General features: G+C 60.7%; 46 protein-coding genes and 2 tRNA genes (1 of these 48 running past the window's edge). 30 read left to right on the top strand and 18 right to left on the bottom strand.

Features of this window, described 5'->3' with window-relative positions; all coding sequences use genetic code 11:
* The first annotated feature begins 289 nt into the window (after nucleotides 1-289).
* The 9 genes from KJ624_05755 (at nucleotide 290) to KJ624_05795 (ending at nucleotide 11,607) form a co-directional block, all read left to right on the top strand.
* Nucleotides 290-1,540, top strand: a complete 1,251-nt coding sequence (locus KJ624_05755; protein ID MBU2009320.1) for a GAF domain-containing sensor histidine kinase — start codon at nucleotides 290-292, stop codon at nucleotides 1,538-1,540.
* The gene (locus KJ624_05760; protein MBU2009321.1) at nucleotides 1,509-2,162 is read left to right on the top strand and encodes a response regulator transcription factor; all 654 of its coding nucleotides are present in this window, start codon (nucleotides 1,509-1,511) and stop codon (nucleotides 2,160-2,162) included. The genes KJ624_05755 and KJ624_05760 overlap by 32 nt, the downstream gene beginning before the upstream one ends.
* 225 nt (nucleotides 2,163-2,387) lie before the next feature.
* On the top strand, nucleotides 2,388-3,209 hold the full coding sequence (locus tag KJ624_05765; protein MBU2009322.1) for a response regulator: 822 nt from the start codon (nucleotides 2,388-2,390) through the stop codon (nucleotides 3,207-3,209).
* An 18-nt stretch (nucleotides 3,210-3,227) separates the two neighbouring features.
* Nucleotides 3,228-5,921 carry a formate dehydrogenase subunit alpha gene (gene fdhF / locus KJ624_05770; GenBank protein ID MBU2009323.1) on the top strand — a complete coding sequence of 898 codons (2,694 nt, stop codon included), beginning with the start codon at nucleotides 3,228-3,230 and terminating at the stop codon, nucleotides 5,919-5,921.
* Complete coding sequence (gene nuoE, locus KJ624_05775) at nucleotides 5,914-6,399, top strand: NADH-quinone oxidoreductase subunit NuoE (GenBank protein MBU2009324.1); 486 nt, start codon at nucleotides 5,914-5,916, stop codon at nucleotides 6,397-6,399. Before fdhF ends, nuoE begins: the two co-directional genes overlap by 8 nt.
* Before the next feature lies 1 nt (nucleotide 6,400).
* On the top strand, nucleotides 6,401-9,463 hold the full coding sequence (locus tag KJ624_05780; GenBank protein ID MBU2009325.1) for an FAD-dependent oxidoreductase: 3,063 nt from the start codon (nucleotides 6,401-6,403) through the stop codon (nucleotides 9,461-9,463).
* A gap of 13 nt (nucleotides 9,464-9,476) precedes the next feature.
* The gene (locus KJ624_05785; protein ID MBU2009326.1) at nucleotides 9,477-10,121 is read left to right on the top strand and encodes a methylenetetrahydrofolate reductase C-terminal domain-containing protein; all 645 of its coding nucleotides are present in this window, start codon (nucleotides 9,477-9,479) and stop codon (nucleotides 10,119-10,121) included.
* Nucleotides 10,122-10,136: 15 nt separating this feature from the next.
* A complete protein-coding gene (locus tag KJ624_05790; GenBank protein ID MBU2009327.1) occupies nucleotides 10,137-11,045 on the top strand; it encodes a methylenetetrahydrofolate reductase in 909 nt (302 codons plus the stop codon).
* A 262-nt stretch (nucleotides 11,046-11,307) separates the two neighbouring features.
* Nucleotides 11,308-11,607 (top strand): cold shock domain-containing protein, encoded by a 300-nt coding sequence (locus tag KJ624_05795; GenBank protein ID MBU2009328.1) that lies wholly within the window; start codon nucleotides 11,308-11,310, stop codon nucleotides 11,605-11,607.
* A gap of 294 nt (nucleotides 11,608-11,901) precedes the next feature.
* Here the strand turns inward: KJ624_05795 and KJ624_05800 are convergent, their stop codons facing one another.
* Together KJ624_05800 and KJ624_05805 are read right to left on the bottom strand one after the other, a co-directional pair.
* Complete coding sequence (locus KJ624_05800) at nucleotides 11,902-12,099, bottom strand: hypothetical protein (GenBank protein MBU2009329.1); 198 nt, start codon at nucleotides 12,097-12,099, stop codon at nucleotides 11,902-11,904.
* Between the two features lie 44 nt (nucleotides 12,100-12,143).
* Nucleotides 12,144-12,680: a Hint domain-containing protein gene (locus KJ624_05805; GenBank protein ID MBU2009330.1), complete on the bottom strand. Its 537-nt coding sequence runs from the start codon at nucleotides 12,678-12,680 to the stop codon at nucleotides 12,144-12,146.
* A gap of 831 nt (nucleotides 12,681-13,511) precedes the next feature.
* On the opposite strand from KJ624_05805, the gene KJ624_05810 reads away from it, so the two are divergent.
* The 7 genes from KJ624_05810 to KJ624_05840 all read left to right on the top strand — a co-directional run bounded on the left by KJ624_05810 (nucleotide 13,512) and on the right by KJ624_05840 (nucleotide 24,702).
* A complete protein-coding gene (locus tag KJ624_05810) occupies nucleotides 13,512-14,210 on the top strand; it encodes an ABC transporter ATP-binding protein (GenBank protein MBU2009331.1) in 699 nt (232 codons plus the stop codon).
* A 45-nt stretch (nucleotides 14,211-14,255) separates the two neighbouring features.
* Nucleotides 14,256-14,573, top strand: coding sequence for a hypothetical protein (locus tag KJ624_05815; GenBank protein ID MBU2009332.1), 318 nt, complete (start codon nucleotides 14,256-14,258; stop codon nucleotides 14,571-14,573).
* A gap of 72 nt (nucleotides 14,574-14,645) precedes the next feature.
* The gene (locus tag KJ624_05820; protein MBU2009333.1) at nucleotides 14,646-17,612 is read left to right on the top strand and encodes an FtsX-like permease family protein; all 2,967 of its coding nucleotides are present in this window, start codon (nucleotides 14,646-14,648) and stop codon (nucleotides 17,610-17,612) included.
* 485 nt (nucleotides 17,613-18,097) lie between these two features.
* A complete protein-coding gene (locus KJ624_05825) occupies nucleotides 18,098-19,906 on the top strand; it encodes a DUF2207 domain-containing protein (protein ID MBU2009334.1) in 1,809 nt (602 codons plus the stop codon).
* A gap of 14 nt (nucleotides 19,907-19,920) precedes the next feature.
* Complete coding sequence (locus tag KJ624_05830; protein ID MBU2009335.1) at nucleotides 19,921-21,417, top strand: glycosyltransferase family 39 protein; 1,497 nt, start codon at nucleotides 19,921-19,923, stop codon at nucleotides 21,415-21,417.
* 118 nt (nucleotides 21,418-21,535) lie between these two features.
* A complete protein-coding gene (locus KJ624_05835; protein ID MBU2009336.1) occupies nucleotides 21,536-23,923 on the top strand; it encodes an endonuclease MutS2 in 2,388 nt (795 codons plus the stop codon).
* A complete protein-coding gene (locus KJ624_05840; GenBank protein ID MBU2009337.1) occupies nucleotides 23,920-24,702 on the top strand; it encodes a hypothetical protein in 783 nt (260 codons plus the stop codon). Before KJ624_05835 ends, KJ624_05840 begins: the two co-directional genes overlap by 4 nt.
* Nucleotides 24,703-25,230: 528 nt before the next feature.
* Here the strand turns inward: KJ624_05840 and KJ624_05845 are convergent.
* From KJ624_05845 to KJ624_05855, 3 genes are all read right to left on the bottom strand, one after another.
* Nucleotides 25,231-25,304, bottom strand: a tRNA-Arg gene (locus KJ624_05845).
* Nucleotides 25,305-25,381, bottom strand: a tRNA-His gene (locus KJ624_05850). It abuts the tRNA gene before it with no gap.
* A 22-nt stretch (nucleotides 25,382-25,403) separates the two neighbouring features.
* Nucleotides 25,404-25,721, bottom strand: coding sequence for an HD domain-containing protein (locus tag KJ624_05855; GenBank protein MBU2009338.1), 318 nt, complete (start codon nucleotides 25,719-25,721; stop codon nucleotides 25,404-25,406).
* Between KJ624_05855 and KJ624_05860 the strand changes: the two genes are divergently transcribed.
* Nucleotides 25,690-26,151 (top strand): hypothetical protein, encoded by a 462-nt coding sequence (locus KJ624_05860; GenBank protein ID MBU2009339.1) that lies wholly within the window; start codon nucleotides 25,690-25,692, stop codon nucleotides 26,149-26,151. The two genes, KJ624_05855 and KJ624_05860, sit on opposite strands and share 32 nt — an antisense overlap.
* Nucleotides 26,152-26,321: 170 nt before the next feature.
* Here the strand turns inward: KJ624_05860 and KJ624_05865 are convergent, their stop codons facing one another.
* The 3 genes from KJ624_05865 to KJ624_05875 are packed head-to-tail and all read right to left on the bottom strand — an operon-like array spanning nucleotide 26,322 to nucleotide 30,585.
* Complete coding sequence (locus KJ624_05865; GenBank protein MBU2009340.1) at nucleotides 26,322-28,379, bottom strand: DUF1926 domain-containing protein; 2,058 nt, start codon at nucleotides 28,377-28,379, stop codon at nucleotides 26,322-26,324.
* The gene (locus tag KJ624_05870; GenBank protein MBU2009341.1) at nucleotides 28,376-29,668 is read right to left on the bottom strand and encodes a hypothetical protein; all 1,293 of its coding nucleotides are present in this window, start codon (nucleotides 29,666-29,668) and stop codon (nucleotides 28,376-28,378) included. Before KJ624_05870 ends, KJ624_05865 begins: the two co-directional genes overlap by 4 nt.
* A complete protein-coding gene (locus KJ624_05875) occupies nucleotides 29,665-30,585 on the bottom strand; it encodes an ROK family protein (GenBank protein ID MBU2009342.1) in 921 nt (306 codons plus the stop codon). The genes KJ624_05870 and KJ624_05875 overlap by 4 nt, the downstream gene beginning before the upstream one ends.
* Before the next feature lie 166 nt (nucleotides 30,586-30,751).
* Between KJ624_05875 and KJ624_05880 the strand changes: the two genes are divergently transcribed.
* Entirely contained in the window at nucleotides 30,752-31,444 is a 693-nt protein-coding gene (locus tag KJ624_05880; protein ID MBU2009343.1) for a nickel/cobalt transporter, read from the top strand.
* Nucleotides 31,445-31,453: 9 nt separating this feature from the next.
* On the opposite strand, the gene KJ624_05885 is transcribed toward KJ624_05880, so the two are convergent.
* A complete protein-coding gene (locus tag KJ624_05885) occupies nucleotides 31,454-32,047 on the bottom strand; it encodes a DUF1295 domain-containing protein (GenBank protein ID MBU2009344.1) in 594 nt (197 codons plus the stop codon).
* A gap of 88 nt (nucleotides 32,048-32,135) precedes the next feature.
* Between KJ624_05885 and KJ624_05890 the strand changes: the two genes are divergently transcribed.
* The gene (locus tag KJ624_05890) at nucleotides 32,136-33,317 is read left to right on the top strand and encodes an NAD(P)/FAD-dependent oxidoreductase (GenBank protein MBU2009345.1); all 1,182 of its coding nucleotides are present in this window, start codon (nucleotides 32,136-32,138) and stop codon (nucleotides 33,315-33,317) included.
* Here KJ624_05890 and KJ624_05895 read toward each other — a convergent pair.
* Genes KJ624_05895 through KJ624_05915 form a run of 5 tightly spaced genes read right to left on the bottom strand, consistent with a single transcriptional unit; the run spans nucleotide 33,279 to nucleotide 39,114 of the window.
* Nucleotides 33,279-33,965, bottom strand: coding sequence for an ABC transporter permease (locus tag KJ624_05895; protein ID MBU2009346.1), 687 nt, complete (start codon nucleotides 33,963-33,965; stop codon nucleotides 33,279-33,281). The genes KJ624_05890 and KJ624_05895 overlap by 39 nt on opposite strands.
* 37 nt (nucleotides 33,966-34,002) lie before the next feature.
* Nucleotides 34,003-34,758 carry an ABC transporter ATP-binding protein gene (locus tag KJ624_05900; protein ID MBU2009347.1) on the bottom strand — a complete coding sequence of 252 codons (756 nt, stop codon included), beginning with the start codon at nucleotides 34,756-34,758 and terminating at the stop codon, nucleotides 34,003-34,005.
* Nucleotides 34,759-36,171 (bottom strand): glycogen synthase, encoded by a 1,413-nt coding sequence (locus tag KJ624_05905; GenBank protein MBU2009348.1) that lies wholly within the window; start codon nucleotides 36,169-36,171, stop codon nucleotides 34,759-34,761.
* Complete coding sequence (locus KJ624_05910) at nucleotides 36,168-37,841, bottom strand: DUF1957 domain-containing protein (protein MBU2009349.1); 1,674 nt, start codon at nucleotides 37,839-37,841, stop codon at nucleotides 36,168-36,170. The genes KJ624_05905 and KJ624_05910 overlap by 4 nt, the downstream gene beginning before the upstream one ends.
* Before the next feature lie 13 nt (nucleotides 37,842-37,854).
* A complete protein-coding gene (locus KJ624_05915; GenBank protein MBU2009350.1) occupies nucleotides 37,855-39,114 on the bottom strand; it encodes a glucose-1-phosphate adenylyltransferase in 1,260 nt (419 codons plus the stop codon).
* A gap of 142 nt (nucleotides 39,115-39,256) precedes the next feature.
* On the opposite strand from KJ624_05915, the gene KJ624_05920 reads away from it, so the two are divergent.
* The 4 genes from KJ624_05920 to KJ624_05935 all read left to right on the top strand — a co-directional run bounded on the left by KJ624_05920 (nucleotide 39,257) and on the right by KJ624_05935 (nucleotide 49,042).
* On the top strand, nucleotides 39,257-39,769 hold the full coding sequence (locus KJ624_05920; GenBank protein ID MBU2009351.1) for a small multi-drug export protein: 513 nt from the start codon (nucleotides 39,257-39,259) through the stop codon (nucleotides 39,767-39,769).
* Between the two features lie 248 nt (nucleotides 39,770-40,017).
* Nucleotides 40,018-43,806, top strand: a complete 3,789-nt coding sequence (locus tag KJ624_05925) for a DNA-directed RNA polymerase subunit beta (GenBank protein MBU2009352.1) — start codon at nucleotides 40,018-40,020, stop codon at nucleotides 43,804-43,806.
* Nucleotides 43,799-47,668 (top strand): DNA-directed RNA polymerase subunit beta', encoded by a 3,870-nt coding sequence (gene rpoC / locus KJ624_05930; protein ID MBU2009353.1) that lies wholly within the window; start codon nucleotides 43,799-43,801, stop codon nucleotides 47,666-47,668. The genes KJ624_05925 and rpoC overlap by 8 nt, the downstream gene beginning before the upstream one ends.
* Nucleotides 47,669-49,042: a winged helix-turn-helix domain-containing protein gene (locus KJ624_05935; protein ID MBU2009354.1), complete on the top strand. Its 1,374-nt coding sequence runs from the start codon at nucleotides 47,669-47,671 to the stop codon at nucleotides 49,040-49,042.
* A 10-nt stretch (nucleotides 49,043-49,052) separates the two neighbouring features.
* On the opposite strand, the gene larB is transcribed toward KJ624_05935, so the two are convergent.
* A complete protein-coding gene (larB, locus tag KJ624_05940; protein MBU2009355.1) occupies nucleotides 49,053-49,793 on the bottom strand; it encodes a nickel pincer cofactor biosynthesis protein LarB in 741 nt (246 codons plus the stop codon).
* Between the two features lie 67 nt (nucleotides 49,794-49,860).
* Here larB and KJ624_05945 point away from each other — a divergent pair, with 67 nt between their 5' ends.
* Nucleotides 49,861-50,031, top strand: coding sequence for a methytransferase partner Trm112 (locus KJ624_05945; GenBank protein ID MBU2009356.1), 171 nt, complete (start codon nucleotides 49,861-49,863; stop codon nucleotides 50,029-50,031).
* Between the two features lie 301 nt (nucleotides 50,032-50,332).
* On the top strand, nucleotides 50,333-50,653 hold the full coding sequence (locus tag KJ624_05950) for a zinc ribbon domain-containing protein (GenBank protein MBU2009357.1): 321 nt from the start codon (nucleotides 50,333-50,335) through the stop codon (nucleotides 50,651-50,653).
* A 173-nt stretch (nucleotides 50,654-50,826) separates the two neighbouring features.
* On the opposite strand, the gene queD is transcribed toward KJ624_05950, so the two are convergent.
* The 3 genes from queD to folP are packed head-to-tail and all read right to left on the bottom strand — an operon-like array spanning nucleotide 50,827 to nucleotide 52,503.
* Nucleotides 50,827-51,189: a 6-carboxytetrahydropterin synthase QueD gene (gene queD, locus KJ624_05955; protein MBU2009358.1), complete on the bottom strand. Its 363-nt coding sequence runs from the start codon at nucleotides 51,187-51,189 to the stop codon at nucleotides 50,827-50,829.
* Nucleotides 51,182-51,682, bottom strand: a complete 501-nt coding sequence (folK, locus tag KJ624_05960; GenBank protein MBU2009359.1) for a 2-amino-4-hydroxy-6-hydroxymethyldihydropteridine diphosphokinase — start codon at nucleotides 51,680-51,682, stop codon at nucleotides 51,182-51,184. Before folK ends, queD begins: the two co-directional genes overlap by 8 nt.
* On the bottom strand, nucleotides 51,676-52,503 hold the full coding sequence (gene folP / locus KJ624_05965; GenBank protein ID MBU2009360.1) for a dihydropteroate synthase: 828 nt from the start codon (nucleotides 52,501-52,503) through the stop codon (nucleotides 51,676-51,678). The genes folK and folP overlap by 7 nt, the downstream gene beginning before the upstream one ends.
* 87 nt (nucleotides 52,504-52,590) lie before the next feature.
* On the opposite strand from folP, the gene KJ624_05970 reads away from it, so the two are divergent.
* The 5 genes in view from KJ624_05970 to KJ624_05990 are tightly spaced (at most 3 nt apart) and all read left to right on the top strand, a layout consistent with a single transcriptional unit that may run on beyond the window.
* Nucleotides 52,591-54,141: a methylmalonyl-CoA carboxyltransferase gene (locus KJ624_05970; protein ID MBU2009361.1), complete on the top strand. Its 1,551-nt coding sequence runs from the start codon at nucleotides 52,591-52,593 to the stop codon at nucleotides 54,139-54,141.
* Entirely contained in the window at nucleotides 54,142-54,312 is a 171-nt protein-coding gene (locus tag KJ624_05975; GenBank protein MBU2009362.1) for a hypothetical protein, read from the top strand.
* Nucleotides 54,293-56,170, top strand: a complete 1,878-nt coding sequence (locus tag KJ624_05980) for a pyruvate carboxylase subunit B (GenBank protein ID MBU2009363.1) — start codon at nucleotides 54,293-54,295, stop codon at nucleotides 56,168-56,170. Before KJ624_05975 ends, KJ624_05980 begins: the two co-directional genes overlap by 20 nt.
* A gap of 3 nt (nucleotides 56,171-56,173) precedes the next feature.
* Nucleotides 56,174-57,421, top strand: a complete 1,248-nt coding sequence (locus KJ624_05985; GenBank protein MBU2009364.1) for a 3-isopropylmalate dehydratase large subunit — start codon at nucleotides 56,174-56,176, stop codon at nucleotides 57,419-57,421.
* On the top strand, nucleotides 57,421-57,671 hold the 5' portion of the coding sequence (locus KJ624_05990) for a 3-isopropylmalate dehydratase small subunit (GenBank protein ID MBU2009365.1). It continues 247 nt past the right edge of the window; only the first 251 of its 498 coding nucleotides appear in the window; its start codon is at nucleotides 57,421-57,423; its stop codon lies off the right edge, out of view. The genes KJ624_05985 and KJ624_05990 overlap by 1 nt, the downstream gene beginning before the upstream one ends.

The following is a 57,671-nucleotide window of genomic DNA, read 5'->3' on the forward strand; positions in this document are numbered from 1 at the left end:
CGAGGTACCAGTTCGTCAGGCGTCAGGGAACTCAGCATTGTCACCTGTCTCTCTACTTTGCCGCGCATTCTGGCCTCCAAGAAATCAGATGCCCTGACTCTACCACAATCTGCTTGCCATGTCAGTCAACTCAAGGGAGTTCTTCAGCAGCCTGCTAAACAACCTCCTCCTGAGCGGTTGACAGGAATCCAGACATGGTCTAGGCTTATTCTAATAGAACTTTGGGATTAGCTCGGGTAGCACGGCCCTTTTCTCACCCGACTGATTCCATAGCCTAGTTTGGTGAAACATGCAAGATTCAAAAGGCGAAGCTGACAAAGGGTATCGCAACCTTCTCGCTCTGAGCCGCGTCTCTGCCGCCGTTAGCGGTTTGGGAGACCTGGATGCCATCCTAGAAGTCGCTCTAGATAATGTCCTGAATATCATGAGCGGCTCCATCGGAGGCATCCTGCTCCTGGATGAACAAACTCAGACCCTGTCCTACCGTATCTACCGTGGCCTGTCCGCGAAATATGTGGGGGAGATGCGTCTCAAGCTGGGTGAGGGCATTGCTGGCAGGGTAGCTCAAAACGGCAAGTCTGTCCTGTTGGAGGACATCTCCGTAGACCCCCGGGTGGCCAATCCTGATCTGGTACGTACCGAAGGCCTAAGGGCATTCATCAGCGTTCCCCTCCGGGCAAGGGAGGCAGTTCTAGGCGTGATCAACGTGGCCAGCCATTTGCCGCATCGGTTCACTGAAGACGATATGCACCTCCTCCATTCCATTGGCGACATTGTGGGGGTCGCCATCGAGCAGGCGAAGCTGCAACAAAGGCTAAGGCAGGGAAGGGAAAGATATCGAAAGCTAGCCCGACTGATTCTGATTACCCAGGAGGAGGAGCGAAGGCAAATTGCCCGAGAACTGCACGATGAAACGAGCCAGACGCTTTCGGGCCTGGCGCTGAACTTGCAGGCCTTAGTAGAAATGGCCGACATGTCCGGCCTCCAAAACGAGGAGTTTAAAGCGAAGCTGAAGAAAAGCCACAGCCTGGCGATTCAGATAGCCACCGAGGTAGGCAGGCTGATAAGAAGGCTTCGGCCCACTCTCCTCGATACGCTTGGGCTAGTCCCCGCCATTCGCCAATATGCTGAGAGCAATCTTGGCCCGCTGGGTGTCAAGGTAACCCTAAACGCCAAAGGGAGCATAGACTCTTTGCCTTTGGAGGTGGAGATAGGCATCTTCCGTGTTGCCCAGGAGGCCATCAACAACATCGCCAAGCACTCCCGGGCCCGGAATGTTATTGTATCCCTGGAATGCAAAGCCGACGAACTGTTACTGACCATCAGCGACGATGGACAAGGGTTCGACGTCTCCCAAATCACGGGAATAGAGGAGAGCGGCCGTGGCAGAGGGCTTTTCAGTATAAAGGAAAGATCAGAGCTCCTCGGCGGTACGGGTTCGGTCAAGTCTCAACCTGGTCAAGGGACTACCCTTACCGCAACGATTCCCCTAGTCCGTAGTGAGGCCAATGGAAAAGATAAGAGTGTTGGTAGCAGATGACCATACCCTCATAAGAGACGGGGTCTGTGCGCTGTTGGCCTTTGCCGGGGACATGGAGGTGGTGGGGGTGGCAGCGAACGGCAAGGAAGCCCTAGAAAAGGTTAAGGAGCTGGCCCCAGATGTGGTGCTTATGGATATAGTTATGCCTATCATGGGAGGAGTGGAAGCGACTCGGCGGATACGCAAGGAATCTCCCGGGACTAAGGTGCTAGCTCTAACTCAATACGATATTGGTGAGTATGTATTCCCAGTTATCGCAGCCGGTGCCGCCGGTGCTGTTAGCAAGACAACCGCCTCCTCAGAACTTATCTCCGGTATTCGCTCTGTTCACCGGGGAGATTCCTTCCTATCACCCTCAGTAGCCAGACTCCTGATTGAGGATTATCAGCGGGTGGCTGGAACAAGGAGGAATCACGACCCCTACGAACAGTTGACCGACCGCGAAAGGGAGATACTCAAGCTGCTGGCAGAAGGCCATTCTACTCAAGAAATAGCACGAATGTTGGTAATTAGCCCCAAAACGGTGGACGGTCATAAGACTAGTATTATGGCTAAGCTGGACCTCCATAATCGCGCTGACTTGGTCAGGTATGCACTGCGTAAAGGCATTATCACTGTTTGAAATTAGCGCCTTACCGCTCACTGAGTGATATCCTTCTTCCGTCATTATCTCCTGTGAGAAAGGCTTGCACCACTCTGGAATAGGGCGTTTGGTCAGGAAAATCAGGGTAATATTCCCGCCTGCTCCGAGGTGAACAGCTCTATGCTCTTTATCAAGTATGGCTTACCATTCAACTAGCTAGCTGGGAGAAGTAGTGGAGAATTGGCAGCCAGCAAGGGGGGGGAAATGGAAAAGCGAGGCAAAATCCTGGTTATAGATGATGAGCGCGAATTTATTGCTGAACTGCAAGCAGCTTTGGAAGCCAAGGATTATAAAGTGGTTGCTGCCAGCGATAGCGGGCAAGCCCGGGAAAAGTTGCGCCATGAAAGACCGGACTTGATTGTTTTGGGCACAATAGTGCCTCGGGGAGATGCTTTCCTGCTACACGAGTGGCTGAAGGAGAGGTCAAGCTTCAGTGACTTGCCCCTCATAGTGGTCGATGCCCCTTCAGAAAAGCGGTCCATTAAGGGATGGCGCATGGATGAGGGATTAAGGCTCAAGGCCGAGGATTACATAAGTAAGCCCCTCGTGCCAGCTTCCCTAGCCGCTCGAATTGAGCAAATGCTGGATAAGGCCTTCAAGAAGATCAAAGTGCTGGTGGTAGATGACCATGCCGTGGTCAGGGAAGGGATTCGCGCCTTGCTGAGCCTGCAAAAAGACATAGAAGTGGTGGGCGAAGCGGTTGACGGGCAAGATGCCATTGAGAAGGTGCAGCAGCTTCTGCCCGAGGTGGCAGTCATGGATATAGTCATGCCTGTGATGAGCGGATTGGAAGCAACAAAACGGATAAGCAAGGAATACCCTCAGACGAAGATCCTAATTTTGACCCAATATGACGAGGAAGAGAATATGTTTGTGGCGAAGCAAGTGGGGGCATATGGCTTTATCCCCAAGAGCGCCGCCAGCTCTGATCTTTTGACGGGCATAAGGACTGTAGGCGCAGGGAGATACTTCCCCAAGTCTTTTGCCTATGTGACTGCCAACTGGCCAGAAGGGACGACTCGGTGAGCTTGCTAAGGTGCTGATTTGCAGCCGATAACCATCACCCTTAATGGCCGGGAAGTAAGCGGTCATCCCGGAATGACCATACTGGCACTGGCCCGGGAATCCGGCGTAGATATACCAACCCTATGTTATGACCCTCACCTGGCCCCCTATGGTGCCTGCCGCGTCTGCCTGGTGGAAGATGAACGCACCGGCGCCCTCCTAGCCTCTTGTGTCACCCCCATAGCCCCCGGGATGGCCATCAACACCGCCTCCCCTCGGGTGCTGCAGCGCCGCAAGGCCATCCTTAAACTCATGCTGTCGAGCCATCCCGATTCCTGCCTGGTATGCGACAAGGGCAACCGCTGTGAACTACGCCACATCGCTTCAGATATGGGTATCGGGCTGGTAGACTTCCAGAGAATTCCCTTGCAGGCCACAATCGAAGAGGTCAACCCTTTCATCGAAAGGGATCTAAGCAAGTGTATCCTGTGCGCCAAGTGTATACGAGCGGACCACGAGCTGGTCGTTGAGGGTGCCATCGACTACTTTCGCCGCGGATTTGCCTGTAAGCCCGCGACGCTGAACGACATGCCGCTGGAAAGTTCCGAGTGTACCTTCTGTGGCACCTGTGTGGCCGTCTGTCCCACCGGTGCGCTAAAGGAAAAGGAGAGCCCATACCGGGGGACCACGGCCACGGCGGTCTCCACCATCTGCCCCTTTTGTGGCTGTGGATGCAGTATCTCTCTGGAAGTCAAGGACAATCATATAGTTCGGGCCAGGCCAGGCAAAGAGAGCGCGGTGGGCCGGGGCACGCTTTGTGTAAGGGGTAGCTACGGCTACGATTTCGTGCACAGCCCGGAAAGACTGACCAGTCCCCTGGCCCGGGCAGATGGCGCCTTGCAGAAAATATCCTGGGACAAGGCTCTGGAATTGGTGGCGGCTGCCCTGAAGCGAATAAGGGAAGCTCACGGTCCGGGCAGCCTGGCTGTCCTGGGCTCTTCCAAGCTCACCAACGAGGAAAACTACCTATTGCAGAGATTCGCTCGGGGGCTTCTGGGGACCAACAACATCGACAACGGCAGCCGCTTATACAATTCGTCCAGCCAGGTGGGCCTGGGATGGTCCCTGGGCTCGCCCGGGACCATAGGCTCTCTCGACGACCTCGAAAGGTCTGAGGTGATATTGGTTATCGGGGCCAACCCCATCTCTTCAGCCCCCATCGTCGGATATGCCATAAAGCGGGCCGTCAAATACAGCGGGGCCAGGCTCGTGCTGATAGACCCTCAACAGACTAAGCTTTCATCTTTTGCCCACCTCTGGTTTAGGCCCAAAGTAGGCACCGATGTCTCTCTCCTCAATGGCCTAGCCGGAGTGATAGTGGCTGAGGGCCTTTTCGATGGGGAGTTTGTCACCAGGAGAGCCGACAACTTTGAGGCATTGCGCCAGAATTTGCAGGCCTGCACCCTGGAGCGGGTAGAGGAGACAACCGGGGTTTCCGGTGAAGATGTGCGCCGTGCCGCTAGGCTCCTCGCCGGGGCGAGCCGGGCCTCCTTCGTCTATGGCAATGGCATCGCCCAGCAGGTCACCGGAACGGACAGCGTCAGGGCGCTGGCGAATCTGGCAATGCTGACCGGAAACGTCGGGCGTAAGGGGAGTGGCATCTATGCTCTGCAAAGGGATAGCAACGCACAGGGTGCCTGTGATATGGGGGCCTTGCCCGATTTCCTCCCCGGATACCAGGGCGTAGAAGATGCCCAGGCGAGGAGGAAATTCGAGAGCCGCTGGGGATCCCCCCTGCCAACCCATGCCGGCCTGACCGCGCTGGAGATGATAGAGCACACCAGAGAGAAGAAGATCAAGGGCATGTACATCGTGGGGGAGAATCCGGCCCTCAGCTTTCCTCACCCTGCCTTTGTCAGAGAGGCCCTGGCCTCCCTCGACTTCCTGGTGGTCCAGGATATGTTCCTCACCGAGACGGCGAAGCTGGCAACAGTGGTTCTCCCCGCCGCCAGCTTCGCGGAAAAGGAAGGCACCTTCACCAATTTCGAAGGAAGGACGCAGCGGGTGCGTCAAGTCCTCAAACCCCTCGGCGAAAGCTTGCCAGACGGGGAGATCGTCCTCAGGCTGGCAGACCGGATGGGCTGCCCGATGCGGTATTCGTCTTTGCAGGAGGTCATGGACGAGATTGAGGAGTTAGTGCCCTTGTACCAGGGCATAGGCTATGCAGATTCCGAGACGAAGGGCCAGTACCAGGAGGAGCCGGATAGCGCCTACCCGGTGCCCCGACGCCTCTATAAAGGTCAGTTCCCCAGCGGATTCGGCCGCTTTTCCCCTGTCCAATACACCCCGCGGGAGGAGATGTCCAAAGATGGGTATCCGCTCACCCTGTTGGCAGGAACCATCCTCTACCAGTTCGGCAGCGGCTCCAGAAGCTCCAGGTCCTCGCGGCTGAAGAGATTCCTGCCCGAAGCCTATGTTGAGATCAGCAAAGCTGATGCCCGGCGTCTGGGCATTACCCCTGGCGATGGGGTCAAGATAGTCTCCCCCGTAGGCCAAATTACCGCCAAGGCCAGAGTTACAGACACGCTCCCTGAAGGGATGCTTTTCATGCCGGCAGGGTTCCCGGCCAGCCCTACTAGCGAGCTATTTGGCCTCGCGCTAGACCCCCGGTCAAAGACACCCTCCCTCAAAGCCTGTGCGGTCAGGCTGGAAAGGATTGGCTCCGATGGATGAAAGGAAGGCTCCTACGCCGGACATGGGGCGGGTAGACCAGATTATGTCTCGCTATCAAGACCAGGCCTGGCCCCTGATTCCGATTCTCCAGAAGATTCAAGAGGAGTTCGGCTATATCCCTCAGCAGGCAGTCCCATCCCTGGCCCGACATCTGGGTTTGTCCCCTGCCCAGGTGCAGGGGGTCATCACCTTCTATACGCAGCTCTACACCAGCCCTCGAGGGAAAAGGGTAGTTCGAGTGTGTCGCGGGACTGCCTGCCATGTGCGGGGGGGAAAGACCATCCTGAAACTGGTGAAGGAGCATCTCGGCATCGAGGAGGGCCAAACGACCCCGGACTATGAATACACGCTGGAGACCGTGGCCTGCATAGGCGTTTGTGCCCTGGCGCCGAACCTAGTCGTGGGGGACAAAACCTACGGGCACATGAATCCCAAGAAAGTAGCCCAAGTCTTTGGCGGCAAGAAGGGTGAACGATAGCATGGGGAACCACCGCACCATTTACGTCTGTCAGGGTACCGGGTGCGTCTCGGGCAGGTCTGATGCGGTCTTCGAGGCCCTCAAGATGGAGGTGGCGCGTCAGGGGCTTAGGGACACCCGGGTAGATTTCACTGGCTGCCACGGTTTTTGCGAGCAGGGCCCCAATGTAGTGATCGAACCCGATGGCATCTTCTATACCCATGTGGAGGAGGGGGATGCCGCCGGGATCGTAGCCTCCCACCTTAGAGAAGGCAAGCCAGTAGAGCGCCTCTTCTACCATGACCCGGTGACGGGGGAAGCCATTCCGCACTATGCCCACATTAACTTCTACAAGAGACAGCAGCGCCTCATCCTGCGCCATTGCGGCCACATCAACCCGGAGAAGATCGACGACTACATTGCCAGTGGCGGCTACCGGGCCCTCAGGAAGGCCCTTCTGGAGATGACATCCCAGGAGGTCATTGATGAGGTCACCAAGTCTGGGCTCCGGGGTCGGGGAGGCGCAGGCTTCCCCACCGGGCGTAAGTGGCAGTTCTGCCGCAGTGCCCCTGGCTCCCCAAAACACGTCATTTGCAACGCCGACGAAGGCGACCCTGGAGCCTTTATGGACCGCTCTATCCTGGAGGCTGACCCCCACGCGGTAATAGAAGGGCTAATCATCGCCGGTTACGCCGTTGGGGCTAATACAGGCTACGTGTATGTCCGCGCGGAGTATCCCCTGGCCGTGAAGCGATTCCGTATCGCTTTGGAGCAAGCACGGGAGAGGGGATTCTTGGGGCAGAATATCCTTGGCTCCGACTTTCACTTCATGGTTCACATCCGGGAGGGAGCCGGGGCCTTTGTCTGTGGCGAGGAGACGGCCTTAATTGCGTCTATCGAAAGCCGGCGGGGGATGCCCCGCCCCCGTCCCCCCTTCCCCGCCCAGTCGGGTTTGGACGGGAAGCCCACCATCATCAATAACGTGAAGACACTAGCCTCTGTCCCCATTGTCATCGACCGGGGCGCGGACTGGTTCGCCAGCATAGGCACCGAGAAGAGCAAGGGGACGGCCGTATTCGCTCTGACGGGAAAGATTGCCAACAGCGGCCTGGTGGAAGTGCCTATGGGCACTTCCTTGGCCACTATTGTCTTCGATCTCGGAGGTGGCATCCCGCGCGGCAAGCAGTTCAAAGCAGTGCAGACCGGCGGCCCTTCCGGCGGATGCATTCCCGTCCAGTTTCTGGATGTCCCCGTGGAATATGAGTCCCTGGCTAAGCTGGGGTCCATCATGGGCTCTGGAGGCATGGTGATCCTGGATGAAAGCACCTGCATGGTGGAGATAGCTCGATATTTCCTGAGCTTCACCCAGGCGGAGTCTTGCGGGAAATGTGCGCCTTGCCGCCTTGGAACTAGGCAGATGCTGGATATCCTGACCCGAATCACCAAGGGGAAAGGGCGGGATGAGGACCTGGATACCTTGCGCACCATAGCTACCGTGGTCAAGGAGTGTTCACTGTGCGGACTGGGACAGACCTGCCCCAACCCGGTGCTCTCCACCCTCAACTATTTCCGAGAAGAGTACGAGGCTCATATCAAAGAAAAAAGATGCCCGGCGGCGGTCTGCGATGCTCTGATGATTTCCCCCTGTCAGCATACTTGTCCTGTAGGGATCAACGTCCCCAAGTATGTGGCCCACATCGCTGCTGGCGAATACCTTGAGGCTATCGAGACCATCAGAGAGCGTAATCCCTTCCCCGCCGTTTGCGGCCGTATCTGTCATCACCCCTGTGAGCGCCGGTGCCGGCGCGGGGAACTGGATGACCCCGTAGCCATCAGGTCGCTCAAGCGCTTTGCCGCTGATTGGTATTTTGACCACGTGGCCGAATTGCCCGACCCCAAACCTTTTCCTCGAACGAAGGGTCAGAAAGTGGCCGTGGTTGGGGCCGGGCCTACCGGGCTCGCCGGCGCCTACTACCTGGCGCAGATGGGCTACGCGGTTACCGCGTTCGAGGCCCTCCCCGTGGGTGGGGGGATGCTTTCGGTAGCCATACCCGAGTTCCGCCTGCCCCGAGATGTAATTCAAAAGGAGATCGATCATATCGCCAAGCGGGGGGTGGAGATCAGGTACAACACGCCCATCAACGTGAATTTCACCGTGGATGACCTTAAGAAACAGGGCTTTGAAGCTGTCTTTATAGCCTGTGGGGCGCAGAGGAGCCAGCGCATAGGTATCCCGGGCGAACTGGAGGATATCAGAGGCTTCTACTACGGGCTGAGGTTCCTGAGAGATGTGAGGATCGGCAAAGAGGTGCCAGTGGGGCGCCGGGTGGGCGTCATCGGCGGTGGCAATGTGGCCCTGGACGCTGCGCGCACCAGCCTCCGCATTGGTGCCGAAGAAGTGAACATATACTACCGGCGGTCGCGGAACGAGATGCCGGTGACGGAGGTCGAGTATGATGAGGCTGTGGCAGAGGGCATCCGAGTCAATTTCCTGGTGAGCCCTACCCGCATAGTCAGTGACAACTGGAAGGCCACCGGGCTGCAGTGTATCCGCATGAGGTTGGGCGAACCGGATGAGCGCGGGCGGCGGCGGCCCATACCGATTCCCGGTTCCGAGTCCTTCGTTGAGGCCGACACAGTCATCGCCGCAGTAGGCCAGGCCCCTGACCTTTCCTTTCTCCCTCCCGAGAGCGCCCTGGAACGCACCCGGCTGGAGACCCTGGTCATTAGCAGCAATACTCTGGCGACGAATCTCCCCGGGATCTTCGCTGGAGGAGACTTCGCTACCGGGCCGGGGATGGTCATAGATGCTATTGCTGCCGGCAGAAGAGCGGCTATCGCCATAGACAAATACCTTAAGAGCGACGCCTCCCGGGTCGAGATGTATGACCTGAGGGCTGGGGGCGCGGGAGAAGTGACGCCCGGAGTAGAAGAGGAGACCTGGGAAGCAAAGCCCAGGCTGGAAATGCCGCTGCTTCCGGCTCCGGAGAGGAAGACTAGCTTCAAAGAGATAGAGATGGGCTTTTCGGAAGAGCAGGCAAGGCAAGAGGCTCAGCGATGTTTGCGATGTGACCTGGAAACATGACGGGAGGGAGACCATGAAGTCTATTACCAGGCAAAAGCCTTTTGAAGAGATCGGACAGCAACTGGAGGGTTTCCCCAGAGCTTTCCTCGTGGGCTGCGGCACCTGCACCACCATGACCAAGACTGGGGGAAGAGAAGAGGTGCTGGCTATGAAAGACCGCCTGCAAGGCGCGGGCAAAACGGTCACCGGCTGGACGATTATCCCCACAGCTTGCGACGAGATGACGGAGGTGGCCCTAAAGGAAAACGATACCTCTGTTCAGCCGGCGAACTGCATCCTGGTGATGGCCTGCGCTTTGGGAGTCCACCGGGTTTGTCTGTATGTCAACAAGCCGGTCCTTCCGGCGCTAGACACCCTATTCATAGGCATGGAAGACACGCCGGGCAGTTTTCGTGAGGTTTGCGCCCAGTGCGGCTGCTGCGTCTTGGGCGAGACCGCCGGCATCTGTCCTATTACCGCATGCCACAAGCACCTGCTAAACGGGCCCTGTGGTGGCACAAACAACGGTATGTGTGAAGTTGACAAAGAAAAGGATTGTGCTTGGACTCTCATCTATCAGCGCTTGAAAGAGCAGGGACGGCTGGATTTGATGCGGAAGTACCATCCCACCAAGAATTACCAGGTGGTGCCTAGGCCACGAATGGCCAGGGTCCAGTGAACAAGGAGAAAGAACATGCCGCAGAGCTTTAAGGAAGCAATCAGATCAGACAAATTCGTGGTGACCAGCGAGGTCGCCCCGCCAAAAGGGACGAATATCGAGAAGATGTGTCACCATATCGACCTCCTCAAGGATAAGGTGGATGCCATCAACGTCACCGATCACCAGAGCTCGGTAATGCGCTTTCCGTCCCTTGGCGGCTGCCTTTGCGTAAAGGAGAGGGATGGCGAACCCATACTCCAGATGACCTGCCGCGACCGCAACCAACTGGCCCTTCAAGCCGACCTTCTCCTGGCCTATGTCCGCGGTATTAGGAATGTCCTCTGCCTTACCGGCGATTCCATCGTGGTGGGCGACCACAAGCAGGCCGCTGACGTCTTCGCCCTGGATTCGGTGCAACTGTTGCACGCCATCCGGCAACTGGAGTCGGGAAAAGACCTGGGGGGAAACGACCTGGATGGGACGGTGCAGTTCTGCGTCGGAGCCATAGTAACCCCTGAGGCACGGCCCATCGAACCCCAGCTTATCAAGTTTGAAAAGAAGGTTGAGGCTGGCGCTGAATTCTTCCAGACGCAGGCGGTCTACGACTTGGACAATTTCCGCCGGTTCATGGAGTATGCCCGCAAATTCCCGGTGAAGGTGCTGGCGGGGATAGTCTTGCTTTCCTCGGCCAGGATGGCGAAGTACATGACCGAGAATGTCCCCGGCATTTTCGTCCCCCAACGCTTGATCGACGAACTAGCCAGCGCCCCCAAAGGCCAGGCCCTCAATAAAGGAATCGAGATCGCCGGCCGGATGATCGCTACCCTGAAGAAGGAGACGATCTGCGACGGAGTCCACATCATGGCTATAGGCCGGGAGGAAGTAGTCCCGGATATCCTGGCCGCCGCTGGGCTATCTCCCCAGACGATAACTCCGTCTTGAATCTAATCATACTCTATTATGAATATGGACTTGGTCGTCGATCTCACTCAGCCGAGAACCAGCAACGCCCTACCTCTACTAGAACTCCGCTACCGCCGGCTATCAGAAGCTTCATTTGGCTCCAGGTCGCAGGGCCGATGGCTGAAACATTAGCGAGTTGTTGCCCGGTACGTCGGCTAAACAACAGTCAGTTTCGTTCTGTTCTCGTTGACCCCCACACGCGTGGGGACGATTGGGGGAATTCCCCGACACACAAGAATATATGGTGTCCACCCCACACGCGTGGAATTGTGATATCATAAGCGCAGCCAAGCCGATTTGGAGAGGGCGAAGGAGGTGTCATACGGCTAAGGGCACAATCAGACGGCTAGTGGCAGACCGCGGCTTTGGGTTTATCAAGCCAGAAGTGGGACAAGACCTCTTCTTCCACCGCAGCCAGCTTGAAGGGGTGGACTTTGGTTCCCTCAGAGAAGAGCAAGAGGTAGAATTTGAGGTTGGAAAGGACCCTAATGATCGTCCCCGGGCGCTGAGGGTGAGGCTGGCTCCACCGAAGGGGGAATAGCGCTAAGCCCAGCCAAGCGGATTTGGAGACGGCAAAGAATAGCCTCAGGGGTCAATCGGTTGTATGGGCCTGGTAGTATCGTCATGTGACAGAGTGGCTGGATGGCATACAGCCAAGAGTCCGAATCCCTGCTATCCGCTTCAACTCTGCCGCTGTTTCCAGAGCGGGCCGGTAACTGAAGCCTATGCCGGCATGGTATTCATGGACCCCAAGTCGGTAGCCAGTCTCACCCCTTGCTCTGGCACTTCAAAGGTTAGGCAACGGCGCATACGCAGGTGTTCTCTGCAAAGGGCTCTATACTATGTTCGGCCCACTGCTGTGATAAAAAAGGGATTCCATACGGAGGTCTTCTCCCTCAACACGCACCCTCTGCCCCACGGACAGGAAGAACTCATCGTCCAGACGGACGCCGACCTCGCTCTGGCCGGGGCTGCAGGAGGCGAGCCAAGCCATCATCAGCAGGACGGGCGTTACAGCCACCCACAACTTCATAGCTGCTCTTATCCAGGCAGGGCCCTTGACCCATTCCCCCGGCACTAGTTGCCTGCCAGGGTGCTTCTGAGCAGGACCCCGTTCGCCCAGTAGAGACCGGTGGAACCGGAGGGCAAGAGGTCGTAGGTCTCAACCCAGTCGTAAGGCACATACTCCATCGCCACCACCAGCGCCCTATCCAGCATGTCACCCACCTGGAAATCGCCCAGGGTCCGTCCCTCAGCCGTGGGGTGGCCCGGCGAGGCCGTCAGTGTGCGGCCGTCGTTCAGCCTCAACCTCACTACGCGGAAGGACCCGGGCACCGGGGTCACCCCGGTCTCGAGCACCACCGCCGGGGTCCGCTCCATTGCCCCGTCACGCGTCCACACAGACATCCCCGGCCGCAACTGCTCCACCGGCACCGGACCGCTGGGCGTATCTATAAGAGTACCCCTTGCCAGGCAAATGGGATAGGTGTTAAAGCTGGGTTCTCTTCTAATTACGGTTATCTGGCCCGAGGGCGTGGTGGTTCCCTCGATACGCCACCCCTGCCCCTCTCCGATCCTGAGGGTGAAGCTGTATACGCCTCCCGAAGCGGTCATCTGCACCCCTAAGCTGAGTTTCTTGTGCTCGCGGTAGATACGGACCTTCTCCTCAAGAGTGTACTCAGCCTTGCTGGGCAGGCCAAGGCGTTGCAGAATCGCCTCAAATTCGGCGCTATCTGCCCTGATGGTAGAAGACTGTTCCTGGGCACTTCTCTCTTCTTGCCCCTCTCGTGGCACCGGCCAGAAGTCGGGGTCCACATAGAATACCTCTCCAAAGTTGTCGATGAGGCGGTATTTCAGCTCGGGCACCGAGTATGTGACTTGGGGGGTTGGAGCAGACGTAGGAGCAGGAGTAGCAGTGGGTGTCCCTGTCCCCACCGGAGTTGTAGTGGGGGCAGGCGTTCCAGTGGGTGTTGGAGTCCAGGTTGGGATGGGAGTAGCAACGGGCGTCGGCGCTGGCTGGGTGCATCCCAATGGAATGAGGACAAGAACTGCGAGCAGCATCAACCATTTCACCGCCCCTTTCATCACCTCCACCTCGTGTCGGTTCATTTTACCGTTTCGCGCGTGACCACCGCAACATCGTGCCGGACGGCACAATTCTGTAATCGGGATGCCGTGCCCTATGGCAATCTCCCGTATGGCAGCCCTTCACCAGCACACAGTCTTGAAGCGCCGGGTGACTTGGGGCGGTTGTCCTGGCTTTGGGCTGGTCAGAACTCCAGCCCTTGGGGCCCACTCCAAGGCGTGCGTCCGTAGCCGCTCAAGAGAGAGTCGAACTGTCCCTGAATACATATCTGGAGGTGTGGGTGGTTCAGAGCTGGCTCTTGACAGCGAATAGGGGACTCACTATGATGCCAGCGAATGCTGGGCCGGGAGGGAAGGTTTATGGAAGAGCCTATTATCAAAGCGACTGGCGTTCAAAAGGTCTACGACACCGGCAAAGTGAAGGTGCATGCCCTCCGTGGTGTGGACCTGAGCGTCCAGCGGGGCGAGATGGTGGCAGTAATGGGGGCTTCGGGGTGTGGCAAGACAACGCTACTCAATGTGTTGTCAGGGCTAGATGACCTCAGCGAAGGCACGGTGGTCATTGATGGCCCTCCCATTCACCAGATGTCTGATGCCAGGCGCACCCGCTATCGGGCCGAGAAGATGGGCTTTGTGTTCCAGGCCTTCAACCTGTTGCCGGTCCTCAGCGCGGTTGAAAACGTGGAACTCCCTCTGCTTGTGGCTGGGGTGAAGGCGGGAGAGGCCCGGCGGCGTGCCCAGGAGGCCCTGGCAATGGTGGGCCTGGCCGGGCAGTCCAGCCAGCGCCCTGCGGAGCTGTCAGGAGGCCAGCAGCAGCGGGTGACCATTGCGCGTGCCCTGGTGAATGAGCCGGCCATCGTATGGGCCGACGAGCCCACGGGGAACCTGGACAGCGAGACCTCTTATGAGGTGATGAACCTGCTGTGCCGGCTCAACAAGGAGAAGTCCCAGACCTTCATTGTTGTCACCCATGACCTGGCCGTCGGCCGCAGGGCGGACCGGATCCTCCGGATGGCCGATGGGATGATAGTGGAGGAGCTTTTCCCAGGTGGCGGGTAGTACCCTTCCCTATCCGGAAGAAACAAGCAACTATGGAGGCGAGATATGTTTGCAAGGGTGACGCAGTTCGAGATCGACACGATGAGAATCAGCCTTGACAGCGCACTGGAGCGCTTCAGGCAACTGGTGATTCCAGCGGCGAAAAGGCAGGAGGGGTACGAGGGCCTGTACGTACTCCGCACGCCCGAAGGCAAGGGCCTCATCATGAGCCTGTGGGCGAGCGAGGAGGCGGCGAAGGTTGGCCTGGAGAGCGGATACTACGACGAGCAGGTCGCCAAGTTTATCTCGTTCTTTCGCGCACCGCCCGGGCGCGGCCACTACGAGGTTGTCTTCGCCGAGGCCCCTAGTACTGGAAGGGTGTAGTCTTCGGCTCTTGGACCACTCGTTCAACCTGACGATACAACACAGGCGGGCTGGAAGCCGCAGGAGGCGATAGTGGAGAAGCTGTTTGGCATACCTATAGGCCAGCTCACGGTCATCCTCTTGGCTATCTTCGGGGTGGGCGTTGCAGTGACCGGCCTGGTCGCCATGCGCAACCGGGTCGTCTTCAAAATGGCGGTGCGCAATATCCCACGGCGCCGGGCGCAAACGGCCCTCATCGTGCTGGGCCTGATGCTGGCCACCCTTCTCTTTTCCGCCTCCTTCGCCACCGGCGATACCCTGACCCACTCCATCCGATCTCAGGCTGTGAGCCGTCTGGGAGAAGTGGACGTGGTAGTGAGAGCAGAGGCGGCGGATGCGTCCGGCCGCCCTGTATACTTCGAGGAGGCCTACTTTCAGCAGGTGCGGGAGCGCCTTGCCGGTGTGGCGAATGTGGAGGGTGTAGCACCTTTGCTCCAGGAGCGTGCACCCGTGGTGGCGCCGGGCAGCCGGCTGAGCGAGGCCCAGGTCGACATCCTGGGCGTGGCCGGGGAGTGGATGACGAGCTTTGACCGCCTCGTGAATACTACGGGAGAGCCTCTTTCCTTGGATGCCCTGAGCGGCAGTCAGGCATACATGAGCAGCGAGCTTTCCCGGAAGCTAGACGTTGGCCAGGGGGACACAGTTCAGGTGTTCCTGGGACGACAGCCGACCAGTCTGGAGGTGGCCGCAGTCTACGAGAAGGGAGCCAATCCGGCTGGGGAGCTTTCCATGGTGATGCCCCTTGCAGGGCTCCAAGAACTGACGGGGAACGCAGGCAGGGTGAACTCCGTTCTTGTCACGAACCGGGGAGGCTCCATCGGGGGTGCTGAGCACACCGACGCGGTCATATCCGGCCTTGAGCCTGCGCTGGACGGGACAGGGCTTGAGGCCGTACCGGTGAAGAGAGACGCCCTGGAGCAGGCCGACGAGCTGGGGAGCATATTCTCCAGCATCTTCCTGTTGTTCGGGCAGTTCTCCATTGCGGCGGGCATCTTGCTCATCTTCCTCATCTTCGTAATGCTGGCCGCGGAGCGGAAGCGGGAGCTTGGCATTGCGCGGGCCGTGGGGATGCAGCGCGGCCACGTCATACGCATGTTTGCCTTTGAGGGAGCCGTCTACGCGCTCATGGCTGCCGCTGTGGGCAGTCTCCTCGGCGTGGTGGTCGGGTGGGGGATGGTTCGTATCATGACCGTCGCCTTTGGCCAGGTGGACTTGGAGCTGACCTACGCCTTCAGTTGGCGCAGCGTGGTCATGGCCTATACCCTTGGGATGGCCTTCACCTTTGCCGTGGTCTTGGTCTCCTCCTGGCGAATCAGCCGACTGAACATCGTGAGGGCCATCCGGGACATCCCCGAACCTCGTACAAGTCGCAAGACTATCAGGGGACTGGTTCTGACTGCCTTGCTTCCTATCATAGGACTTCTCTTGACATTCTCTGGCCTCCAGAGCGAGCAGGCGTTTGCCTGGATGCTCGGGACATCCTTCGTCATTATTGGTTTGCCCCTGCTGGCCCGGCGCTTCGGGTTGCCGGACAGGGCCGCTTTCACCGTGGCAGGGTTGGGCCTGGTGGTCTGGTGGCTTCTTCCATCAAGTGTTTTCGAGGGAATCCTGCCGCAGATGCAAATGGGCATTGAGATGTTCTTCCTCAGCGGAATCATGATTGTGCTGGGAGCGGTGTGGGCCGTCATCTACAACTCGGACGTACTGCTGACAGCCGTGGTGCTCCTCTTCGGACGCATCAGGAGCCTGCCGCCGATACTGAAGACTGCAGTCTCCTACCCTATGCATAGCCGGTTCCGGACGGGAGTGACCCTGGCAATGTTCTCTCTGGTGGTGTTCACCCTGGTTGTGATGTCTTTCATACTCCACGCAACGGCAGCTGTGTTTGAAGACACGGAGGGGCTGTCAGGCGGGTTCCAGATACGGGCCACCACCAGCTACGCCAACCCCATCCAAGACATCCAGGGCGACCTTGGCAGGACCGACGGTGTGAGCGCGAATGACATCCAGACCATTGGCAGCTTCACCGGCGCCATGGTAGAGGTGAAGCAGGAGGGGACTGGCCAGGAGCCCGAGGATCTTCTCATCCAGGGAGTTGACGCAGGCTACACAGACAACGTTACCTACGGGTTTGCGATGACCGCTCAGGGGTATGACTCGCCGCGAAAGGTGTGGCAGGCTCTCCAGGACGAGCCTGGGACGGCCGTCATCCCTTCCTATCTGGTGCCGTCCAGAACCAGCTACAACGTGGGGGGGGCCGCACCGCCCCTCCGCCTGGAGGGTTTCTGGCTGGAGGACAAAGTGCTCCCTGACGTCTACATTAAGGCGCTCGACATCCGTACAGGCACGGAGCAGAGGCTACGAGTCATCGGGGTGCTGGAACAGACCGCCATCTATGCACCGGGAGTGCTCACATCCCAGCAGACGGTGAACACCTTGCTCGGCCAGAGCGTGCCGCCCCAGGCCTACATGTTCCGGCTCACGGAGGGCGCGGACGCTGGGGCCGTCGCGAAGGCGCTGGAGGCCACATTCCTGGAGCACGGTGTGCAGGCGGAGGTGATGGCAGAGGAGATACGGAAGAATGCCAGCACAAACCTGATGATTAACAACCTGCTCCAGGGCTTCATGGGTCTGGGCCTGGTGGTGGGCATTGCCGCCCTGGGGGTCATCGCTGCTCGCTCCGTGGTGGAGCGGCGGCAGCAGATCGGCATACTACGAGCACTGGGTTTCCAGAAGGGAATGGTACAGCTTTCTTTCCTGCTGGAATCCTCCTTCGTAGCGCTGCTTGGCATCCTTCTAGGCGTTGCTCTGGGCATTGGCGTGTCGGCTCAGGTCATCGACGGGATGGCAGAGAGCTTCGCCGGTCTCAGATATGAGGTCCCGTGGTTCAACATCATCACAGTGGTCATTGTCGCCTATGGCGCTTCACTTCTGACAACCTATCTGCCGGCTCGGCAGGCATCCCGGGTATATCCTGCTGAGGCGCTGAGGTTTGAATAGACGCCGCTGCCATCCAGCCCGCGGGAGCGCGGTGGGTCAGCAATGGCGTCCATTGCTGCAGGTCAATGACTCTCGTCTCCTTTTCGTGTGACAATAGGCATCTTGGCCGTGCCCCACTGGGCGATAGCGTTGTATAATGGCGGTGGCGGGATGGCGGAACGTCGGCTACGACTTTGGCGATAGAGGTCATCTGGGACCCCGCCAATGAAGAATACGAGGAAATCACCGAATGGCTCGGCGGAGAATTCGACCCAGAACGATTTAACGTCGCACACATCAATGAAGCGTCGAAAACCATAAAGTGAAAACTGGCTGAGCAGTCCGGGCAAAGAATGGTTGAGACTTCAACTCGGGAGGCCGCCGCACAGGGATCGCGCAACCGTTCGTCAGATTGTGGTTAGCGTTGACACTACACATGTGGAGTAGCATAATCTGGCACTGAAGAGTAGTCCCATGGAGGAAGACTGATGGCTCATAGGAGGCGATTGCCTATAGCCATTCTGGTTATGGCTCCTCTGCTGCTGTCCATATCGTATCATGTGGTGCAGGCTGACCAGACAGAGTATTCCTACGATGCCATCATCGTTGACATCGATATTCTACCCAATTCAGAAATGGAGATTACGGAGACACAGCGCTTGAACTACGCGTCAGGTACCTACCATTACGCCTACCGCTGGATACCGCTGGATAGGGTCGAGAGCATAGACGATGTTCAAGTCTGGGAAGAGGGGCATCAGTATCCGGCCAACCCGGCAGTGAGGGAATGGATAGAGGAGCGAAGAGAGACCGGCGGTGCCCCGGGTGGCGACGCCCGTGCTTTCTCTACCTGGGTTGAGAGCAATAGACTTCATGTTGGCTGGTGGTTCCCTGAAACCGTGAACATGATTCGGACCTTCTACGTCAAGTATACGGTACGCGGTGGGCTTCGCTTTGATGAAAGGGGTGACCAGCTTTACTGGAAAGCCGTCTTTGGGGACCGGGATGTGCCGGTTGGCCAGGCCACGGTAGAGGTTCACTTCCCCGGACCATTGCCTCGTGAGCAGGTCCAACTCATCAGCTACGGAGCCCCCGCACGAAGTCGTTTTGTTGATGCAAGTAATGTCGAGTTTGCAGCGGCAAACCTGGCCCCGAAAGAGGAACTGGAAATAAGAATCCTCTTCCCTCACGGGATAGTTAGCGGCACACCGCCTGCGTGGCAGGCCGGTGTGGAACGGCTCGAAGCTTATGACCTCGATGTCAAGCCGTGGGTGAATCTCGGCTTACTCGTGCTCGCCCTGGCAGTAATCCCCTTTGTCGGATTTCTCTGGCTGCGGCGGAGACTAGCTACATCCGGTGCCAAGCCTGACCTCGCTACTACCCCTCATATTTTGCTTTCTCCTCCCAGCGAACTGCCACCCGCCCTTGTCGCCCTGCTTGTGTCCCGGCACACTAGCCCTGCGGCATTGCCGGCGACCATTTTTGACCTGGCCAGAAGGGGCACCATCGAGATTGAAGAGATGAAAGAGAAACACCGTTTCGGCACCAGGGAAGACCTTATCATCAGAAAGCTGAAGGACGATGAGAGGTTTTCTTTTGAGCGTCTTGTCTCCCAGGCCGTCAGCAGCCCTGAAGGAGAACGGCTATCCAGCAGAAGAAGCTCCCTATCTTCCCTGCCCAAGGACTTCAACAGGAGCGCCGAAGAGGAAGCCGTCAGACAGGGATTCTTCGCCGAAGAGCCTTCCAGGTCAATGAAGCGCCTGTATGTCCCCGGAATAGTGCTGGTCTCTGGCGCTGTGGTGATAGGGCTGGCGGTGAGCCTGCTCGCATACCGGTTCGCTGAGTTCATCTTTGCGCCCTTTCTTGCGCTGTCTGTCCTGGGTCTTGTGGCTATATGTCTGGCTCCAAGATTGCCCCAGATGACCGAGCATGGAGCCAGGGAAGCCGCCCCCTGGACAGCTTTCCGCAAATACCTCCAGAATGTGGCCAAAGACCGAAAACTGGCGGCAACAACCATCGCTGTCTGGGATAGCTATCTCCCGTATGCGGTATTGTTTGGACTGGGTCATCGGTGGGTGAAGCAATTCAGCGAACTCGATGCTTCAGCCCCCACCTGGTTCTATGCGTGGTCACCCTCCGGGCAGCAGATTTCAGCGGCATCCGGTCATCCCTCCCTTGGTTCTATAGCTGACGCGTTCAGCAGCATGACCAGCACCATCCATAGCACTTTCACCGGCGGCGGTTCAGGTGCGGGTGGAGGCGGCGGCGGTGGTGGAGGCGGGGGAGGTGGGGGCGGGGGGGGCGGTTCAGGCTAGAGACGCAGAGGGCTATGTCACGGGAGTCTAGGCCAGTTCTGGCTCTACTCGCGATAATACTCTTGGGAAATCTCCTCAGGATTTTCGACTTGGGTAGCGAAAGCCTGTGGCTGGATGAAGCCACCAGTGTAGTCTGGTCTCAGGCCAGCCTGGTATCGGTGGCGGAATCATCCGGGACACTCCACAATCAACCGCCCTTGTATTTCGCCCTTCTTCATTTTTGGATGCTTCTTTTTGGAACGGGTGAAATAGCAGCGAGGTCTCTATCGGCAATCTTCGGCATCATTTCCGTATTCCTCATATATCAAGTAGGGTGTCGGCTCTTCAACAGGAGAGTGGGCCTCATAAGCAGTTTCCTATCCGCCATATCCTACTACTACATCTATTACTCTCAAGAAGCCAGGGCTTACAGTCTGCTCCTGCTGCTTACACTGCTATCATTCTTCTTTTTCATAACAATACTGAAAGCGGAGAACACAAGAAAATGGCATTTCCCTTGCTACTTCCTGTGCAACCTCTTTTTGGCTTACACCCATGTCTACGCCCTCTTCGTGATAGCTTCGCAAGTGTTTTATTTCCTCCTGTTCTGGGGCAAGTACAGGCGCTTGAGGTCGCGGTTCCTGGGGGTGCAGATAGCTACAGCCGCGTTCTTTTCGCCCTGGATACCTACTTTTCTTGGGCGAGTTTCGGCGATATCAAAGGGCTTTTGGATATCAGAACCTTCCTCAGCGAGTCTGGCTGACACCATCGCAACGTACATTGGGTCTGGCTGGGGGCGGCTTCTTCTTGTACTGGTTTTCTCTTGCCTGTGCCTGATGGGGCTCTTTGCTATTGAGAGGCTCAGTGGCAAATGGGCTTTGAGCAGACCCATACAGAGTCTCAAGGGGCTGAGTTGGAACATCTCGCTTGGACCTGCTGAAGAAATCCTGCTGCTGCTCGTATGGTTTGCCTTCCCCATCGTGATACCTTTCTTTATATCCCAGGTTTCCACCCCCATCTATTTCACGAAATATACAATTGGCGCGTCGCCTGCCTTGTACCTGTTGGCGGCACGAGGTATGAGCGCCTTCAACAAGAAAGCCGTGTATGCCTTGCTTATGCTTGTTGCCGCACTGTCCCTGCCTGGATTGAGGGACTACTATGCGCATGACGTGAAGGAACAATGGAGAGAGGTAGCAGCCTTTATTGAGAATGACTCTCAAGCAGATGATGTTATAGTCATCTGCGCCTCCTATTGTCAGATTCCCTTCGACTACTACTATAGGGGGGACTTGGAACGGTTTGGCATAGACCCGGACGTGACGGACAACGAAAAGATAGCTGGCCTCGTAGACAAGGCCGTCGCTGGGAAACGAAGAATGTGGCTGGTCTTGTCTCACCAGGGAGAAGCTTCAGTCAAGGACTATCTGATAGAGACGTACGGAAGGAGTTCTTTGCTACTGGAAAACAGATTTGTTGAAATCTCGGTTTGTCTTTTCGACTTGCGCGTCGAGGGGACGGCCAGGCCGTAGAGGCGTTTCCTGACCCTTGCTTCAGCCGCCTTCAATTCCTTGTCCAACTCTTGGCTCCAAATTGCGTGGAGACGGTATAATGTATTGGATATACTCGCGCAAATGAAGCAGGTTTGCCATGGATGACAAGAGTCTGGAGATTCTCGAGTTCGACCGCGTAAGGGAGATACTCGCTGGCTTCACTTCATTCCCGGCCAGCCGCGAACTTACCATGGCTATTCACCCGCTTTCTGATTGTGAGGGGATTTCCTTGCTGCTCAGGCAGTCGGCGGAAGCACGTCAGCTTCTTTCACTGAAGCCGGACTTTTATCTCGGTGAGGTGGGCGACATTCGCCAGGCGGTGACAATGGCGGCTCGGGGCAAGGTTCTCCAACCACAGACCATCCTAGAAATTCGAAAAGCCCTGGCTGCTGTCCGTCAGGTTCGCAGCGACCTGGAAGAATTATCAAAGAAAGTGCCCCTGCTCTGGGGCATCGCCAGTGGCATCGTTCCGCTGCCTCATCTCGAGAAGGCTATCGCCAGGTGCCTGCAGCCAAGTGGCGAAGTGCTTGATAGCGCCTCTCGCAAGCTGGCCACCGTCAGGCAGCGATTGGTGCAAGTGCGCAAGCAGGTCTTGGGACGTCTCGAAGCCATCATGAAGACGCCTCAGGGAATCAAGATAGTCCAGGTACCTATGGTCACGGAGCGAGAGGGAAGATATGTCATTCCCATCAAAATGGAGTTTCGAAAGGCACTGAAGGGCATCGTTCATGATGTTTCCAACACAGGAGCTACAGCATTCGTTGAACCATGGGGGATTATGGAGCTGGGTAATGAGCTTAGAGAGCTCGTTACGGAAGAAAGGGATGAGATAGAGAGGATTCTTGCTGACCTGAGCGCTGAGGTTGGTGACAACGAAGCGCAAATTCTTCGGAATGTGGCCCTTGTTGCTGAGCTTGACGTGTCTCTGGCCAAAGCAAGGTATGCCAGGAAGTCGCAGGCCACAGAGCCCAAGCTGACCGTCTTTGAGGAAGGCGGAAAGGGTTGCGTGCTCAAGCTTGTTGAGGCCAGACACCCATTGCTCCCAGAGAAAGCGGTGCCACTTACTATAGAGATTGGACGGGACTTCTCCTGCCTTGTAATCACCGGCCCCAATACGGGTGGTAAGACGGTGGCGCTGAAGACAATCGGCCTGCTCAGCCTCATGGCGCAGTCCGGCATACCGATACCGGCGTCGGGCGAAAGTAGCCTTCCGGTCTTTGATGGTGTATTCGCCGACATAGGCGACGAGCAAAGCATCGAGCAGACACTTTCCACCTTCGGCTGGCACATGGGCAATGTCGTAAGAATCGTCACGAGTGCTACGGAAAAGAGCCTTGTACTTCTTGACGAATTGGGTACCAGCACTGACCCGGCTGAAGGGGGTGCCCTGGCCCGCTCGATTTTGCTCCATTTTCTGGCGCGGAGAACGATGACCGTGGCTACCACGCACTACGGGGAGTTGAAGGTGTTTGCGCATGTGACTCCGGGGACGCAAAATGCTTCCTTTGACTTTGACCCAGCTACGCTGAAGCCCACATTTCATCTGACAGTGGGTGTTCCGGGCGGCAGCAATGCGCTGGCCACCGCTTCACGCCTGGGTCTACCCCCCGAAATCGTAAGCGTCGCCAGAGAGATGCTGCCCAAGGGTACCCAGGAGTTGGAGGCCCTGCTAGCTGATTTGGCCAGTGAAAAGCGAGGAGTTGAAGCCCTGCGTCATGACTTGGAGACGGAGAAAGCAGATGTAGAACGGCGGAAGATTGAACTGGCGAATGAACTTCAACAGTCTAGAGCTGAGGAACGGCAAGTCATTGAAGAGGTCCGCGACAGGGTACTCCGCGAGGCTGCTGAGCTGCAAAAGGAAATACGTCAGGCTGAATCAGAGCTACGCAAAGAGAAGGCCAGAGAAGGAATCGAGCGGGCCAGAAAGGCGCTGGCCGCCATGCGCGAGCAGATGAAAAGCCAGGTTTGGCAGCCCCGGGCGGACAAGGCGACGGATGAACATGTGGCAGACAAGGACGCCATCACCGTAGGCGATAGCGTCTTGCTTAAAGAAACCGGCTTGCAGGCAACTGTACTATCAGTATCGGACAAGACGCAGCAGGTCGAGGTGCAGGCCGGGCAGACGAGGCTCAAGCTAAGTCTTGGTAGCCTGGAGAAGGTCGGCCCTTCTTCTGCGGGGGCAACGCCGGTATTCACCCCGGCAACAAAGGTGTCGAGAAGACAGCCGGTTTCACTCGAACTGGACCTTCGGGGCAAGCGTGCGGATGAAGTAGAGCTGCTGCTCGATAACTATCTCAACAACGCCTTCCTGGCCAATTTGAGCAAGGTACGTATTGTTCATGGTGTCGGCACCGGCGCAGTACGTAAGACTGCCAGAGATTGTTTGGCTTCTCACCCCTTGGTCGAGTCCTCCCGCCCTGCCGAGCGGAGAGAAGGTGGTGAGGGAGCAACCAACGTTATCCTCAAGGCGTCAGGTACCCAATGAGTGAGAACAGCGTTATCCAGATGATGGCGGCAAGGCGTTTTCGTCTTGGCAAGCAGAGAATGCTTGACTTTCTTGATGAGCTGAGAGAGGCCAGTGGTGAAGGTGTCTCACTGTATCTGCCGCCCGGCTTAGAACCTGGTGAAGTGAACAAGTCTCTTGGAGAAACGCTTGGCTTGCAGGGTATACCTCCAGAGCTGAGTGAGTTTGCCGTTGCTTCGAAACAGGGAGTTATCATTTTCTGGGGACCGTCGCGAAAGTGCCTTGTTACGCCGCCATTCCCAGTCGAGGAGAAGGGCTTCTATCAGAACTACGATATTGAGGGGCTGCGTTCCATGCTGACGCACGACTACAAGGTTGCCCTCATTCTAATACGTCTTGGCGCATATGCTATCGGTGTCTATCAGGGTCAAAAGCTAGTCGGAAGCAAGGTGGGAACCGGTCTTGTCCATGCAAGGCACAAGCAGGGTGGTTCTTCGCAGGCCCGTTTCGCCCGGCACCGGGAAAAGCAGATAGAGTATTTTTTGAATCGCGTCTGCGGCCATGTGCGGGACCAGATTGAGCCTCACCTTCAGACACTGGACTGGGTTACCTATGGAGGCGCCAGAACCACAATACTCTTGCTTCGTAAACAGTGCCATTTCCTGGGACAGTTTGACGGCCGTACTTTGCCGCCCCTGCTGGATATACCTGAACCGCGCAAGGCTGTGCTAGAAACGGCAATAGACCGAGTCTGGGCAAGTAGCCTCATGGAATGGCGTGACAATGAAATCTTGACCTAGCAGGGTGATGAAAAAGTCCCGTAGAACGAGACCTTAGCTTTGGATCTGTCGGATATTTCGTATCTGCGTTTGGTTGGGCACCCCCTTTTTCGGCACCCTGTTAGGGCCCTAATAACGGCATGTGTGAACGCTTGTGAACGCTAGGGGCTAGGCTGGCAGGAGGGCGAGCTGGCGGGCGGGAGCTGGAGGCGGGGCAGGCAGGACCAGGGCAACTCGGAGCTTCTTGGCCCTGGCGTGGGCCTGGCCGTGGTGGTGGGCGCACAGCGCCATCAGGTTCTCGGGCCGGTTGAGCTTGGAGCAGGCCCGGGGCTGGCCGTTCAGGGGCGCTTACGCTGGTCCTCACCGTGCCTGAGGCCGAGCTCGTACTGAACTCTTTTGCCCGCGCGATAAGGGAAGCGAAACAGGGGTCTCGACCACCGTCTGTGCAGTCCTCAACCAGGCCAAAGAAGCTAGGGCATCGTCAGTCACCAGAACGTTCATAGGACCTGCTAGTCAGAAGATGTCACGCAGGAGTCCTGAAACAGATAGCGCGGCTGGTGAGATTCGAACTCACGACCACTGGTTCCGAAGACCAGTGCTCTGGTCCGCTGAGCTACAGCCGCTGGGGTGAGCGGAGGGATTCGAACCCTCGATCTCCAGGGCCACAACCTGGCGCCTTGAACCGCTCGGCTACGCTCACCACAAAGACCATTCTATCCCCTCTAGATGCCTTCTTGCAAGCTGGGAAGATCCTGAAAGAGCCGGACAAGCCCCGGGTCAAACTGTTTTCCCGATTCCTGGGCGATAATGCGGCGGGCCCTCTCCGGGGTGAAGGCGGGGCGGTAGGGCCGGGGGGAGGCGAGGGCGGAAAAGGCATCGGCCAGGGCCATTATCCGGGCAAGAAGGGGTATCTCCTCTCCCTTCAACCCGTCGGGGTAGCCCCCGCCGTCCCAGCGCTCGTGGTGATAGCGGACCGCCTCCCCCACCCCCTTCCCCAGGGGCCGGGCAATGCGCCATCCCAGCGCCGGGTGGGCCTTCACCTCCCGCCACTCCTCGGGGGAAAGGCTCCCCCCCCTTCAAGAGGATGGCCCGGTCCAGGCCTACCTTGCCTGCATCATGGAGGATGGCCCCCAGCCGCAGCTCACGGAGGTCTTCGGCAGAGAGGCCGGACCTCTCCCCCAGGGCCAGGGCGGCGGCCATGGCTTTTCTGGTGTGGCCCCGGGCATAGGGGTCCTGGGCCTCCACCGCCTCGGCCAGGGCCAGCAGCACCTTCTCCCCCTCCACCAGCCCCTCATAGAGCCGCCTGAGCCGGACAAGGGCCCTGGCCCGGGAGGCCAGCTCCCGCCGGCGGAGGGGGCGGAGGAGGACCTCATCGGCCCCCACCTCCCATCCCCGGAGCCTCCCCTCCTCCCCTTCAGCCACCATCAGCACCGGCACCAGCCCATCCCGCTCCTTTATCCCGGAGCATAGGGAAAAGGGGTCAGTCCCGGAAAGGCAGGAGCCCAGCACCACCAGGTCGGGCGGGTGTCCTTGCTCCCCGGCTTCGGCCTGGACCTGGACATCAAAGCCCTCCACGGAGAGGACGGCTTCCAGTAGGCGGCGGCGGGCGGGGGATGCCTCCACCACCAGGGCCCTGGGCTTCACCTCTCCTGTGTCCTGGCCTGCCAGCGGAGGAGCACCCCCCACCCCCGGCCGGGCCTGAGCTCTACGGGATATAAGACAGCCAGGCAGGTCCCCTGATAGACCCTCTCCACGCCCTGCTCCGAGTTGGAGAAGGCCTCCACGGGAAAAAGCCAGAGCCGGGCGGGCTGAGACAGAGCCAGCTTCAGCTCCACCCCCAGGTGGCGGTTCCCCAGGACAATCGCTTCTGCCTTAAGCTCTGCCCTGCTGTCCAGGAGGCCGGCAGCCTCCCCTGCCCGGAAGTAGGCCTGGGGGTTATGCCCCCCACCCAGGAGGTTCAGGTTCCACTCGGAGAGGAAGACGCCCCTCCAGGAAGAGCCCCCCCGGTATTCCAGCCGGTATTCCACCTCAAAACCCTCGTCCAGCACCCTGAAGGCCTTTTCCAAAAGGAGGGGCTGGCCCCCCACCCTGCCCTCCCGCCTCAGGACAAGGCACCGACCCGCAACATCGGTCTCAAAGGCACCCCCGGCGAAGTCCCCGGCATCGGCATATTCCCCGTGGCCGAAATCCTCCAGGCCCACCCCTTCCTCCAGGAAATGCTCCAGGGCGGAGGTCCGGGGAAAGGGGTCATAGCTGGGAGTGAGCACTTCCTTCTCTTTGATGCGGACGAGGTCGTGGATGCTCTTCAGTCCCCCCTCCTCCCCCCCCCGCTCCAGGAGGGCCCGGTGGTAGGCCTCCGGGCGGCGGGCCAGGGTGGACAGCAGGTTAGAGGCAGGGAGGTAGAGGTCCCACTCCCCCAGGGCCCCCCCCTCCCCCGGCCTGAAGAAGAGGCCCTGGTCTCTGCCCTCGTAGACCACCTCCTCCCTGCCATCCAGGTCCACATCCTCCCTCTCCCAGCCTGAAGGCCCCAGGACGCCCCAGGCCTGTCTCTCGGCCCGGAGGAGGTGATGGTAGGCTACTGCTCTGAGGTCGGCCAGGTAGAGGCCGCCGAAGATGCCGTGCCAGTAGGCGCAACAGGACTGGGCCCGCCACAGGTCATCCCGTCCGTCCACCCCCTTCTCCAGGGCGCGGTAGACCAGGCGGTGAGTCCGGAGCATCCTCTTGTGGAGCCAGTTGGCCTCGGGATATTTCACCAGGAAGTGCCTCCAGAAGCCGCCATGCAGGAAGTCCAGCACCTCCGGCCGGGCCTGGAACTCCCGCTTCAGGGCCTCCAGGGCCTCGGTCTTCTGGGTGGGAAGGGCCCACTCCAGCATCTCATCGTAGGAGGCACAGGGTAGGTAGATATTTCCCAGGGGAGCAAAGCTGGTGGCATATTCCCCCAGGGGGATTGGGGTAAGCCAGGAGGCGCTCCCCTCTATGGCGGAGAGGAACTCCTCCACCCAGCCCTCCTCCCAGCAGCGTTCATAGGTCCCCGGCCAGACCCCGAACTTCTCCCCATCATCCGCCATGACCACGATATGCCCCGGCCCCCCTTCGGCCAGGGAGCGGAGGTAGTCCATGACCTGAGGCACCGTCTTAAAGGGTATGGAGTAGCGCAGGGCCTTGAGGGAGGAGAAGACCTTGAGTGGGTGCCCCTCTTCCTCGGTGAGGCGGTAGCCGAGGAGGTCCCCTCCCTCCAGTCCCACCATCTTGAAATGGATATCGTCCACCACTGTCCACTCCGCCCCTGCCTGGTGGAGGGGGCGGGGGAGGGAGGGCTCCCACACCCTTTCCGTCAGCCACAGACCGGTGGGACGGACGCTGAAGAACCCCTCCAGAGCCCGGGAGAGCTTCTCTATCTGTCCCACCTTGTCCCGGTCGGGGATGGCGGGCAGGATGGGCTCAAAATAGCCCCCCGACATCGCCTCCACCTGTCCCCGCCGGACCAGGGCCCCCAGGCGCCGGAGGTACTCCGGCCGTTGCTCCTGGAACCAGTCTATCAGAGGTCCCGAGTTGTGCAGGGAAAGCCTTATCAGGGGGTGCCTCTCCAGGGCCTCCAGCATAGGCAGGTAGGCCTTCTGGTAGGCCTCCTCTATCACCCAGGGGAAGTTCCCCACCGGCTGGTGGTTGTGGATGGCCAAGCCCAGGTAGAACGTCAAGCCGAACCCGCCAGGATCCGGTCCACTATCTTCACCGCCAGGTCCCTGGAGGCCACCAGCTTGTAATAGGCCTCCCGCTTCTCGGGCTCAGGGCATCCGGAGAGCTGGATGGACCGGTAGGCGTTGAGGATGACCTCCTGCTGCTCCATGAGCCCCCGGTGGATCATGTTGATGTCCCACCAGGGCTTGCAGGAGGCCCACCAGAACTGGCAGCTGTGCATGGCGGGGTCCAGGAGCCCCCGGGCGATGTCGGCGTAGCGGCAGCTATCGGCGTTGTCGGCCAGCTTGAGGGTCTTCTTCACCAGGGCTATGGCCAGGCCCAGGTGTTCCCACTGCTTGTGGTGGATAGGGTTATCTTTGGCATTCCACAGAGGATATATGTTCTCCGCCTTCATGTCCTCCAGGCTGGTGGACCAGGAGCCGGCGCGGGGCTCCACCGCCGCGCCCGGGGGGAAGCGCTTCAGGAGCTCGCTTATGGTGACTATGGTTATTTCCGCCGGGGCATAGTTAAAGAGGTCCCGGGCCTGCTGGTCAAGGGCCCGCCTCTGCTTCAAGGGGGCTTCCGGGGAGTGGGGGACGATGGCATCATAGACCTCGTGCAGGAAGAGCTTCTCCCAGTTCAGGATGTGGTGCCCGAAGGTCTCGGCATCCATGGCCGTGATTACATAGATATCCCCCTTGTCACTGCGCAGGCCCCGGAGATGCTGGATGAAACCCGGGCCGTCAATCCCCTGAAAGCTGATCTTGTTACTCAGGATATCGTCCCGGAAGAACAGCGCCAGGCGCTCCCCGTCCACCTCAGTCTGGTAGATGATGTCCATGGGCCATGCGGCGGGGCAGGCCACCCCGGCCAGGAGCAGCCACTCGTGGCGGGACTCCATCACCGGCTCCAGGACCTCCCGGCTCCAGGCCATCTCCGGGGGAAAGAAGCCACGGGGTTGATATAGGTCACCAAGGAAGTGGCGGTTGGTGAGCTGGTTGCGCCTTATCTGGTGCTTCATCTCTTCTACAGGGATGAGGGGGAGGATGGGGTGATATTTGGCCGAGCCGGTAAACTCCACCTGGCCCCGCTCCGCCAGCTCGTTCAGGCCCTCCAGCACCCCCTTCTCCCCCCTCTCCCAGAGCATCTCGCTCAGCACCCCCTGGATGTTCACCGTCGCTTTGGCATGGGGATGGTCCCGGAAGACCTGGAGGAGGGGGTAATAGGCCTCATCGCAGACCTTCTTGAGCACGCTGTACATCTGGGTTGGGGGCTGATAGAAATGGAAGAAGGGTGCCCAGTATATCACCTGCTCCCTCCTTGCCTGAAGAACCAGGCGGCTACCCCCAGGAGGCCAGGGTCATCTCCCAGGGCTGGGGGGACCATCTTTACAATTCCCGCCGGAAGGGCAAAGGCCCTCTGGCGCAGGGCCCTCTCCGCCGGCCCCAGGAGTAGCTCCCCCATGTTGGCCACCCCGCCCCCCAGGATGAGGAGCTCCGGGTTGAAGATGTTCACCAGGTTGGCCAGGCCGATGCCCAGATATTCCCCCGCCCGCTCAATTACCTCCCGGGCCAGGGGATCCCCCTCCCGGGCCGCTCTATGGACCATCTCCGCCGTCATCCGCTTCTTGAGCCTCCGCCTGGCCTCCCGGGCGATAGCCCAGCCGGAGGCCAGGGCCTCCAGGCAGCCCCGGCTGCCGCAGTGGCAGCGGGGCCCTTTGGCCTCAATTACCTGATGACCCACCTCCCCGGCCGCGCCCTGGGCTCCCAGGTAGAGCCGGTCATCGGCTATGATGCCGCCGCCAATGCCGGTGCTGATAGTGAGGTAGAGGAGGTGATGGAAACCCCTGCCGGCCCCAAAGGTGTGCTCCCCCAGGGCGGCGGCGCTGGCATCGTTCAGGAGAAGAGTAGGGAGGCCAAACCTCTCCTCCACCCTCTCCCTTATGGGCAAGTCCTGGAACTCCGGGATATTGGGAGAGATAGTGACCACCCCCCTCCCCATATCTATTATCCCCGCAGAGGCCAGGCCGATTCCCTCCACCCTGGCATTTCCTGCCCCGACAAGGACTTCTTCAATGGCCATAGAGAGCTGGCCCAGCACCATCCCCACCCCCCCGCCGGCACGGGTGGGCTGCCTGGCCCGGAGGAGGACCTCTCCCATCTCATTGACCAGGGCCGAGCGGACATTGGTCCCCCCCACATCCACCCCCACGACCAGCCTTTCCATATCTTAGCTTTCTATTCTAGCGCCTGTCCCCTGCCCTGTCATCCCCCTGGCTGGTCCAGATACAACTGACAAAAGGGGTAGCAATGAACGGTTGCCTCATGTTGCCGTTTTCCTGCTCTCGGCTAAGGCATATAATGATGTGGCAATTCGTTCACAGGGGTGAGAAGTGTTCAACCCAGCATATGTTGGCGTGGTGATGATAGGGCTTCTGCACGGCTTTGAGCCCGGGCACGGTTGGCCAGTGGCCGTGCTGTACTCCATGAAGAGAAGAAACGCCGTTGCCAGCGCAACTCTCAGCTCATTCATTATCGGCATTGGGCATCTTGTGTCATCCATAGCCGTTGTTGTCGCCTATGTTCTACTCCAAAACTGGCTGGATTTTGAAGCCCCATGGATGAAGTATGTTGCCGCGGCTTTGCTGCTGGTCCTGGCTTTCAGGTTGTTCAGAGAAAAGGTGGACGACCTGGAAAGGCAACATGGTCATCGTCATCCCGGCGGTCCAGAAACGGAGCACAATCACGGGCATGAACACCCAGGGCAAGGCGAACACACCCATGAGCATGAGCACAGGGCAGCAGTTGTGCTGGGCCTCCTGGGACTGGCTTCATTTGCTTTCATCCTGGGTTTTGCCCACGAGGAGGAAATCGCCCTGCTCGCTCTGGCAGCCGGCGGTCTCAATGCCTGGACCCTTATGATGGCGTACGGCGTTTCGGTCCTGCTGGGGCTCATCACGGCAACCATCATCGGCGTCAAACTCTACGAACAGCTCCAGCCCAAACTCGCCCGGTACGAAAAACACATCCCAAAGATGGGCAGTGTTCTTCTTGCGGCAATGGCTATCATAATCGCCATCGGGTGACGGTCTGGCCTAATGTCTGGTCGGACCAACCGCCCTTCGTCGGCGGGCGATATTCCGTATCGTTTCTACCCTGGGGATGAACATGGGCACCCTCTTCTTGTATTCCAGATATTCCTGCCCGAATTTCTTCTCCATCTCTTTCTCCTCAACAGCTTTGACATAGAAGCCATAGAGAACAATAAGAAGGGGTGCAAAGATAAAGGTGAGAGACATGGAGCCAAGCAGGACCCCCAGCCCCAGGAGGAAAAGGAACCCGCCAAGGAACATGGGGTTTCTGACATAGGCATAGAGCCCTGTAGTGAGCAGACTTGGGGGTGGATTGAAGGGGACCGGGGTGCCCCCGGCCCGGAAAAAGGCCACAACCGGCCAGCCACCGAGGAGCCAGCCCAGAAGCAAGAGAGGGATAGATAGCCCGAGGCTCCACCACGAGGAGCTGAAACGGGGAAAGGAGAGCCATCTGTCCACCCAAAGGGAGGCGAAGACGGAAAGCACCACGAAACCATAGAATAGTAACGCGGCCGACGGGGTGAGGATAATTCTAAGCCCCCTTTTTCCCGTAGCCACCCGATAGACGAACTCGGCGTATCTATCCCAGATGCTCATCCTGCCTATCGGGCCATATTCTATCCTCTATCTCCGGCCCTGTCATCCCTTTAGCCAGGCGGGCATGTCTGATAGAATGCTCCCTGCAATGTATGACCTGCTGATAGTGGGTGGGGGGGTGGTGGGGAGCTACCTGGCCGGGGAGATGGCCGGCCTGGGCCTGAGGGTGTTGGTCCTGGAGGAGCACCAGGCCCCCGGGGAGGACATCACCTGCACCGGTATCGTGGGCAGGGAATGCCTGGACCTGCTGAATCTCCCCCCCGGCCTGGTCCTGCGGGAGGTGAAGGGGGCAACAGTCTTTTCCCCCTCCGGCCTGGAAGTGGCCCTGGAAAGGGAGGAGCCCCAGGCCTTTGTCCTGGACCGGCCTGCCCTGGACCGCCACCTGGCAGAGAGGGCCCAGGCCCGGGGGGCGCAGTATGCCTGGGGTGCCAGGGCCAGAGGGCTGGCCACGGAAGGGGGGAAGGTGGTGGCGCTGGGGGAAGGGGACTCCACCTGGCAGGGGGAGGCCCTGGTCCTGGCCTGCGGCTTCGGCCCCACCCTGCCCTCCCATGCGGGACTGGGGGAAATCCGGGAGTCCACCACAGGCATCCAGGCGGAGGTGGCCTCCCCGGTGGAGGGGGTGGAGATATACCTGGGGAACAGCTTTTCCCGGGGCTTCTTCGGCTGGCTGGTGCCCACCCGGCCCGGCCGGGCCCTGGTGGGCCTCATGGGCAACAGGCCCTATCCCGGATTCCAGGCCCTCCTGGAGCACCTGAAGGGAAGGGGCAGGATAGACTCCATTCCCCCCCGCCCCGCCTCAGCCCCCATCCCCCTCCGCCCCCTGCCCCGGACCTACGGGGAAAGGCTCCTGGCGGTGGGGGAGGCGGCGGGGCAGGTCAAGCCCACCACGGGAGGCGGCATCTACTACGGCCTCCTGGGGGCAAGGGCGGCGGTGGCCACCCTGAAGCGGGCCTTCTCCTCCGGGGACCTCTCCGCCCGGGGCCTGGCCCCCTACCAGAAGGAATGGCAGAGGGTATTGGGGAAAGAGCTGAGGGTAGGGCGCTGGGCCAGGGGCATCTTCTCCCGCCTCTCCGACCGCCAGATGGATGAGCTGGTCCGGTTCTTCAAGGACTCGGGGCTGGCCGAGGAAATGGTGGGGGGCTTCTCCTTTGACTGGCACTCCCGCCTCATCACCCGGGCCCTGGGCCACGGGGGCCTCAAGACCTTCCTGCGCCTGATAGGAGTAGGGCTTTCAAGAGGTCCGGCGCAGGCTGAGCCCCGCCAGAAATAGCATCACCAGGGCAAAGCCCCCCAGAAACCCCAGCTGGGGCAAGACCCCGGAGAAGCCGTTCCCCTCCAGCATAATCCCCCGCAGGCCCTCGATGGCATACCTCAGGGGCATTATCCTGGAGAGGTCCTGGAGATACCAGGGCATCTGCTCCACCGGCCAGAGGAGGCCCCCCAGCAAGAACTGGGGCAGGATGAAGAGGGGGATGAACTGCACCACCTGGAACTCGTTCCTGGCCCAGGTGGAGGCCAGGATGCCCAGGTTCAGGGAGCCGAGGGCCACAAGCAGTTGAAATGCCAGCACCTCCCCCAGGCTCCCCCGGTATTTCATCCCCAGCACCCAGATGGTGAACAATAGCAACACCACCAACTGGAGGGCGGCGAAGAGGAAGAAGCCCAGGAGGTAGCCCACCACCAGGTCGGCCCGGGTGGCCGGGGAGGCCATAAGGCGCTCCAGGGTGCCCTGGAGGCGCTCCCGGAGGAAGCTCACCCCGGTGAGGATAAAGACAAAGAACAATACCACCACCGCCAGGCCAGCCGGGGCCAGGTAGTCAAAGAGCCCTGGCTGGTCCGGCACGCTGAGATAGATAAGCGTCATCAGAAACAGGGGAACAAAGAACATCATCCCCAGGGTCCTGGGGTCGTGGCGCATCTGGCTCACAATCCTGCCGGCAATAGCCAGGGCCCGGTCAAGGGACACGTTCACCTCCCTTACGGATGAAGTGGAGGAAGGCCTCCTCCAGGGTAGCGCCCTCTTTTCCCGTGGCTGCCTTCAGCTCCTGCGGGCCACCTTCCGCCACCACCCTTCCCTGGCGGAGGAAGGCCAGGCGCTGGCAGTGGGCGGCGTCGTCCATAGTGTGGCTGGATATAACCAGGGTCTTCCCCTCCTTCACCAGAGCCTGGAAGTGCTCCCAGAAAGCCACCCTCAGCTCCGGGTCCAGCCCCACCGTTGGCTCATCCAGAAGGAGGAGCCGGGGGCGGTGGACCAGGGCGCAGGCCAGGCTCAGCCGCTGCCTCATGCCACCGCTGAACCGGTGCACCGGGTCCTGCCGGCGCTCCCAGAGGCCTACAAGGCGCAGGGCCTCCTCCACCCTCTCCTTCCTCTCCCCCCTCCTGGCCAGGCCATAGAGCCGGGCAAAGAAGCCCACATTCTCCCGGGCGGTAAGCTCCAGGTAGAGGGCGCTGAGCTGGGGCATATAGCCGATTTCCTGGGCCACACCCCGCCCGGGAAGACGGCCCAGCACCCTTACCTTCCCCTTTTGGGACCGGAGGAGGCCCACCAGCACCCTGATGAGGGTGGACTTCCCCGCCCCGTTGGGCCCCAGGAGTCCATAGGTCATCCCCTGTTCTACTCTGAGGGTGAGACCATCCAGGGCCTTAGTCTCCCCATAGCTGTAGCTTAGCCCCTCCACCTCCACCGCCGGGGACTGCGCCAGAAGATTCACCTATCCCCTCCGGCCCTTGAGCGCCAGGGCCTTCTGGTAGAGGGCCAGGTATTTCCGGGCCGAGGCCCCCCAGGAGAAGTCCAGGCCCATGAGCCTTTTCTGGAGATTCCTCCAGGCCTCCCTCTGCTGGTAGGACTTTACCCCCCGGACTAGGGCCCCGGCAAGGGCAGCAGGCTCATAGGCATCAAAGACGAAGCCCCGGCCTTTGGCCAGGGCGGGGCTGAGGTCGGCGACGGTATCCGCCAGGCCCCCGGTGCGGCGGACTATAGGGACGGTGCCGTAGCGCATGGCTATCATCTGCCCCAGCCCGCAGGGCTCAAAGCGGGAGGGCATAAGGAAAAGGGCCGAGCCCGCGTAGATGAGGTGGGCCAGGGCATCGTCAAAGGCCACCTGGACGGCTAGCTGCCGGGGCCGGCGTTGAGCCAGCCCCTTCACCATCTCCTCATACTGCGGCCGGCCCCTCCCCAGGATGGCCAGCTGGAAGTCGGCCCGCGAAAAGGCCAGCTCCAGGGCCTCCTCAAGTATATCCAGCCCCTTCTGCTCATCCAGCCTGGAGACCATGCCGATAAGGGGTATATCGGGGCTAGCCGGCAGGTCCATGCGCCGCTGGAGGGCCTCCTTGGCCTCCCCCTTCCCCGCCAGGTCCGAGGCGCTGTAGGGCCGGGGGAGGTAGGGGTCTTTCTGCGGGTCAAACGCATCGTAGTCAATGCCGTTGAGGATGCCGAAGAGCCTTTCCTTCCGGCTCTCCAGGAGCCCCTCCAGCCCCTCCCCATATTCCGGGGTGAGGATTTCCCGGGAGTAGGTCTCGCTCACAGTGTTGACCACATCGGCATGGAGGATGCCCACGGCCATAAAGCTCAACGCCCTGGGGTGGTGGGGAGGGATGAAATCTTCTTTCAATCTTGAACGGGCCATAAAGTCCTGGTCAAAGGGGCCCTGATAGGCCAAATTGTTGATGGTGAAAACCGTCGCCCGCTCGCCGGCCCAGAGGGGGAGGAGGCCGGTATGCCAGTCATGGCAGTGGAGGACTTCGGGGGAAAAGGGTGGGTCCTTGAGAACCTCCAGCACCGCCCGGGAGAAAAAGAAATAGCGGTCCCGGTCATCGGGCTCCCCGTAGTAGATGGCGGGGCGGGCAAAATAGGTGGGGTTCTCAAAGAGCCACAGGCCCACCCCCGGGGCGAGCAAGCCCACCTTCAAGCCCACCGCCTCCTCCCGGCCCAGGGCCTCCACCTTAAAGCGGGCCACCTCCCTGGCCCCAAAGCGCTGGGGGTCAATCATTCCGTAGAGGGGGAGGGCAACTGCCACCTCAACCCCCAGCCCGGCCAGGGCCTTGGGCAGGGACCCCACCACATCGGCCAGCCCCCCCACCTTGGCCGCCGGTGCCGCCTCAGCAGCAACGAAGAGGACCTTCATCGCCCCTCCCTCTCCTCAAAATAGTGATAGTCCAGGTAGGGAAAGACCCTGTCCCGCTCCCAGAGCTCCCGGCAGAGCTGGAGGTCGGGCCCCGTTATCTCCCCGGCATCGGCCACCCGGGCCAGGGAATTGAAGCGCTGGAGATGCTCCTGGAAACGGAGGGTGGCATACTCCCGGGCCTGCCCTGTGGTGATGAGGAAGGGCCAGTCGGAGCTCTGGAGGAGGAGGACTTCCCTTCCCGCCTGAGAGAGGACCTCCAGGAGGGGCCCCTGGGCCTGGGGATGGCGGGCCGCAAGGCCCTCCATCCGCCTTTCCGCCTCATGGATGAGGGGCCAGACCCATCGGGTCTCCCCGTTGTCCCAGGTGAAGTGCCCCCCCGCCTGCCCCCAGGAGCCCTCGGGGAGGGCCAGGGCATCCTCTGGGGGGTGGGCCTCCAGGTAGCTTGAAGCCGTCGCCATCTCCACCCCGGTGCTCGAGGATAGCTTCTCCAGCACCTGGCTGAGCCATTCTACCCCCTCAAACCACCAGTGGCCGAAGAGCTCGGTATCATAGGCGGCCAGGATAATGCCATAGTGGCCCGTCTCCCGGTGGAAGGAGGCCAGAAGCTCCTCCACCAGGCGGGAGTAGTGCTCGCTGTGCTCCGCCACCACCTGGCGGGCCTCCTCGGGACTATAGAGGTCCTTATAGGCCAGGTCCAGGCAGGAGCCGGTGACCTTCCAGTATTGAAGGCCAGAGACCCCGTCCTTCTTATGGAACTCCCGGTAGCGGAAGTCGCCGGGGTAGCCCCAGTCGGCGGACCAGACCTGCATCCCGGTGCGGTTGTTCCTGCCGATGGCGGCCACCGGGGCCCCCGATACCCAGTAGGGAAGATAAGTGCTCTTCAGGGTCGGCTCCCGGTAGGCGGGGAAGGGCACCAGGAAGCGTCGGGGGATGTCGCCATAGGGCCCCAGCACCCCACCCATGGCCTTCCCCACCGGCTCCCCCCCCTCAATCAGGTGGGTCTCCACAAAGAAGAGCCCTATCCCCAGCTTCTCCAGGAAGGCCTCCAGCCCGGGCCTGATATACGATTTTCCCCCTTTGCCGGTAAAGAATCCCGGCCGGTAGCCGCACTCCGGAAGCCATAGGGACCGGGGTTCCCGGCGGAAGTGGTGCCGGTAGCCCTCCACCCCCGTGCGGAGCTGGGCAAAGATGGAGGAGTCCCTCTCCAGGAGGGGCAGATAGGCATGGGTGGCGGCGCTGGCCACCACCTCAATATAGCCCTCCTCCTGGAGGCGGCGGAAACCCCCCACCAGGTCCCCCCCCAGAGAGTAGAAGCCCTCCAGAAGTCCCTGGTATCTGTCCCGGTAAAAGCGGGCCAGGCGGGCGCGGTGCTCCTCCTTCTCCAGGCGCTTTATATCCTCCTCTGCCCGGCGGACTTTGTCCTTCAGGAATTCCTCCAGGTGCTCCCGGATTAGGGGGTCGGCCAGCTGCTCCAGGAGGACAGGGGTCATGGTGATGGTGAGGCGGAAGGGGATGCCCCTCTCCCAGAGGGAAAGGAGGGCCAGGAGGAGTGGGAGATAGGTCTCCGAGGCGGCCTCGTGGAGCCATTCCTCCCCATGGGGCCAGCGCCCCGCCTGACGGCAGTAAGGGATGTGGCTGTGGAGGAGGAAGGTGAAGGCCCCCAGCTTCATAGAGGGGATGGTTTCATACCCGGTGGCGGCCGGGGGACTTCTTTTCCACCGATTCCCCGCTGGGGATGAAGTCCGAGGGGAAGTCCTCCTGCTCCGCCCAGCAGATTATCTTGACATTGCGGCCCACCTTAATCCCCGGGGGGATGTGGGCCCCCTTGCCCACGATGGTGATGCCGGTATTGAGGTGCTCCGGCTTATCCCGGTTGGGGGTATTATCTTCCCCAAAGCCCAGGGTGGAGCCGGCGCCTATCTTCACCTCTTTGTCCACAATACAGCGGTGGACCACCACCCCCCGCTCCACCTCCACATCATCAAAGAGCACCGAGTCCACCACCGTTGCCCCCTCCTCCACATAGACCCCCGGGGAGAGGATGGAGTTCAGCACCGTCCCATTGATGATACAGCCGTGGGAGACCAGGCTGCGGGAGATGCGGGCGTTGGGCCCGGTCTTGCTGGGGGGCAGGTCCCGGACCTTGCTGTGGATGGACATCTCCTCATCATAGAGGTTGAAGGGGGGGAGGTCCTGGATGAGGTCCATGCTTGCCTGCCAGTAGGCCTCCACCGTGCCCACATCCCTCCAGTAGCCCCGGAACCGGTAGGCAAAGACCCGGTACTTGTCCAGGATGGCAGGCAGGACGTCCCGGCCAAAGTCGTAGCGGCCGCCCGCGATGGCCTGCTCCAGGATCTTGAAGAGGGCCTCCCGGTTGAAGACATAGATGCCCATGGAGCCCAGGTTGCTCGCTGGATGGGCAGGCTTCTCCTGCCATTCTATAATCCTGTCCTGGGGGCTGAGGGTGACGAGGCCAAAGCGGTGGGCCTCCTCCAGAGGGACCTCCACCACCCCCACAGTGACATCGGCCCGGCGCTGGCGGTGGGAGCTTATCATATGGTCGTAACGCATGGTATAGATATGGTCCCCGGCCAGGACGAGGACGTCTTCCACCTTGTGGTCCTGGACAAAGTAGAGGTTCTGATGGATGGCATCGGCCGTGCCCCGGTTCCACTCCCCCTTCCCCAGCCCCAGATAGGGCTGGAGGATGGTGACCCCTCCGTTGGAGCGGTCCAGGTCCCAGGGCTTGCCAATGCCGATATGCGCCGACAGGGAACGGGGGTTATACTGGGTGAGGATGGCTACCTTGAAGATGCCGGAGTTGACACAGTTGGAGAGGACAAAATCAATAATCCGGTACCGGCCGGCAAAGGGTACCGCCGGCTTGGCCCTCTCTGCTGAAAGGATAGAGAGCCTCTCCCCGGCCCCCCCGGCCAGGACCATAGCTAAAACCCGCTGCATCACCAGAAATTCTAGACCAGCCCCCCCAGGAAATCAACAGAAGTCTTGACCCAGCCCCACCTTGCTGTTAGACTTCGCCGGAATTGACCTGACTCCTTTTCTTTGTTAGACTTACCCAGCTTTAGTGAACTTGGAAGAATTTTTTGGAGTGCTCCTCATTGCCGCCTCACCAGTGGTGGAACTACGGGGAGCAATACCGCTGGCTATTTACACCTACGATTTCCCCTGGTATTCTGCTCTTGCCATTTCTCTGATAGGTAACCTTCTACCAGTGCCTCTCCTTCTCGTCCTCTGGGATAAACTGTCAAGGCTCCTCAGCAAGATTGGGGTTTGCGAGCGAGTCCTGCGCTGGGTTTATGCCCGCACGAGGAGGCAAGGGAGACTAATTAAGAAATATGAAAGGGTTGGGCTTATGCTGTTTGTAGCCGTGCCCCTCCCTGGCACTGGAGCCTGGACCGGTTCCATCGCTGCCTTTCTCTTCGGTATGGAGTTTAAAAAGGCCCTCCTTTCCATTGTCGCAGGGGTAATTATTGCCGGAGTGATTGTTACCTGCCTGAGCCTTCTCGGTTGGGTAGGGGCGCTCCTTGCTGGCATAGGGCTTATAACCTTGGCCATCCTCGGTCAATGGAAGATTTAGGATGTTGAAATCCTTCCTCCTGGGGGCCCTGGCCCTCATCGCCTGGTGGTTCCTCCACCACCTGCGGGGTCTATCCCAAAAAGGGACTTGACAAAACAAAAGAGGGGTGGCATAATACTGTTTTGCGACGCTCAAACTATGCCTCTTTTTCCGAACGGCAAACCCTAGGGCCAGGCTTTTTGCTTTTTTGCCCCCGTTTACCCCATCGGGGCATAGGGGCCTAGTATTCTGCCCAAAGGAGCCAAGAGATGGTTTCGGAACTAGCTGTTCCTTCTCGCGTCCCCCAGGTGAGGTCCTACGCCCATGTCCCGGATGTACTGGAGGTCCCCAACCTCGTCCAGGTACAGCTGGACTCCTACGACTGGTTCAGGGGCAAGGGACTGGGGGAGCTCCTGCGGGATATCTCCCCCATTGAGGACTTCACCGGCACCCGTTTTGAGCTGACCTTCCTCAACCCCAACAAGGGGCCGGAGTATGGGCAATCCCGCTATGAGTTCCGCCCCCCCAAACACGATGAGGCGGAGTGCCGGCTACGGGACCTGACCTATGCCTCCCCTCTCTTTGTTACCGTCTGGCTCAAGCACCGGGAGGCGCCTCAGGAATACAAGGAGTCGGTCATCTTCCTGGGAGACTTCCCCCTGATGACCCGCCAGGGGACATTCATAGTCAACGGTGCCGAGAGGGTGGTGGTGAGCCAGTTGGTCCGCTCCCCGGGGGTCTATCTCACCCTGGAGGAGGATGTCACCACCGGCCGGAACCTCTGTTATGCCAAGCTCATCCCGGACCGGGGGGCCTGGCTGGAATTTGAGACCTCCAACCGGGATGTGGTCTCGGTGAAGGTAGACGGGAAAAGAAAAATCGCCGTCACCACCCTCCTCCGGGCCATTGGCTATAGCAACGATGAGAAGCTGAAGGAGCTCTTCCAGGATGTGGACAAAAACCCAGACCATCACTACATCCAGACTACCATAGACTGGCAGAACCTGGAGCTGGCCCGGGGCGGGGAAGAGGAGAAGCTAGACAACCAGGAGAAGGCCCTGAGATACATTTTCCGCCGCCTGCGCCCCGGGGACCCCGCCAACCTGGAGAATGCCCAGGCCCTCATCAAGAACCTCCTCTTCAACCCCCGCCGCTATGACCTAGGCCGGGTAGGCCGGTACAAGCTCAACCAGAGGCTGGGGAAAGACCTCCTCACCCTCAGAGGGGCCCTGCCCGAAGAGAGAGTTCTTACCCCGGAGGACTTGGTGGCCATTGGGCGGCATATTATCCGCGTGGACAATGGAGAAGGGCACCCCGATGACATTGACCACCTGGGCAACCGGCGGGTGAGGACGGTTGGGGAGCTCATCCAGAACCAGTTCCGCATCGGTCTCCTGCGCCTGGAGCGGGTGGTCAAGGAAAGGATGAGCATCATTGACCCCAAGGTGGCCACCCCGGCCAACCTCATCAACATCCGTCCGGTGATAGCCGCCCTGAGGGAGTTCTTCGGGGGCTCCCAGCTCTCCCAGTTTATGGACCAGACCAACCCCCTGGCCGAGCTCACCCACAAGAGGCGACTTTCCGCCCTGGGCCCTGGAGGCCTTTCCCGGGAGAGGGCGGGGTTTGATGTGCGGGATGTGCACCACTCCCACTACGGCCGGGTCTGCCCCATTGAGACCCCGGAAGGGCCCAACATCGGCCTCATCGGCAGCCTGGCCACCTATGCCCGGCTCAACCCCTACGGCTTCATTGAGACCCCTTACCGCCGGGTCACTCGGGAGTTTGAGAACGCCGACCCCAGACTGATAGGCAGGACTCTCAGGGAGAAGGTGACCAACAGGGAAGGCAAAGCAGTAGCCGAGGCGGGCAGCGTGGTGGACGAGAAGCTCTTCCAGCGCCTCTCCCGCCTGGCTCCCAAGAATATCCCATTGGTCCCCTCGGTCTCCTCCAGTCTGGAGGACATAGAATACCTCTCCGCTGACCGTGAGGAGGACCACACCATCGCCCAGGCCAACACCCGCCTGGATGCCCAGGGCCACTTCCTGGAGGAAAAGGTGGAAGTGAGGCGGGGCAGCCGCTACTCCCTGGAGAGCCCCCTCCGCATTGACTATATGGATGTCTCCCCCAAACAGATAGTGAGTGTAGCCACCTCCCTCATCCCCTTCCTGGAACACGATGATGCCAACCGGGCCCTTATGGGCTCCAACATGCAGCGCCAGTCGGTGCCTCTCCTCCAGCCCAGGGCCCCCATTCTGATTACGGGTATGGAGCGCCTTGCGGGCCGGGACTCGGGCCAGGTAGTCTTCGCCCGGCGCGAGGGGACAGTCGCCTCGGTCACCAGCAATGAGATAAGGGTGGTGACCGAGGAAGGGGAGGAGGTCCATCCCCTGATGAAGTTCATCCGCACCAACCAGGGCACCTGCCTCAACCAGCGCCCCCTGGTAGACAAAGGGGAGCGCGTCCGGGCGGGCCAGGTCCTGGCCGATAGCTCCTCCACCGACGGAGGGGAGTTGGCCCTGGGGGATAATGTGCTGGTGGCCTTCATGAGCTGGGAAGGCTACAACTTTGAGGATGCGGTCATCATCTCCGAAAGCCTGATAAGGGCCGACCGCTTCAGCTCCATCCACATAGAGAAGCATGAGATGGAGGCCAGGGAGACCAAGCTGGGGCCAGAAGAGATAACCCGGGATATCCCGAATGTAGGTGAGGAGAGCCTGCGGGACCTGGACGAAAACGGCATTATCCGCCTCGGGGCGGAGGTGGGGCCGGGGGATATCCTGGTGGGCAAGATAACCCCAAAGGGGGAAACAGAACTCACCCCCGAGGAAAAGCTCCTCCGCGCCATCTTCGGGGAGAAGGCCCGGGATGTGAAGGACACCTCCCTGCGCATCCCCCACGGGGAGAAGGGAAAAGTAATAGCTGTAAAGGTCTTCTCCCGGGAGGCCAAAGATGAGCTCCCCGCCGGGGTGATAAGACTAGTCCGGGTCTGGGTGGCCCAGCGCCGGAAGCTCTCGGTGGGGGACAAGATGGCAGGCCGCCATGGCAACAAGGGGGTCATCGCCCGCATCCTGCCCGATGAGGACATGCCCCTTCTCCCCGATGGCCGCCATGTGGAGATAATCCTTAATCCCATCAGTGTGCCCTCCCGGATGAACCTGGGCCAGGTCCTGGAGACCCATCTGGGCGGGGCGGCCTTCACCATGGGCTTCCGGGCGACATGTCCGGTATTCCAGGGGGCCACCTCCGAAGAGATAGAGGAGGCCCTGGCCCAGGCCTGGCTGGTCCAGCGCAGCGGCGCCCTCCAGTTCAGTGAACAGGGCCGGCCCCAGGTGGACTGGGGAAAAGCCCGGCCCTGGCTTACGGAGAAGGGCTTTGACCCGGAAAAGGTCTTCAGCCAGGTGGGGGAGGCCCGCCGCACCTGCCTCAGGGTCTGGCTGGAGGACCAGGGGGAGAATGTCAACGGCATTGCCGATAGCGAGGTGGAAGCCCTGTCAGACAAACTGGTCCAGGAGAAGCGCCTCTCCCCGCCCATCCACGGCAAGGTGGTGCTGAGGGATGGCCGCACCGGGGAACCCTTTGACCAGCCGGTAACTGTGGGCCATATCTACATGATGAAGCTTATCCACCTGGTGGAGGACAAGATACATGCCCGCTCCATCGGCCCCTACTCCCTCATCACCCAGCAACCACTGGGGGGCAAGGCCCAGTTCGGCGGCCAGCGCTTCGGCGAGATGGAAGTCTGGGCCCTGGAGGCCTACGGCGCCGCCCATATCCTCCAGGAGCTCCTCACGGTGAAGTCCGATGATGTCCTGGGCCGGGCCAAGACCTATGAGGCCATTATCAAAGGGGAGGAGATCCTCCAGCCCGGCGTCCCCGAGTCCTTTAAGGTCCTCCTCCAGGAACTCAAGAGTCTGGGCCTGGCGGTGGAAGTGCTGAACGAGGCCGAGGAGAAGGTCTCCCTGGCCGAGGAGGAGACCTTTGAGCTCCCCCGCATTCCCATGGACCTTCCCCCATTGAAGCCTGACCTGGAGAAAGGCAAGGAAGGAAAAGATGCCTGAGGTAAACGATTTCAACGCTGTCCGCATTTCTCTGGCTTCCCCCGAGCAAATAAGGGGCTGGTCCTACGGGGAGGTCCTGGTTCCCGAGACCCTGAACTACCGGACCCTCAAGCCAGAGAAGGACGGCCTCTTTTCCGAGAGGATATTCGGCCCCACCAAGGACTTTGAGTGCTACTGCGGCAAATACAAGAAGATCCGCTATAAAGGGGTCATCTGCGATAAGTGCGGGGTGGAGGTGGCCCGGGCCAAGGTCCGCCGCGAGCGTATGGGCCACATTGAACTGGCTGCCCCCGTGGCCCATATCTGGTTCTCCCGCGGCACCCCCAGCCGCCTGGGCCTTCTCCTGGACCTCTCCCCCCGTGCCCTGGAAAGGGTCCTCTATTTTGCCCAGTATATCGTTACCTCTGTTCACGATGACAAGCGCAAGAAAGCTATCCATGACCTGAAGGGGGAGACCCCGAAGAAGATTGCCGAGCTGGAGGAGAAGACCAAAGAAGAGGTCTCCCTCGTCCGGCAGAACCTGGGCAAGCTCAAGGCCGAGGAAAAGCAACAGGCCGTTCAGGCCATAGAAAGCCTGGAGCGCCGGCTGGAGGACGAAAAGGAGCAACTGGAGAGGGAAACTGAGGTCCGGATAGAGGAGATAGAGGACCTCAGCCTCATGACCCCTCTTCCCGAAAGCAAGTACCGGGAGCTCAAGGAGAAATACGACTTCTTTGAGGCCCAAATGGGCGCAGAGGCCATCCTGGACATCCTGAAGAAGTGGGACCTGGACGAGCTCAGGAGCCAGCTCCTGGGGGAGATCCAGTCCTCATCGGGCCAGAGGCGCAAGAAGGCGGCCAAGCGTCTGAGAGTGGTGGAGGCCTTCCGCCGCAGTGGCAACAAGCCGGAGTGGATGGTCCTTACCGTGTTACCGGTGTTGCCCCCGGACCTTAGGCCCATGGTCCAGTTGGATGGGGGCCGCTTTGCCACCTCCGACCTCAACGACCTCTACCGCCGGGTTATCAACCGCAACAACCGGCTCAAGAGGCTCTTGGAGCTGGGGGCCCCGGAGGTCATCATCCGCAATGAAAAGCGGATGCTCCAGGAGGCAGTGGATGCTCTGGTTGACAACAGCCGGCGCAACCAGCCCATGGCTGGAGGGGCGCGCCACCGGCTGAAGTCCCTCTCCGATATGCTCCGGGGCAAGCAGGGACGCTTCCGCCAGAACCTCCTGGGCAAGCGGGTGGACTACTCGGGCCGCTCGGTTATTGTAGTAGGCCCCGAGCTCCAGCTCTACCAGTGTGGCCTGCCCCGGAGGATGGCCCTGGAGCTCTTCAAGCCCTTTGTCATGCGCCGGCTCATTGAGGGGGGTCTGGCCCACAACATCAAGAGCGCCCGCCGGCTGGTGGAAAGGGCCAGGCCCGAGGTGTGGGACATCCTGGAGGAGGTGGTCAAGGAGAGGCCCGTCCTGCTCAACCGGGCCCCCACCCTCCACCGCCTGGGCATCCAGGCCTTTGAGCCCGCGCTCATTGATGGCAGTGCCATCCAGCTCCACCCCCTGGTCTGCGCCGCATTCAACGCTGACTTTGACGGCGACCAGATGGCGGTCCATGTCCCCCTCTCCCGCAAGGCAGTAGAAGAGGCCAGAAAGATCATGCTCAGCATCAATAACATGCTCCTTCCCAGCTCCGGTGAGCCGGTAGTGGCCCCTACCCTGGATATCGTTCTGGGTTGCTATTACCTTACCCAGGAAAAAAAAGGTGCCCGGGGCGAGGGCAGCACCTTTACCGGCTTTGATGAGGCCCTTATGGCCCACGAGCTGGGAGAGGTAGCGGTGGGGGCCAGGATAAAGGTGCGGGACAGGGAGGGCCAGATACTGGACACCACCATCGGTCAGGTCCTCTTCAACAGCGTCCTGCCCCCCCAGATAGGCTTCATCAACAGGCAGGTGGACAAGCCCTTCCTCAAGGGGCTGGTGGCCCGGTGCTACCAGCTCCTGGGCAATGAGGCTACCGCCCACATGCTGGACAACCTAAAGCACCTGGGCTTCCACTATGCCACCCAGTCGGGCATCACCATCGCCATGGACGATATCAAGGTACCCCTAGAGAAGCCCCATATCCTGGCAAAGGGTGATGAGCGCATCTCCCAGATTGAACGGCAGTACCAGATGGGCCTCATCACCGAGGAGGAGCGCTACACAAAAGTGGTAGATACCTGGACTGAGATTACCGAGGGCTTCAAGGACCTCATCCAGCAGGGCCTGGACCGCTATGGTGGCGTCTATATGATGGCCACCTCGGGGGCCAAGGGCAACATCTCCCAGATAATGCAGATGGCGGGGATGAGGGGACTGATGACCGACCCCTCAGGGAGGATAATTGACTTCCCCATCCGCTCCAGCTTCCGTGAGGGGCTCACAGTGCTGGAGTACTTCATCTCTACCCATGGTGCCCGCAAGGGCCTGGCAGATACCGCCCTCAGGACCTCGGACAGCGGCTACCTCACCCGCCGCCTGGTGGATGTAGCCCAGGATGTTATCATCACCGGAAAGGACTGCGGCACCACCCAGGGCATCTGGATATCGGAGCCGGAGGAAAAGGGCCTCCTCCAGCCCCTGGCCCGCCGCATCGTGGGCCGGATGGCAGCCGCTCCGGTGGAAGACCCCCGCACCCACCAGGTAATCGTGGAGCGCAACGAGGAGATAACCGAGGAGAAGGCCAGCGCCATTGAAGAGGCAGGGGTCACCCGGGTCTATGTACGCTCCCCCCTGGCCTGCCCCTCCCGTAAGGGGGCCTGCCAGATGTGCTACGGCCGGGACCTGGCCCGGGGCCGGCTGGTGGATATCGGCACCGCTGTGGGCATCATCGCCGCCCAGAGCATTGGGGAGCCCGGTACCCAGCTTACCATGCGCACCTTCCACACCGGTGGGGTGGTGGGCCTGGACATCACCAGCGGCCTGCCCCGGGTAGAGGAGCTCTTTGAGGCCCGGGCCCCCAAAGGCCAGGCCATAATCTCAGAGATAGACGGGGTGGTGGAGGTGCTTGAGGGGCCGGAGGGGAGAAGGATAAAAGTCACCAGCACTGAACTCCACCGGGACGAATACCCCCTGCCCACGGGGGCGGAGCTCCTGGTCTCCCAGGGCCAGAAGGTAGAAGCGGGCACCCCCCTGGCCCTGCCCTCCCCGAAGGAAAAGGGGGAAAACCACCTCCTGGCCCGGCGCTCGGGGGAGATAGCCATAGAAAAGGACGAGCTCTTTATCTACTATGAGGAGAACGATGTCCGGGACTACCTGGTCCCGGGCAATGCCCGTATCCGTCTCACCTCCGGCCAGCCGGTCCGGGCTGGCCAACAGCTTACCGATGGCCCCACCAACCCCCAGGACATGCTGCGCATCATGGGCAAGGAGGCTGTCCAGCGCTATCTGGTGAATGAGGTGCAGAAGGTCTATTGCTCCCAGGGGGTGGACATCAACGACAAGCATATTGAGACCATCTCCCGCCAGATGCTGACCAAGGTGAAGGTGGAAACCTCGGGGGACACGGATCTCCTCCCCGGGGAGCTGGTGGACCGCTTTGCCTACGAGGACACCAATGCCAAGATCCTGGCCGAGGGGGGAGAACCGGCCACCGCCCAGCCCGTGCTCCTGGGCATTACCCGGGCCTCCCTCAATACCGAAAGCTGGCTGGCCGCCGCCTCCTTCCAAGAGACCACCCGGGTCCTTACCGAGGCCGCCATCTGGGGCAAGGTGGACCGCCTGGTGGGCCTGAAGGAGAATGTCATCATCGGCAAGCTCATCCCCGCCCAGACCCTGGTAAAAGAGGCGGAGACAAGCCCCACCCTGGCCGCCGAGAAGGCCCTGAAAGAGGGGGAGGAAACCTAGTTGCCAAACCACATCCTCGCAACAGAACTAGATACCAGGAAATTCCGCCTCCTGGCCCTGACCCTGGCCGCTGCGGGCTTATATCTGCGTGCCGGGGCCATACCCATCTGGCCGGCCGTGGCCCTTATCCTGGGCTATTTCCTCTACGTCATGCTCCTGGGCTCCGTCATCCTGCCCCGGGTGAAAAGCCCCCATTTTGTCTATGCCATGATGGTGATAGACGCCGGGACCCTGGGGGCGGGACTGTATCTTACCGGGGTGCAGAGCACCCTCTTCATCCTCCTGCCCCTCTTCATCATCTACTACGCCATTTTCCAGGGCTACCGCACCAGCATCTTTGCCGCCATCGCCTTCTCCCTGATGTATACCGCCGTCACCTACGACCGTGAGGCCCTCACGGCGGGCAACATCATCTCCCTCCAGGTCCCCCTCTTCTTCCTGGTAGCCCTCATCAGTGGCTATCTGGCCCAGCGACGCCTGGAGGAGAGACGGGAAAAGGAGGAGCTCCAGGAGCTCATCCGGATGGAGAACCGGGCCCGCTCCCTCCTGGAGATGGCCCAGAGCCTGGGCCAGGCCTGGGAGCCCGAGGCCGTTCTCAAGGAGATGGCGGCCAGTCTGCCCCGGCTGGCTGGCCTGCCCGGCTGGGTGGTGTGTCTCGTGGAAGACGGAAAGTTCATTGTAAGGGACAGCAGCCTGGCCAAGGAGAAACTGGCCTCATGGGCCGGGGGGGACGGGCTATCCCTCAAGGCCCTCAGTTCCGGCGCTCCCCTGGCCCTGCCACAGCTACAGACAGGGGACGACCCGCCCCCATGGGCAAGGGAGGCGGGGGTGCGCTCCCTCCTCATCCTCCCCCTTCAGGCCCGGGGGGACACGCTGGGGCTGGTCTATCTCTTTTCCACCCTGGAGGAGAAGGAGTTCTCCCCCAACCTTCTCGGCCTGGTCACGTCCTACGGAGAGATGGCCGCCAACGCCCTGGCCAGCACCCGCGTCCAGCATGGCACCGAGGCCAGGATAAGACAGCTCACCGGCGAACTGGGGGAGGCCGTGAGCCACCTGGAGCGCCTGCGGGAGGCCCGCCGCCGCCCCGAGATTGTGGCCGGGGAGCTGCGCATTGACGGCCTCAAGGAAAAGGCCTTCCTTGGGGGGAAACCCCTCAGCCTCTCCCCCATTGAATTTGAGCTACTCTACACCCTGGCGGAAAATATCGGCCAGCCCGTAAACCAGGAGACGCTCCTCCGAAGGGTCTGGGGCAGTGACTTCACCGGGGGCAGCAATGTGGTGGATGTCTCCATCCACCGACTGAGGAAGAAGCTGGGGGAGGACGAGCGCATCCTCACCGTCCGCGGCCGCGGCTATATGCTGGTAGCTAAATAAGCCAGTTTCTTCAAGGGTAAGTAGCGCGTTTCCCCAGGTTAATCAGCCCGGCCAGGTAGCCGGCGCCGAAGCCGTTGTCTATGTTCACCACCGCCACTCCGGGGACACAGCTATTGAGCATGGCCAGGAGGGCCGCCAGCCCCTGGAAGCTGGCCCCGTAGCCGATGCTGGTGGGCACCGCCACCACGGGCGCCGCCACCAGCCCGCCGATAACGCTGGGTAGGGCCCCCTCCATCCCCGCCACCACTATCACCACCCGGGCCTGACGCAGCTTCGGGAGCTGGTCAAGAAGGCGGTGAAGGCCGGCCACCCCCACATCATAGGCCCGCTCCACGACGTTGCCCATGAGCTCGGCCGTGATAGCGGCCTCCTCCGCCACGGGCAGGTCTGAAGTCCCGGCGCTCACCACCATTACGCCCGGATGGGTGGGGGGCTCCCCCAGCCGGTCCAGCACCACCGCCCGGGCCTGAGAGTGATAGACCGCTTCAGAGAACTGCCCCTTTAGGACCTGGAAGAGGGCATCGTCCGCCCTGGTGATGAGGAGGCGGGGGGAGGCCTCCAGCAGCTTCCTGGCTATGCCCAGGACCTGGTCTGGGGTCTTCCCCTCCCCCAGGATGACTTCAGGGAAGCCCCGGCGGAGGGCCCGGTGGGTATCGGGCTTGGCGAAGCCCAGGTCCTCATAGGGGAGATGGGCCAGGCGTTCCAGGGCCTCCTCCACCCCCAGCTTCCCCTCCCTCACCCGGGTCAGCATTTCCTTCAGCCTCTCTTGCACGGGGAGATTATAGTCCTTTGCCTTACCCTGTGCTAGAATTGGCCCGATGAAAAAGGACCTGATGGAAATCCTCGCCTGCCCGGTTGACAAGGGGGAACTGGAGCTAAAGGTGGAGGTGGAGGAGGGGGACGAAATAGTCCGGGGCACCCTGGTCTGCAAGAAATGCGGGGTGAGCTATCCTATCAAAGACACCATCCCCCACCTCCTCCCCCCTTAGCTTGCCTGAACCGCATCACAGAGGCGAGTAACTCAGCTCGGCAGAGCTCCTGGTTCGGGCCCAATAGGCCGATTTGCCAACGGCTGAAAACACCCCTGACCGTGCCCCGGGCCCTGTGGCGCATCCCCGAGGGGGTCTGATTGTTATATCTGCGGGGGGTGGGATTTGGACCCGCAGGGGGTGTTACACCAGCGGATTTTTGGGGCCTCCCCCAACTGTCCCCCCACCTAAGGCAAACTTGACAGCGAGAGAGCGGGCGGGCTACAATTCCTTGTCGGACATCTTGAGACGAGGTGATAGTGTGCCCATCTACGAATACAAGTGCGCGAAATGCAGCCACACTTTTGAGAGAAGACAGCACTTCAATGATGAGCCGGTGGACGTCTGTCCCAGCTGCGGGGGCAAGTGCCGCCGGGTTATACATGCCAGCGCGGTGATATTCAAGGGCGGCGACTTCTATTCAAGCTCCAGCCGCAACCGAGGCCAGGAAGCGGAGGGCGAGTACTACAAAAGCGGCGAGGACTTCTTTGACCGCTCCGGCGTCAGCAGGGAAGAGACCATCGAGACAATGAAGACTGATGCCATCACGCGGAAAATGGTAGAAGACGCGGGCGTCGGCTAACCGGAGCTGACAGAACCGGCAGACAAGACACCTCATTCCCGAAACCGCACCACGCCACCGATTCCTTCCGACCGCCAGCCCGGATGTTGGCCCTCAAAGAAATACCGCCCCCATTACCCGCGCCATGCCCACGCCATCCCTATGCCAGGCCCAGGGAGTTCACCCCCCCGGCCTCAGGGGATAAAGCGGGCCCGGCTCTCAGGGGACTCCCAGACATCCACATAGGCCAGCTCCACCCCTTCAAGCTTGGGAGCGAGCTCCTGGTAGATGAAACGGGCCAGGTTCTCCGAGGTGGGGTTCTCCTCCTGGAAAGCGGGCAGGTCATTGAGCAGAGTGTGGTCCAGTTGGGAAACGACCGAGTGGAGCTTGAGCCGTAGCTCCACGAAGTCGTAGACGATACCGATATTGTTGGTTTTCTCCGCCCTGATGCCCACGACGGTGCGGAAACGGTGGCCGTGGAGGGCCTCGCACTTCCCGCCATAGCCCCGCAGAAAATGTGCGGCGTCAAAATGCCCTTCTACCGAGATTTCATACATGTCTCCGCCCTTTCATAGCCTTTTCGGGGGCCCAGCGCCTTACCCCCTCCCGGCCTACCCTGGCCAGGAGCTGGGACACCCTCTCCCCCCTCCCCGGGACCACCAGCTCCGGGGCCAGCTCCGCCAGGGGGACCAGGACAAAGGCCCTCTCCAGCAGGCGGGGGTGGGGAATGGTGAGGCTCTCGCTTTTCATGGCCAGCTCCCCGTAAACCAGGATATCTATATCTATGGGGCGGGGGAAGAAGGCCGGCTTTCGCCCCAAGCGGGCCTCAATCCCCTTTATGAAGGAAAGGAGCTCATGCGGCCCCAGTTCGGTCTGATAGAGGCCAACAGCGTTGAGGAAGAGGGGGCCTGTCAGCCCCACCGGGTCGGTCTCATAAAGGGGGGAGATGGCCACTACCCTTCCCCCCTCCCCCAGCAGTTCCAGGGCCTGAGCGATGTTCTTCTCCCTGTCCCCCAGGTTTGAGCCCAGGCCCAGATAGACCTCTACCACTTCTCCCTCACCACGGCATCGCTCATCCGGCAGAGGCGCGCCATGGGCCCGACATCGTGGACCCTGACGATGTCGGCCCCCCGGGCGATGCCGATGGCCACGGTGGCCGCCGTCCCCTCCAGCCTCTCCTCGGGGGGCAGGTCCAGCACCGCCCCGATGAAGGACTTGCGGGAGGTCCCCAGGAGGAGGGGAAAGCCCAGGGCCTTCAGCTCCTGGAGCCGCCCCACCAGGGTCAGGTTCTGCTCCACCGTCTTGCCAAAGCCGATGCCCGGGTCCAGAATGATATTCTCCCGGAGCACCCCTGCCTTGAGGGCCAGCTCTATGACCCTTTCCAGGTCAGCCCTGACCTCGGCCACTATATCCCCTTTTGCCGGGGCATCCCTCTGGTTGGCGGTGATGACCACGGGGACGCTATTCTCCGCCACCACCCGGACCAGGCCCGGGTCCCGCTTCAGGCCCCAGACGTCGTTTATCATATGTGCCCCCGCCTCCAGGCAGCGGCGGGCCGTGGTGGCCCTGTAGGTATCAATGCTGACAGGCACCTTCAGCCTCCCCGCCAGCCGCTCAAGGACCGGCAGGACCCGGCCCAGCTCCTCATCCGCATCCACCTGGGAGGCCTGGGGACGGGTGGACTCGCCCCCCAGGTCAATGATATCTGCCCCCTGGGCCTCCATCTCCAGGGCCCGGCTCACAGCCTCCTCGGGCCTGCCCGCCAGGCCATCGGAGGAAAAGGAATCGGGGGTGAGGTTGATGATGCCCATGATATAGGTCCTCTCCCCCCAGCGGAACTCCCTACCCCCGATAAGAGTCCTGCTGCTCATAGCTTTTCATTCTAGCACATACGAAAAAGGTTTGCCTTTTGGGGGCTTCCTCTGCTATGATAGGAAAAAGTTTTCACAGGAGAGGGGATGGGCATTCAGGACAGGATAGAGGCCCTGAATAAGCTGCGGGAGCAGGCCAGGCTGGGGGGAGGCGCCAAGCGGGTTGAGGCCCAGCACGATAAAGGAAAGCTCACCGCCAGGGAAAGGCTGGCCCTCCTCTTTGACGAGGGCACCTTTGAGGAGCTTGACCCCTTTGTCACCCACCGCGCCACAGACTTCGGCCTGGCCGAGCAGAAATACCTGGGTGATGCCGTAGCAACGGGCCACGGCCTCATCAACGGCCGCCCGGCCTTCGCCTTTGCCCAGGACTTCACCGTCTTCGGCGGCTCCCTCTCCGAGGTCGTCTCCGAGAAGATATGCAAGGTCATGGACCTGGCTGTGAAGAACGGTGCCCCCATTGTCGGCCTCAACGACTCCGGGGGTGCCCGCATCCAGGAGGGGGTGGCCAGCCTCAAGGGATACGGGGATATTTTCCTCCGGAACACCCTGGCCTCGGGGGTTATCCCCCAGGTATCAGTCATCCTGGGGCCCTGTGCCGGGGGGGCGGTGTATTCCCCGGCCATCACCGATTTCATCTTCATGGTCCGGGGAACCGGGCAGATGTATATCACCGGGCCCGATGTCATCAAGGCCGTCACCGGGGAGGAGGTGACCCACGAGGAGCTGGGAGGGGCAGTGGCCCAGGCCACCAAGTCCGGCGTGGCACACTTCATCCATGACAGCGAACAGGAGTGCCTCCAGGAGGTAAGGCGTCTTTTGAGCTTCTTTCCCCAGAACAATATGGAAGACCCCCCCTCCGTACCCCCCACAGATGACCCCGGCCGCCGGGAGGAGGCCCTCCTGCACACCGTCCCCGAGGACCCGGCCCAGGCCTATAACATGAAGGACATCATCCTCAAGGTGGTGGACAGCGGGAACTTCCTGGAGGTCCACCAGCGCTTTGCCGACAATATCATTGTGGGCTTTGCCCGGATGAACGGGAGGAGTGTTGGGATTGTGGCCCAGCAGCCCTCCCACGCCGCCGGCGTCCTTGATATCAACGCCTCGGTGAAGGCCGCCCGGTTTGTCCGCTTCTGCGATGCCTTCAACATCCCCCTGGTCACCTTCGCCGATGTGCCGGGGTTCATGCCGGGGGTGGAGCAGGAGCACGGGGGTATCATCCGCCACGGGGCCAAGCTCATCTATGCCTATGCCGAGGCCACTGTGCCCAAGGTCTCCGTCATCACCCGCAAGGCCTACGGGGGGGCATATATAGTTATGTCCAGCAAGCACCTGCGGGGGGACATCAACTACGTCTGGCCCACCGCTGAGATAGCCGTCATGGGGCCCGATGGGGCCGTGAACATCATCTTCCGGGACACCATCGCCAAAGCCGAAAACCCCGATAAGACCAGGAAGAAGCTGGTGGAGGAGTACCAGGCCAAGTTCGCCACCCCCTATGTGGCCGCCTCCCGGGGCTATGTGGACGATGTCATTGACCCCCGGGACACCCGCCCCAGGCTCATCCGGGCCCTGGAGATGCTCCAGAACAAGCGGGACACAAACCCGCCCAAGAAGCACGGCAATATTCCGCTGTAAGTGAAGGACAGGAAGGCTCTCGCCGCCGCCATCGCCGCCGTTGGCCTTTATCTTGAAGCCGAGAGGGTGGCCAGGCCCAGCCCCTGGCGTATTTCGGGGAGGCGGGAACAGCACCACCGGGACCCCAGGGCACGCCGGGGAAGGGAGAGATATGAGCGTCCGAAGCCATAGGAAAAACCATGTCGGCATCACGGATACCACCCTCCGCGACGCCCACCAGTCCACCCTGGCCACCAGGCTGAGGACCGATGACATGAAGCATCTGGCGGAGGGGATAGAGCAGGTGGGATTCCACTCCGTGGAGGTATGGGGAGGGGCCACCTTTGATGTGGCCACCCGTTTCCTGGGGGAGGACCCCTGGGACAGGATAAGAAAGCTCAAGGGCATCTTCAAGAAGACGCCCCTTCAGATGCTCCTCCGGGGCCAGAACCTGGTGGGATACCGCAACTACCCCGATGACGTGGTGCGGGCATTCGTGGAGACCGCCGCCTCCTGCGGCATTGACATCTTCCGCATCTTTGACGCCCTCAACGACGAGAGGAACTTTGAAGTCCCCATGAAGACGGTCAAGGCAGTGGGCAAACACGCCCAGGCCGCCCTCTGCTATTCCACCACCGAGCGCCGCCTGGGCGGCCCCATCTACACCATTGACTATTATGTCAAGAAGGCCCTCACCCTCCAGGAGATGGGGGCCGATAGCCTCTGTATCAAGGACATGGCCGGCCTCATTGCCCCCCAAGATGCCTTTGAGCTGGTAAAGGCACTGAAAGGGACCCTGAAAATCCCGGTCCAGCTCCATACCCACTATACCTCGGGGATGGCCTCCATGAGCTACCTCAAGGCCATCGAGGCCGGGGTGGACGTAGTGGATACCGCCCTGGCCCCCCTGGCCCTGCGCTCCTCCCAGCCGGCGGTGGAGCCCCTGGTAGTGGCCCTGGAGGGCTCGGAGAGGGAGACGGGCCTGGACCTGGCCCTCCTTCTGGTGCTGGACCAGGAGCTTGAGGCCCTCCTCCCCAACTATAAGGAGTTCCTGGACACCACCCGGGTGGCGGTGATAGATACCCAGGTCCTCGCCCACCAGATACCGGGGGGCATGATAAGCAACCTCGTATCCCAGCTCAGGGAGGCAGGGGCACTGGACCGGCTGGAGGAGGTCTATGCCGAGCTCCCGAGGACGAGAAGGGAGTTGGGCTATCCCCCCCTGGTCACCCCCACCAGCCAGATTGTGGGCATCCAGGCGGTGCAGAATGTCCTCTTTGGCCGCTACAAGATGGTCTCCCAGGAGGTCAAGGACTACGTCTACGGCCTCTACGGCCACCCCCCCGCCCCCATAGACCCCCACGTTCAGAAGCTGGTCCTGAAGGGCTATCCCAGGGGGGAGACCCCTATCACCACCCGGGCCGCCGATTCCCTGGAACCGGAGATGGAGAAGGCCAGGGAGGCTGTGAAGCACCTCTCCACCAAGCTGGAGGACGCCCTGACCTATGCCCTCTACCCCACCACTGGGATGAGGTTCCTGCGCTGGAAGTACGGCCTGGAGGAGATGCCTAAAGAGGTCAAGGCCATTGGCAGGGAAAAGCCCCCGGAGGCTCCCCCGGTCAAGGCGACGGAGAAGCCCCCGGCCAGGGCGCCCGGCCTGCGGCCCTTCCATGTCTATATCGGCGATGAATACTTCCGGGTGGAGGTAGCTCCGGCCGGGAGCGCTTCCCCCACCCCGGCCCCGGCCACCCCTCCCCCAGTAAAGGCGGAGGCCCCTGCAGCAAGAGCGGAGGCCCCCGCGTCAAAGGAGGCCCCGGCGGTCGCCCAAAAGGATGTGGTCATTGTTGCCCCCATGCCCGGCATTGTCATCCACTACGAGGTGAAGGTGGGGGACAAGATAAAAGAAGGGGACGGGGTGGTGGTCTTTGAGGCCATGAAGATGCAGATTGTCCTCTCCACCCCCAGCTCCGGGGTGGTCAAAGCCGTCAACTGCAAGCCCGGGGACAAGAGCGCCAAGGGGGATATCCTGGCCGTTATTACGGGTGAATAGGCAATGGGCATGACGCTGGCCGAGAAGATACTGAGCGCCAGGGCCAAGGCCCCCTGTCGGGCTGGGGATATCATTATAAGCCCGGTGGACCTGGTCTTTGCCCAGGATACCACCGGCCCACTGACGGTGAGGCAGTTTGAGGCCCTGGGCCTGGGGAAGCTGGCCAGCCCCTCCCGGACGGTGTTCTTCCTGGACCACGCGGCCCCCTCCCCCTCCAAGGAGCTGGCCAACGACCACCGCCTCCTCAGGGAGTTTGCCCGGAGGACCGGGGCGGTCATCTCGGAGGTGGGGGAGGGCATCTGCCACCAGCGGGTGGTGGAGGACTATGCCTCGCCGGGGGAGGTCATCGTGGGGGCTGACTCCCACACCGTAACGGCGGGGGGCCTGGGGGCCTTCGCCACCGGCATGGGCTCCTCCGATATAGCCGTGGCCATGGCCCTGGGCAGGACCTGGCTCCGGGTCCCCGAGGGCTTCCAGATTGCGCTGAATGGCTCCTTTTCCCGCGGCGTCTTCGCCAAGGACCTGATTCTCTATATCATCTCAAGGATTGGGGCCGATGGGGCCACCTACCAGTCCCTGGAGTTTATGGGGCAGGGGTTGAAGGGCCTTTCCATGGCCGACCGCTTTGCCGTGGCCAATATGGCGGTGGAGGCGGGGGCTAAGGTGGGCCTCTTCCCCTCCGATGAGACCACCCACAGCTACCTCCGGGCACGGGGGCGGGAGAAGGACTCCCACCCCCTTTCCCCCGACCCCGATGCCCATTATGTAAACAGCCTGGAGGTGGCCCTGTCCCGGCTGGAGCCTATGGTAGCCAGGCCACACCGGGTTGATAATGCTGTGCCCGTGGAAGAAGTAAAGGGAACCCCCATTCACCAGGTCTTTATCGGCACCTGCACCAACGGCCGGCTGGAGGACCTGGAAATAGCCGCCAGGCTCCTGGCCGGGAAGAAGGCCCGCTCCCGCCTCATCGTGGCCCCCGCCTCCCGGGGGATATTCCTGGAGGCCATGAAACGGGGCTATCTCCAGGCCCTGGCCGAGGCCGGGGCCATGCTGGTCGCCCCCGGCTGCGGGCCCTGCCTGGGGGTGCACATGGGGGTGCTGGGGGACGGGGAAAACTGCCTTTCCACCGCCAACCGCAACTTCCAGGGACGGATGGGCAACCCCCAGGCCTTCATCTACCTGGCCAGCCCCGCTACCGCCGCCGCCACCGCCATTAAAGGGGAGATTTCCGACCCCAGGGAGTTCCTGTGATGAGAAAAACTCTTAGAGTAGGCGACGATATCTCCACCGACCACATCATCCCCGGGCGCTTCGCCCACCTCCGCTCAAATTTGCCGGAGCTGGCCAAACATGCCCTGGAGGACACCTATCCCTCCTTTGCCCAGAAGGTGAATCCGGGGGACTTCCTGGTAGCGGGCAAGAACTTCGGCCTGGGCTCCAGCCGGGAGCATGCCGCTATTGTCCTGAAGGTTGCCGGGATAAAGGCCGTCCTGGCCAAGTC

The organism is Chloroflexota bacterium, assembly GCA_018825785.1.
In the GTDB taxonomy this organism is placed as follows: Bacteria; Chloroflexota; Dehalococcoidia; order JACVQG01; family JAHKAY01; genus JAHKAY01.

Bases quoted from the DNA above. Each gene is read 5' to 3' on its own strand.
- KJ624_05910 (MBU2009349.1), bottom strand. From the start codon at position 37,841: ATGAAGCTGGGGGCCTTCACCTTCCTCCTCCACAGCCACATCCCTTAC.
- KJ624_05885 (MBU2009344.1), bottom strand. From the start codon at position 32,047: ATGAGCATCTGGGATAGATACGCCGAGTTCGTCTATCGGGTGGCTACG.
- KJ624_05800 (MBU2009329.1), bottom strand. From the start codon at position 12,099: ATGAAGTTGTGGGTGGCTGTAACGCCCGTCCTGCTGATGATGGCTTGG.
- KJ624_05835 (MBU2009336.1), top strand. From the start codon at position 21,536: ATGGATGACAAGAGTCTGGAGATTCTCGAGTTCGACCGCGTAAGGGAG.
- KJ624_05760 (MBU2009321.1), top strand. From the start codon at position 1,509: ATGGAAAAGATAAGAGTGTTGGTAGCAGATGACCATACCCTCATAAGA.
- queD (MBU2009358.1), bottom strand. From the start codon at position 51,189: ATGTATGAAATCTCGGTAGAAGGGCATTTTGACGCCGCACATTTTCTG.
- KJ624_05805 (MBU2009330.1), bottom strand. From the start codon at position 12,680: ATGACCGCTTCGGGAGGCGTATACAGCTTCACCCTCAGGATCGGAGAG.
- KJ624_05860 (MBU2009339.1), top strand. From the start codon at position 25,690: ATGCGCCATCCCAGCGCCGGGTGGGCCTTCACCTCCCGCCACTCCTCG.
- KJ624_05765 (MBU2009322.1), top strand. From the start codon at position 2,388: ATGGAAAAGCGAGGCAAAATCCTGGTTATAGATGATGAGCGCGAATTT.
- folP (MBU2009360.1), bottom strand. From the start codon at position 52,503: ATGAGCAGCAGGACTCTTATCGGGGGTAGGGAGTTCCGCTGGGGGGAG.
- KJ624_05830 (MBU2009335.1), top strand. From the start codon at position 19,921: ATGTCACGGGAGTCTAGGCCAGTTCTGGCTCTACTCGCGATAATACTC.
- KJ624_05785 (MBU2009326.1), top strand. From the start codon at position 9,477: ATGAAGTCTATTACCAGGCAAAAGCCTTTTGAAGAGATCGGACAGCAA.
- nuoE (MBU2009324.1), top strand. From the start codon at position 5,914: ATGGATGAAAGGAAGGCTCCTACGCCGGACATGGGGCGGGTAGACCAG.
- KJ624_05895 (MBU2009346.1), bottom strand. From the start codon at position 33,965: ATGCGCCACGACCCCAGGACCCTGGGGATGATGTTCTTTGTTCCCCTG.
- rpoC (MBU2009353.1), top strand. From the start codon at position 43,799: ATGCCTGAGGTAAACGATTTCAACGCTGTCCGCATTTCTCTGGCTTCC.
- KJ624_05890 (MBU2009345.1), top strand. From the start codon at position 32,136: ATGTATGACCTGCTGATAGTGGGTGGGGGGGTGGTGGGGAGCTACCTG.
- KJ624_05755 (MBU2009320.1), top strand. From the start codon at position 290: ATGCAAGATTCAAAAGGCGAAGCTGACAAAGGGTATCGCAACCTTCTC.
- KJ624_05815 (MBU2009332.1), top strand. From the start codon at position 14,256: ATGTTTGCAAGGGTGACGCAGTTCGAGATCGACACGATGAGAATCAGC.
- KJ624_05795 (MBU2009328.1), top strand. From the start codon at position 11,308: ATGGTGTCCACCCCACACGCGTGGAATTGTGATATCATAAGCGCAGCC.
- KJ624_05970 (MBU2009361.1), top strand. From the start codon at position 52,591: ATGGGCATTCAGGACAGGATAGAGGCCCTGAATAAGCTGCGGGAGCAG.
- KJ624_05925 (MBU2009352.1), top strand. From the start codon at position 40,018: ATGGTTTCGGAACTAGCTGTTCCTTCTCGCGTCCCCCAGGTGAGGTCC.
- KJ624_05945 (MBU2009356.1), top strand. From the start codon at position 49,861: ATGAAAAAGGACCTGATGGAAATCCTCGCCTGCCCGGTTGACAAGGGG.
- KJ624_05840 (MBU2009337.1), top strand. From the start codon at position 23,920: ATGAGTGAGAACAGCGTTATCCAGATGATGGCGGCAAGGCGTTTTCGT.
- KJ624_05790 (MBU2009327.1), top strand. From the start codon at position 10,137: ATGCCGCAGAGCTTTAAGGAAGCAATCAGATCAGACAAATTCGTGGTG.
- KJ624_05780 (MBU2009325.1), top strand. From the start codon at position 6,401: ATGGGGAACCACCGCACCATTTACGTCTGTCAGGGTACCGGGTGCGTC.
- KJ624_05980 (MBU2009363.1), top strand. From the start codon at position 54,293: ATGAGCGTCCGAAGCCATAGGAAAAACCATGTCGGCATCACGGATACC.
- KJ624_05985 (MBU2009364.1), top strand. From the start codon at position 56,174: ATGGGCATGACGCTGGCCGAGAAGATACTGAGCGCCAGGGCCAAGGCC.
- KJ624_05915 (MBU2009350.1), bottom strand. From the start codon at position 39,114: ATGGTCCTGGCCGGGGGGGCCGGGGAGAGGCTCTCTATCCTTTCAGCA.
- KJ624_05905 (MBU2009348.1), bottom strand. From the start codon at position 36,171: ATGAAGGTCCTCTTCGTTGCTGCTGAGGCGGCACCGGCGGCCAAGGTG.
- larB (MBU2009355.1), bottom strand. From the start codon at position 49,793: ATGCTGACCCGGGTGAGGGAGGGGAAGCTGGGGGTGGAGGAGGCCCTG.
- KJ624_05810 (MBU2009331.1), top strand. From the start codon at position 13,512: ATGGAAGAGCCTATTATCAAAGCGACTGGCGTTCAAAAGGTCTACGAC.
- KJ624_05875 (MBU2009342.1), bottom strand. From the start codon at position 30,585: ATGGAAAGGCTGGTCGTGGGGGTGGATGTGGGGGGGACCAATGTCCGC.